Genomic DNA, 57,671 nt, shown 5'->3' on the forward strand with positions numbered 1-57,671 from the left:
CCTGGGACGCGGTCCTCACGACCGGATCCGTCCGCACCTTCAAGCCCGCGCCGGCCGCGTACCGGCACGCGATCGACGCGCTCGACCTGGATGCGGCGCGGACGCTCTTCGTCGCGGCGCACCCCTGGGACCTGCGCGCCGCCGCCGCGCACGGCTTCCGCACCGTCTACGTCGCCCGGCCAGGCGCCGACCGCCCCGACGCCGGCGACCCGGTCGACCTCGAGGTCGCCGACCTCGGCGAGCTGGTCCGGGCGCTCGCCTGAGCGCCCGGACCCGGCACCGGGCCCGCTAGCCGAGCACCTCGGGCCGCTTCCACTCCGCACCGTGCACGTGCTGGTCGAGGAAGGCGAGGACCGTGCGGTACCAGACCACCGACTGCTGGGGCTTCAGGACCCAGTGGTTCTCGTCCGGGAACACGAGGAACCGGTGCGGCGTCGTGCCGTCGTCGGCCGCGTGGTGCTCGGCGAGCTCCGACCAGAGGCGCAGGCTCTCGCCGATCGGCACGCGGTAGTCGCGGTCGCCGTGGATCACGAGCATGGGCGTCACGATGTCGCGCACCGAGTGGTGCGGCGAGTTCCGGTCGAGACCGCCGGGCGAGAAGATGCTCTGCCAGTACTGCGACGAGTCGGTGGTCGGCCCGAACTGGTCGAGCGCCCACAGGCTCGCGTGGCTCACGATCGCGCGGAAGCGGTCGGTGTGGCCCGCGACCCAGTTGGCCATGTAGCCGCCGAACGAGCCGCCCATCGCGGCCGTGCGCCTCTCGTCGATGTCGGCGCGCGCCTCCACGGCATCCGTGATCGACATGAGGTCGGTGTACGGCGCCTCGCCCCATGCGTCCCAGCCGCGCGCGATGAAGTCGAGGCCGTAGCCGGTGCTGAGCGCGGGATCCGGGAGCAGCACCGCGTAGCCGCGGGCCACCATCACCTGCGGGGTCCAGCGCCAGCTCCACGCGTTCCAGCTGTTGAGCGGGCCGCCGTGGATCCACAGCAGCAGAGGCGCGGGCGCCTCGGCCGACGCGCCCTCCGGCAGCATCAGCCAGCCGCGCACGCGGGCGCCGTCCGCGGCCGTCGTCTCGACCTCGGTCAGGCTGCCGGTGGTGGCGGGGATCGGCGCGGGCGTCGCGAGCCGGGTGACGGACCCGTCGGCGGCCGACACGCGCACGGGGTGCGCGGGCGCCATCCACGAGGAGCGGAGCGCGAGCACGTCGCCCGTCTCGCGGTCGAGGCGCACGTCCGTGTAGGTGTGGTCGTCCGTCGTGAGCTGCGTGACGGAGTCGTCGAGGCCGATGCGGAACACGGGTCCGCGGCCGTCCTGGTCGGCCGTGACGACGAGCGCCTCGGAGTCGACGTCGAACTGCAGCGAGGAGGGCCAGCGGTCCCAGTCGGCGGCGACGCGGCGGGCGTCGGATCCGTCGAGCGCCTGGACCCAGATCTCCTGCTGCGTGGGCGCGGCGGGCGTCGCGCGGTCGGTGCGGATGTAGGCGAGGAGCGCGCCGTCCGGGCTGATGGCGGGCATCTCGAGGTCGACGCCCGGCACGTCGAGGAGCGTGGTGCGCTCGCCGGTCGCGACGTCGATCGTCACGAGCGTCTGGCGGTGGCCACGGCGCTCCTTCACGCCGACCGCGGCGACGAGCGTGCGGCCGTCGGGGCTGAGCGCCGCGGCCGCGTGGTCGAGCGTGCGGCCGGGCCGCGGGGTGAGGTCGCGCGGGCGCGGCAGCGAGGTCGGGTACGGCAGCGCGGTCGCGGCGAGCGCCGACGCGGCGGAGCCGCCGTCCTCGGACTCCGCCTCGGCGGCGAGCGCGGCGGCCGCGTCCGCCGAGGTCGGCTGCGCGGGCTCCTCGACGAGGGCGTCCGCGAGGTCGATCGCGAGGAGGTGCGGCTCGTCCGGGCCGAGGTCGTGGTCCCAGTAGCGCACCGGGTAGCTCTCGTGCAGGACCGCGTTCACCTTGAGGTCGGCGCGCTTCCTCCGGGCCACCGCGTCGGCCTCGAGGGAGCCGGATCCGGGCAGCATCGGCGCCTGCACGACGACGGTGGCCGCGTCGCGCGCGACGGCCGCGATGCCGTCCACGCCGCCCGCGAGCCTCGTGATCGCGCGCGCCTCGCCGCCGGCCGCGGGCAGGATCCACAGCTGGGCGGCCTCTCCCCCGTCGGCGTCGTCGGCGTCGGGGCGGGAGGAGACGAAGAGGAGGTCGCCGTCGGCGGTGAAGGCCGCGCCGCCCTCGCTCTTCGCGGAGCGGGTGAGACGCTGCGGCGCGCCGCCGCCCGCCGCGGGGACGACCCAGAGCGCGTGGCGGTAGCCGGTGCGCGCCGGATCGAGGGTGGTGACGGTGAGCACCGCGCGGCGTCCGTCGGGCGAGAGCACGAGACCGCCGAGGCGCGGGATGGCGATGAGGTCGTCGAGCTCGGAGAAGGGGGTGGGGGTGTCGGGCATGCTCCCACGCTAGCCGGGCCCTCCGGCGCAGGGCTCCCGCGGGATCCTTAGTCCCCTAAGCAGTGTCGGCGCCACGGTAGGATCGACGCCATGGAACGGCGAGCCGGTCGGGTCGGGAGGCCCGCACGCGTGTCACGGCGGCTCATCGCGGAGGCCGCCCTCGACGTCGGCCTCAGCACCCTCACCCTCACCTCCCTGGCGCATCGCCTCGGCGTCGACCACTCGACGCTGTACCGGCACGTCGCGAGCCGGGACGACATCGTCCTCCTCGCCTGCGACACCGCCATCGCCGGCATGGACTGGCCGGTCGTGCCGGACCTCCCCGACGCCGTGCTCACCGCGCCCGACGACGCGTCGTGGCGGACGTACCTCGAGGAGGCCGTCGAGCGCGTGTGGGACATGTACGACCGCCACCCCGGCCTCGCCAGCGCCATCCACCACCTCGACACCGCGCCCGAGCAGGCCGTGCTCCGCTTCACGCGGTCGATCAGCGACCTGACCCGCATGGGCTTCACGGAGGCGGACGCCGTGCTGGTGCTCGACACCGTGCTCGACATCGGCGTCGAGTCCTACGTCGGCTGGGAGCGCGTGCTCGCCGCGGGCGGCCGGGCGGACCGGGTGCCCGTGTCGTCCGCGCCGATCGACGACGCCGAGGTGCCGGCCCCCATGGGACGCGGGCTGCTCGCGCTGGCCGCGGACGGCATCACCGCCGACCGGCCCGCGGACGTGGCCTCCCCGCATGCCTCGCGTCGAGGCGGGCCCGCCCACTCGGCGGGGGCGCCCGACGCGTTGCACGCGCGCGAGGAGGAGGCCCAGCGCGACGCGCTCGGGACCATGGACCGCGTCACCGCGCGCTTCGCCGGCGAGGTGTCGACGGGATCCGCCGCGACGCCCCGGGACTGGTGGCGGCGGAAGCTCGCCGTGATCCTCACGGGCGTGGCCGCCCTGCGCTCCGCCGACCCGAGCGCCCCCGAGGGCTAGCGGCCCGCGGTCTCGGCGGGCGGATCCGCGGAGCCGTCCGCCTCGTCCGCCCCGTCGGCCCGCTCGGCGAGCACGGGCGCGAGCACCGCGCGCACGGCCGCCTCGCCCTCGGCGCCGAGGTGCAGCCGGTCGTCGCTGAGGGTCGGGTCGAGCTCGCCGTCGCCGAACCCCAGGGCCGGCCACAGGTCCACGTAGCGGGCGCGGACGGCGGGCGCGTACTGGCGGATGTGCACGTTGACGACGCGGATCCGCTCGGCGTGCTCGCGCCCCCGCGGCGGCACCGAGAGCACGAGCAGCCGCGCCGCCGGCAGGTCGCGCCGGAGGTGGGCGAGGATCGTCTCGAGCGCGCGGACCGTCGCCTCGGGCCCGAGACGGAGCCGTCCGAGGTCGTGCGTGCCGCAGGAGACGACGACGGTCCCCGGGTCGGCGGCGACGACGTCGGGCAGGAGCGCCAGCACGTCGTCCGTCGTCTGGCCGGGGCGGCCGAGGTCGACGGTCGACGCGGCGTCGTCGCCGTCCGGGCCCGGGACGATGCCGCCCCATCCGCCGTCCTCCGCGAGGCTGTCGCCCAGGAGGACGGTCGTGCGCGTGCGGGGTGCCATGGATCCGCCTCTCGTCGTGCCCATCATGGTCCCCGCGTCCGGGGATGTCATCGGCCCGACCTGCGCGGTCAGGCGCGCGAGCGCCGCGTCAGGCGCCGCCACCAGCGGCGTGGGCGCGGGGCCGCGACGAGCACGGCGACCGCGACGAGCAGCGGCAGGGACAGGATCGTCGCGACGAGCGCGCCCGCCTGGCCGGGACTGAGGTCCATCCCGAGCACGTCGACCGTGACGCGGCTCACGGCGCCGTCCGTGAGGTCGGTGATGCTGCGGCTGCCGGCGGCGTCGACCGGGACGGGCTTCCACTCCTCGGAGGCCGCGGGATCCGGCGTGGCGGCTGCGGCCGGCGTCCGCGGGGTCGCCGGCTCGTCGCCCACGATGGACGCCAGGTCCGCCCGCGCCTCGACGGGCGCGGACACGCTCATCGTCACCGCGGTCGCGAGTCCGGCTGACGCGAGGGCGATGCCCACGAGCGTGAGGACGACGAGGCCGATCCGCGGAGCCCCCGTCCGCCGGCTCACCGTGCGGCCCCCTCGCGGGGACGCTCCGCCTCGCGGCGACGCGTGGCCGCGAGCGCCTTCGCCGTGATGCGGGTGGCCATCGACGTGAAGATCACGCCGTGGAAGGGCAGGATCGAGAACCAGTAGAGCCGGCCGGCGAGGCCGGACGGGAAGAAGATCGCGCGCTGGCGGTAGTCGCTGCCGCCGTCCTCGCGGGGCGTCGAGCTGAGCTCGAGCCAGGCCTCCCCCGGCAGCTTCATCTCGGCGCGCAGCCGCAGGCTGGATCCGCGCTCGATGTGCTCGACGCGCCAGAAGTCCAGCGCGTCCCCGGTCTGCAGGGTGGTGGCGCTGCGCCTCCCGCGACGCAGGCCCACGCCGCCGACGAGCTTGTCCATCCAGCCGCGGGCCGCCCAGGCGACGGGCAGCGAGTACCAGCCGTTGTCGCCGCCGATCGACTCGATCACGGCCCACAGGTCCTCGGGCGCGGCATCCGTGGAGCGCTCCTTGAGGTCGAGGTAGACGGTGTGGCCGGCCCAGTCGGGATCGCTCGGCAGCGGGTCGCTGGGCGCGCCGACCACGGCCGAGTCCTTCCAGCTGGTCTCGACGACGCCGTCGCGCATCTTGCCGAGCGCGAGGCGCACGGACCGGCGGTACCCGGTGAGCCCGCCCTCGGGGTCCGGGATGTACGAGGAGATGTCGTGCTCCCCCATCACGCAGTCGTACTGGAGCGACTCGATGATCGGCACGGCGAGCGTCCGCGGGATGGGCGTGACCACGTTGACCCAGTGGGCGGCGAGCCGGGGCGCGAAGATCGGGATGGAGGCGATGGGCCGCTGCGGGAGTCCCGCCTCGACCGCGTAGCCGTTCATCATCTGGCCGTAGCGGAGCACGTCGGGCCCGCCGATGTCGAAGGTGCGGTTGAGGTCGGCGGGCAGGTCCGCCGCGGCGACGAGGTAGTAGAGGACGTCGCGGATCGCGATGGGCTGGATGAAGTTGCGCACCCATCCGGGCGCGGGCATGAACGGGAGCACCTCGGTGAGGTGGCGGATCATCTCGAACGACGTGGACCCGGATCCGATGACGACGCCCGCCTGCAGCGCGATGGTGGGCACGCCGCTCGCGAGCAGCACGTCGCCCACGGCCTTGCGGCTGGCTAGGTGCTTCGAGAGCTCGTCGGTGTCGGGGTGCAGCCCGCCGAGGTAGACGATGCGGGCGACGCCGGCGGCCTGCGCGGCCTCGGCGACGTGCTCCGCGGAGGCGCGCTCGGAGGCGGCGAAGTCGCCCTTCGCGCCCATGCCGTGCACCAGGTAGTAGAGGACGTCGACGTCGGCGACCGCCGGGCCGAGCGTGGACGCGTCGGAGAGGTCGCCCTGGACGACCTCCACGTCCTCCCGCCACGGCACGTCGGTGAGGCGACGGGGATCCCGCACGAGGACGCGGACCCGCAGGCCGGCCGCGAGGAGGCGGGGCACGAGCCGACCGCCGATGTAGCCCGTCGCTCCGGTCACGAGGGCGAGACGGGAGGCGGGACTCGGCGATGTCATTCCCTCACGCTAGGCAATCAGCCTGGCAAGGGGCTCCCAGGAGCCGGGACGCGCGGTGGGCGACGCCTGCGGGATCAGCCCTCGGCGGACTCGAGCTCGGCGAGGTACCGGCGCCACGTGGCGCCGTGCTCGGCCTCGCACGTGGACCAGTCGACGGGCTGGCCGTGGACGAGGTCCGCCAGCAGGTCGAGGTGCATCCGCCAGCTGGCCTTGAGGACGTTCGCGATGCCCGCCGGGAGCACACCGGAGACCGTGACGACGAGCTCGGTCTGCCGGTCGCGGGGGCCGCCGGGCACCTCCTGGAGCCGGAGGCGGAAGCAGGCCGTGACCTCGCCCTCGTGGACGAACGTGTAGTCGACGGCGCTCCCCTCGTCGAATCGCGTGACGGTGCCGCCGGACGCGGAGGCGAGGCTGCGGTCCGGGACCGTCATCCACTCGAACCAGAAGTCCCCGCCCACCTCCTGCTCGATGGACGCCTCGGCCAGCCAGCCGGAGACCATGTCGGGGTCGGAGACCGCATCCCACACGATGAGGGCGGGCAGGTCGATGATGCGGCGGAACACGAACTGGTAGGGCAGGAGGACGGTGGACTCGCGGGCCTCGGAGAGGACGGCGCCGGGGAGCGAGGGGAAGCGGGCCCGGCTGATCCGCAGGTCGTCGAGGTCGTCGGACGCGGGCATCCCCTCGTCGAGCTCGCGGGAGGCGAGGCGCGCCTCCGCGGCGTCGGCGAAGTCGAGGGCGCCGCCGCGGCGGGCGGATGCGGCCCCCTCGGCGCGCGGGTCGGACCCCTCGCGGGGGGTCTGTCTGGGGGCGTGATCGGGATCCACGTGCCGAGCCTAGGCGCGGACCGCCCGTGCGGCCCGCGAATTCCTCACAGGTGTGAGGGCCCGGATGACGGGCCGCGCCTCGGCGGCGCGGCGCCCCGGCCGTATCCTGGACGCCGGCCCCCGGCGGATCCGGGGCCGGGACAGGACGAAGATGCCTCGCTCGCTCGCGCTCGCCGTCGACTTCGGAGGCACCAAGGTGGAGTCGGCGCTCGTGGACGACGCGGGCCGCGTGCTCGAGGGCAGCCGGTTCCGCGCGCCCACCGGGCCGGAGCGATCCGCCGACGAGCTGCTCGACGCCGTGCTCGGCGTCGCGCGCCGGGCCCTGGCCGCGCTCCCCGACGACGCCCTGCTCGTCGGCACCGGCCTCGCCGCCGCCGGCCCGGTCGACGTGCGGCGCGGCCTCGTGTCGCCCCTCAACGTCGCCGCCTGGCGCCACTACCCGCTCCGCGACCGCGTCGCCGAGCTCACGCCCGACGTGCCGACCACCCTGCAGATGGACGGCCTCGCGATCACCCTCGCCGAGCACTGGGTCGGCGCGGGACGCGGCCACGACCACGTGATGGGCATGATCGTCTCCACGGGGATCGGCGGCGGGCTCGTGCTCGGCGGCCGGACCGCCGCGGGATCCACGGGCAACGCCGGCCACATCGGCCACGTCGAGGTCGCCGGCTTCGACGACCCCTGCACGTGCGGCGGGCAGGGTTGCGTCGAGGCGATCGCGTCGGGGCCGAGGAGCGTCGCGTGGGCGCGCGCGCAGGGGTGGACGGGATCCACCGGCGAGGACCTCGCGGCGGGCTACCGCGCGGGCGACGAGCTCGCGGTGCGGGCGGTGCGGCGCGCGGGCCTCGCGATCGGCCGGGCCATCGCGTCCGCGAGCTCGCTCGTGGACCTCGACGTCGTCGCGATCGGCGGCGGGTTCAGCCGCGTCACGCCCGACCTCTTCGACATGATCCGCGAGCCCATCGCGCTCCGGGAGCAGTTCGGCTTCGTCACGAAGACGCGCGTGGTGCCGTCCGGCCTCTCGGAGGACGGCCCGATCATCGGCGCGGGCGCGCTCGTGCACCGCCGGGAGATGGTCCCCAGCTTCTGACGGCGGTCGCCGGGCGGGTCCCCCGGACCCTCCCGTCGACCGCCGTCGCGCTCCCCCGCTAGGAGAGCTCGGCGTAGAGCGGGCTCGTGTAGAACCAGAGGTCCTCCCACGGGTCCGCGTCGCCCAGCACGTCGATGGCGGGGCCCGCCGGATCGATCGCCGCGCCGAGGAAGCCGGGCTGCTGCCGCTTGCCGTCGGTGCCGCGCAGGCGCACGTAGAAGCGGTCGCCGGGCGGGGTGATCTCGAGCGACAGGCGGTAGCCGCCGGGGATCGCGGCGAGCTGCGCGACCGGGAGCTGCGCGACGACGCGGGTGGCGGGCGCGGTCATCGCGTCGCGGTCGGCCGCGGGGCCGTCGATCCGGCCGACGATCACGTCGACGCGCGCGAGCTCCGGCACGAAGCCCGCGCGGTTCGGGCGCGAGGCCGTCATGATGTCCGCCGTCACCGTCACCCTGCGGTCGCGCTTGCCGATGAGCGTGCCGCCCAGCGGGATCGTGCGGCCGCGCTCGAGGACCAGGCGCGCGTCGATGGAGTCGACGAGCCCGCCGTGGTCGACCCACACGCGGCCGGCGCGGATCGCGTCGAGCACCGAGGTGTGGTCCTGGCGGACCGCGCCCACGTGGGTGCGGCTGTAGTGGCCGGGCCAGAAGTCGTTCTCGTCGGTGTCGACGCCGCCGCGGTAGACGGGATCCACCATGCGGCCGTCGCGCTCGTAGTCGCTGCCCGGGCCGACCTCGGTGGTGTCGAGGTAGACGTTGTGGCTGTCGCTCGTGGCCGTGACGATGAAGTGGCGGCCCTCGGCGAGCATGGAGTCCCAGACGCCGCCGACGGTCGCGGTGACCCAGTCGAAGCCGCCCCAGGTGCGGTACGACTCGGCCGGGTAGCCGGGGAAGGAGTACTTGCCGGGGGTGTTTCCGTAGAGGCCGCGCCCGCCGGCCGTGCTGTGCGGGGACGGCAGGCCGCCCGCCTGGTGGCCGGGCGCGCCCTCCATGCCGAGGACCACGCGCGGGCCGGCGTCCTGCCACGCGCGCAGCTCGTGCGGCGAGTCGATGCCCTGGCGCGACGGGTGGTTGGGGAGCATCACGGCGTCCTTGACGCGGCGCGAGGCGACGGCCTGGTCGAGGAAGCGGATCCCCTCGATGGCGAGCGCCTCGTTGGCCGGGGTGCCGTCGCGCGTGCCCTTCACGCGCGCGTCCCAGCGCTCCTCGATCTCCGTGAGGACGCCGATCGCGTCGCCCTGCGGGTGCACGAACACGGTCGCGTGCTCGGCGCCGGGGATGTTCCACTCGAGGCCGTGGAAGATCACGATCTCGGAGCCGAACTCCTTCCGCGCCTCCTCGATGAACGGGACGATCTGGTCGACGCTGCCCTTGGTCGCGTGCGCCGTGTTGCCGTGGTCGGTGAGCACGATCCACTGCACGCCGTTCGCGACGGCCTGGCGGATGTGGTCGCGGACGCGGTACTTGCCGTCGTTGCTGAAGAGGGTGTGGACGTGGTGGTCGCCCTCGAGCCAGAGGTAGCCGCCGACCTTGGCGGGCGCGCCGGCCGCGCGGGCGGCGGGGGTGGATCCGAGCGCGGCGATGGCCGCGCCGGCGCCGACCGCCGCCCCTCCCTGGAGCAGGCCCCTGCGGCTCACCGTCGTGCGTGCGTCGTTCGTCATCCGTGTCCTCCGTGTCGCTGTGCGGGTGCATTTCGCAGCCTGCCGAATAGACACGACGGGAGGTGGACGCCCGATGGACGCGGGGCGGTCGCGCGATGAACGGGGCGGGTGCGCGCGGCCGTCCGCGGCCGTCCGCGCGAGCGACGGTCAGCGGTCGCGCGCGGCCTCGCGGGTCGTCCGGTCCCAGGTGTCCTCGAGCATGCGCGGCTTCGCGAGGTAGAAGCCCGACGCGGACGCGACGGCGACCATGGCGAACAGCATCAGCAAGGGCGCGGTCCAGCCGCCGGTGAGCTCGTGCAGGACGCCGAACAGCAGCGGCCCGATCGCGCCGATCGAGTAGCCGATGCCCTGCACGAAGCCGCTGAGCGCGACCACTCCCCCGTGCGTGCGGGTGCGCAGGTTGATGAGCACGAAGACGAGCGGGAACAGCAGCGGCCCGAGCCCGGCGGCGGCCACCCAGACGAGCGGCGCCGCGCCGGGCGCGACCAGCAGGCCGACGTAGCCGACGACGAAGAAGAGGACGCCGAGCTGGATCAGGATCCCGACGTTGCGCATGCGCGCGGCGAGGATCGGCATGACGATCGCCGTCGGCAGGCCCATGAACCCGAACACCGCGAGGAGCACGCCGGACTCCACGGCCGTCTGCCCGGCGGTGTCCTGGAGGAGGGCGGGCAGCCACGCGAACATCGCGTACGCGTTGAACGACGAGGCGGCCTGGATCCCGACGAGGGCCCACGCGACCGGGGACCGGAACACGCGCCCGGTGATCGCGGCGGGCGCCTCCTCCACCTGGTCGAGCGCCGCCGCGGCCGCGCGCTCGCGGCGGGTGTCGCGGCGGTGGTTCACGAGCAGCGCCACCCAGGGCACGAGCGCGACGACGGCGACCGCGGCCCACGCGCCGATCGCGACGCGCCAGCCCGCGCTGTCCGCGAGCGGCGCGGCGACGAGCGAGGGCACGCCCGTGCTGATCGACAGCATCACGGTGGTGAGCGAGGTGAGCGGCCCGATCCGGCCGGGGAAGTACTTCTTCACGAGCGGCGGCAGCAGCACGTTGCCGAGGCCCATGCCCGCGAGCGACAGGACCGTGCCCGCGCCGAAGACGACGACCGCGTCGGATCCGGCGCGCAGCAGGTGCCCGACGACCATGGCGACGAGGCCCACGACGACCGTGAGCTCGAGGCCGAGACGGCGGGAGATCGCGGGCGCGAGCAGGCCGAACAGCGCGAAGCAGACGGGCGGGAGGGCGCCGAGCACGCCGATCGAGACGCTGTCGAGCCACACGTCGCGGCCGATCTCGTCCACGATCGGCGAGAAGACGGCGACGGCGGTGCGGAGGTTCAGGGCCACCAGCACGATGCCGACCAGGGCGAGGAGCGCGCCCGCACGGGGAGCTGCGGGAGTCGTCGTCACCACCAGATTCTACGGCGGCCGGAATAGGCTCTCGGCCATGAGCGAGATCTCCCGGCACCTGCCCCTCAGCCAGCGCCCGTCCGAGCCCGAGGCCAAGGTCACCGGGGTCTGGAGCGCCGAGATCGCGGACGTGCTCGACCGCACCGCCGACCTCCTCGCGTCGCTCGACGCCGACGGCTGGCAGGCGGCCAGCATGTGCGACGGCTGGACCGTGCGCGACGTCGCCGGGCACATCGTGTGGCGGGTCGGCGCGAGCAACGCCGCCATGGTGCGCACGGCCGTGGGATCCCTGCGCCGCCGCCCCCACCTCAACCCGATGCACGCGATGGACGACCTCAGCGCCGACGAGGCCGCACGCTCCCCCGAGGAGCTCGTCGCCCGGATCCGCGCCATCGCCGCCGAGAAGCGCGCCGGGAAGGGCCGCAAGCGCCTGCCCGAGCTGCTCGAGGTGGTCGTGCACGCCTTCGACATCGCGCACGCGCTCAAGGTCGACCTGGAGCTCGACCACCGCTCCACCGGTGCCGTCGCCGTGGCGCGCGCCGCCATCGCGCCCGCGCAGGTCCGCGGCGTGCTCCGGGCCCGCACGCTGCGCGCGTCGGACGCCGGGTGGAGCGTCGGCCACGGCCCCGCGATCGACGCCACCGCCTCGACGCTGATCATGTACCTCTTCGGCCGCACGCCCCGCCCCGAGGGCGACCAGGCGCAGACCGAGGGCGACGCCTAGGTCCCGAGCACGGCCCGGGTGCGGATAACGTCGTCCGTCATCTGGGCGATGAGCGGGTCGCGGCCCTCGTAGGCGACCATGCCGCGGATCCGCGCGACGAACACGACCTCCACCTCGTGGTCGTAGAGGTCGAGCGTCTCGTCGAGCACGAAGGCCTCGACGACGCGCGGCCGGACGCCCGCGAACGTGGGGTTGGTGCCGACGGAGACGGCGGACGGGTAGGTGCGGTCGCCGTCGCGGAGCCAGCCCGCGTAGACGCCGTCGGCGGGGATGAGGCCCTCGGCCTCGGGCGACAGGTTCGCCGTGGGGAAGCCGAGCTCGCGACCGCGCTTCTCCCCGTGCACGACGAGGCCGCGGACGGCGGGCGCGCGGCCGAGGAGCTCCGCGGCCGCCTCGACGTCCCCGCGGTCCATGAGGTCGCGGATCCACGTGGACGAGACCTTGCGGCTGCCGTCGGGCATCACGTCGCCGACGACGACCGTGCGGAAGCCGTGGGCCTCGCCGAGGCGCGTGAGCGTGGCCGCGTCGCCCGCGCCCTGCGCGCCGAAGCGGAAGTCCTCGCCCACGAGCACGACGCGCGCGCGGAGGGCGTCGACGAGCACCGCGCGCACGAACTCCTCGGGGCTCAGCCGCTGGAGGCGCTCGTCGAACGGGAGCATGAGGGTCGCGTCGACGCCGAGCTCGGCGAGCAGCTCGATCTTCTGCCGGTTGCTCACGAGGCTCTGCGGCCGTGCGGCGGGCGCCAGGAGCGCGGCGGGGTGGCGGTCGAAGGTGACGACGGCGGAGGACAGCGACTCCTCCGCGGCGATGCCGAGGAGGCGCCGGATCACCGCGCGGTGCCCCGCGTGGACCCCGTCGAACTTGCCGATGGTGACGGCGCTCGGGCCGAAGCCCGCCGGCACCTCGGCCGGATCGTGGACGACGAGCACGGTCAGCGGGCCCCGCGCACGGGGCGCTCGTCGACGGCGCTCACGCGCGAGCGGCCGCCGCGGCGCAGCCACAGGAGGCCGAGCACCGGGAGCACCAGCGGGATGAACACGTAGCCGTAGCCGTAGACCGACCACACGCTGTCGTGCGGGAAGAGCTGGGAGTCGACGAGGCTCAGCGTGCCGACCACGAGCACGCCCACGAGCTCGAACGCGATGGTGGCGAACGCGATGCGGTACCAGCGGCGCGCGGCCTCGGGCGTGCGGGCGGGCGCCACGAGCGCGACCGTGGCGACGATGTAGACGACGGCGGCGAGCGCGGAGAGCGCGTACGCGACCGGCGCCTCGTCGAACTTGGTGAGGATCTGCGTGACCGAGCGGCCCGTCGCGGCGAGGGCCAGCAGCCCGTAGAAGAAGACCAGGACGCGTCCGAGACCGGTCATGCGCGAGGTGCGGGAGTCAGTCATGGCACCTGCGATTATCCCCTACCCGAGGGAGAGGCGGTCACGCGGACTGGACGTTCCAGATGACGTCCATCCGGTAGACCATGATCGCGATGGCCAGGCACGACGCGCCCAGGATGATCGTGCTCCAGCGGGTGCGCTCGACGAGGGCCCAGAAGACCGCGAGCGGCGGGATCACGAGCCCGCTCAGCAGGTACGCGTAGTACTCGACGAGGTTGCCGGACGGCGGGTTGCCGACCGCGGGCGCGACGATCGCGACCACGAGCTGGACCACGAGCAGCACCTCGACGAGCGCGGTCGGGAGCACCGTGAGGTCGCTCGGCTTCCGCCCGATCGCGCCGACGACGAGGCACAGCACGCCCGCGACCACGGCGACGGCGATCTGCGTGACCGTGAGCCAGCCGATCACGAGGCGCCCGCCTCGTCGGCCGGGAAGTTGACGAGGGAGGTGCCCGTGCGCCCGCGGAAGCCGACCAGGCCCACGAGCCGGCCGTCGGGTGCGACGGCGGCGAGCGGATCCTCGGTGGGCGCCTCGTCGGGCGTCGTCAGCCTCTTGCCGTGCCCGAGGTCGACGGCCTCCTGCTCGGTGAGGTGCAGCACCTCGAAGAGGCGGGCGGCGGCGTCGGCCGGCGGCACGAGCCGGTCGGCGACCACGAGGTCGTCGATCGCCACGGCGTCGTCGACGTGGAACGGGCCGACGCGCGTGCGGCGGAGCGCCGTGAGGTGGCCGCCGACGCCGAGCGCGCGGCCGAGGTCCCGCGCGAGGGCCCGCACGTAGGTGCCCGACGAGCACGTGATCCGCACGGAGAGGTCGAGCTGGGCGCCGTCCTCCTCGCCCTCCTCCGCCTCCACGGCGTCGAAGCGGAGCACGTCGAAGGCCGAGACGGTGACCTCGCGCGCGGCGAGCTCGACCTCCTCGCCGGCGCGGACGCGGGCGTACGCGCGCTTGCCGTCGACCTTGATGGCGCTGACGGCGCTCGGCACCTGCGAGATGGTGCCGCGGAGGTCCGCGATGGCGCGTTCCACGTCGGCGACGGCGAGGTCGCGGATCCGCCCGGGCTCGGCGCGCGAGACGACCTCGCCCTCTCGGTCGTCCGTGGTGGTGGCGCGGCCGAGGCGGATCGTCGCGAGGTACTCCTTGTCGAGGCCGACGAGGTAGGTGAGCAGGCGCGTCGAGCTGTTGACGCCGAGGATCATGAGGCCCGTCGCCATCGGGTCGAGCGTGCCCGCGTGCCCGACCTTGCGGGTGCCGGCGAGGCGGCGCGTGCGGGCGACGAGGTCGTGGCTGGTCCACTCCCCGCGCTTGTCGATGAGGAGCAGGCCGCTCGCGGTGGAGGGCGCGGCGCGGGGGGTCGGGGTATCCATGGCCCCACCATCATGCCGTGCCCCGGCCGCCGCCCGGCTCGCTCGGAGCCGCCCGGCCTAGGATCGGGAGCGTCGGAGGAGGACGCGTGCGGATCGGTGTCTTGGGGGCGGGCGCCGTCGGCGGCACCATCGCGGCGCTGCTCGATCGCAGCGGCCACCAGGTCGACGTCACCGCCCGCGGGCCGCACCTCCGCGCGATCCAGGACTCGGGCCTCCGCCTCGCCGGCGGCTGGGGCGACCACGTCGCGCGCGTCGCCGCGGCCGAGCGCCTGGGCCGCCCGCCCGAGGTCGCGATCGTCGCCACCAAGATCGCCGACGCCCGCGACGCCATGACGGAGAACGCCGGCTGGCTCCGCGGGATCCCCGTGCTCGTCGTGCAGAACGGGCTCTCCGCGCTCACGATGGGGGCCGAGTCCCTGCCGCGCTCCCAGGTCGTGGGCGGGCTGGCGCTCGCAGCCGTGTCGCTCACCGAGCCCGGGCTGGTCACCGTCACGGGGCCCGCCGGCGTGCACGTCGGCAGCGCGGACGGACCGGACGGGCCCGGGGTGGCGCTCGTGCGCGAGCTGCTGGATCCCGTCATGCCCGTCTCGGTCGCCGACGACTTCCGCGGGGCCCAGTGGACCAAGCTCGTCGTCAACGGCATCAACGCCGTGCCCGCCATCACCGGCCTCAGCGTGCAGGCGACCATCGCCGATCCCGCCATGCGGCGCATCGTCACGCGCGCCATGCAGGAGACCGTGCGCACGGGCCTCGCCCGCGGCATCGTCTTCGGCCGGCTCAGCGGGCTCACCCACCGCCGGCTGCGCGTGTTCGCGTCGCTGCCCCTCGGCCTCGCCGAGCGCATGCCCGTGTCGCTGGCCCGCGCCATGGGCCAGGTGCCGAACCCGGGCTCGACGCTGCAGAGCATCCGCCGCGACCGGCTCACCGAGGTCGACCACCTGAACGGGGCCGTCGCGGCCCTCGCGCCCGGCGCCGGTCAGGACGCGCGCGTCAACGCCGCGCTGGTGCAGCTCGTGCACGGGGTGGAGGCGAGCGGACGGCACCTGTCCCCCGCGGAGCTCGCGCGGCTGATCCCGCGCTGACGCGCGCGCCCTCGGCGTCTCGACGCGGCGGACCTCAGCAGCTGTCGGCGAAGACGCGGCGCGGGAGGTCCGGGTCGGTGACGTCGACGATCATGGTCGCCGCGCGTCGCGGGTTCACCTGGCGGATGTAGCGCGCGTGCGCCTCCTGCGCGGCCGAGCCGGCGTCGCCGCCGGAGGTCGCGAGCGGCTCGTCCGGCAGCAGCAGGTAGACGACCGCGTTCCAGAGCCCGCGCAGCTCGGGCGTCTGGAGGGCGTCCCCGGCGACGACCAGCACGGCGTCGCCCGGGGCGTCGACGACGGGATCCGCGTCCGGGCGCAGCGCGACGGGCGTGCCGGGCTTCCGGAAGGGGCGCACGAGCCGGTCGCGGAGCGCGTCCGCATCGACGGATCCCGCGTCCCCGTCGGTCGCGAAGTCGGCGGCCGCCGCGACGTAGGCGCCCCGGCCGCCCGCGCGCAGCACGTCGGCCAGGTCCCGGGCGAAGGCGACGGGATCGGCGAGCGGCCCGCCGTCGACCGCGAGGAAGGCGCGGCCTCGGCCGTAGTTGTGCAGGAACTCGTCGGCGAGCGAGGACAGGACCTCGGCGCGGGAGGCGCGGTACAGGGGCATGCGCCGAGCCTAGGCTCCTCGTCTCGTACGCTGGCCGGATGCCGGAGACCGCCCTCGCCCGAGACGTCAACGCGTGGTTCCGGGAGAACGCGCGCGACCTGCCGTGGCGCCGGGAGGGCTTCGGGTCCTGGGGCATCCTCGTCAGCGAGTTCATGCTGCAGCAGACGCCCGTGGTGCGGGTGATCCCGCGGCTCGAGGAGTGGCTCGCCCGGTGGCCCGTGCCCGCGGCGCTGGCGTCCACGCCCGCGAGCGAGGCCGTCCGCGCCTGGGGCCGGCTGGGCTACCCGCGGCGGGCGCTGAACCTGCACGCGTGCGCCGTCGCGATCGTCGAGCGGCACGGCGGCGAGGTGCCGGAGGACGTGGACGCCCTCCTCGACCTCCCCGGCATCGGCCCGTACACGGCGCGCGCGGTCGCGGCGTTCGCGTTCGGGCACCGGCACCCGGTCGTCGACGTCAACGTGCGCCGCGTGCTCGCGCGCGCGGTCGCGGGCCAGGGCGATCCCGGGCCCGCGCGCACCAAGGTCGACCTCGCCGCGATGGAGGCGCAGCTGCCCGCCGACGTCGCCGAGGCGCGCGTCTTCAACGCGGGGACGATGGAGCTGGGCGCCGTGATCTGCACGGCCCGCTCCCCGCGCTGCGACGACTGCCCGATCCGCGACCTGTGCGCGTGGCGCGCCGCCGGCTACCCGGCCTACGACGGGCCGGCGCGCGTGACGCAGAAGCGCTACGAGGGATCCGACCGGCAGGTGCGCGGCCTCCTGCTGGCCGAGCTGCGGTCGAGCCACTCCCCCGTGACCGCGGCCGACCTCGCGACCGCGTGGCCGGAGCCCGTGCAGCGCGAGCGCGCGCTCGGCGGGCTCATCGCCGACGGGCTCGCGGTGCGCCAGCCCGACGGGACCTACGCCCTGCCGAGCTGACGCGCGCCGGCCGGCACGCCGCAGCGCGCCGGCCGACCAGGTGGATCAGTGCGCGGGCTCGTACCCGGGCGCCGTGCGGTCGACGTCGTCGCCGTCCTCGTCCTCGTCCTCGTCCTCGTCGTCGTCGAGGTCCTCATCCTCGTCCTCGTCGTCCGCGATCACGCGCGGCTTGACGTACGGGTCCTCGTCGCCCGCGTACACGGCGGCCTGGGCCTGCGTGTGCACGTCGGCGTCGCGGCGGCGCGCCTCCTCGAGGAGGGCGTCGATGGCGGCCGCGTTCTCCGGCACGCCGTCGAGGATGAACTCGAGCGACGGCGTGAGGCGCGCGGTGATGTTCTTGCCGACCTCGCTGCGGAGCATGCCGGTGGCGGACTTGAGGGCGGCGGCCGTGTCGGCGCGCTCCTCGTCGGTGCCGTAGACCGTGTAGAAGATGCTGGCGTGCTGCAGGTCGCCCGTGACGCGCACGTCGGTGACGGTCACGAAGCCGAGGCGCGGGTCCTTGATCCCCCGGTCGAGCTTGCGCGCGACGATCTCCTTGATGCGGTCGGCCATCTTCCGGGCCCTCGCGTGATCGACCATGGTCGACGTCCTTCCGTGACGGATGCGGCCGGGCGGGACCCGGCGTCGTGCTGGCGCCCCGCGGGTGGCGGGACGGGGAGGGCCCCGCTCCCCGGGTGGGGAGCGGGGCCCGGATCGGCCGGGGTCAGCCCCGCGGCTTCTCCTTCATCTCGATCGTCTCGATCTCGTCGCCGATCTGGATGTCGTTGAACTTGCCGAGGCCGATGCCGGCCTCGTAGTCCGTGCGGACCTCGGACACGTCGTCCTTGAACCGGCGCAGCGACTCGATGGCCAGGTTGTCGCCCACCACCACGCCGTCGCGGATGACCCGCGCCTTGGCGTTCCTGGTGATGGTGCCCGAGCGGACGATGACACCCGCGATGTTGCCGAACTTGGAGGAGCGGAACACCTCGCGGATCTCGGCGACGCCGGACTGGACCTCCTCGTACTCGGGCTTGAGCATGCCCGTGAGGCTCGACTCGATCTCCTCGAGCGCCGAGTAGATGACGCTGTAGAAGCGGATGTCGACGCCCTCGCGCGCCGCGCGGGCGCGGGCCTTCGGGTCGGGGCGGACGTTGAACCCGATGATGATCGCGTTGTCGATCGTCGCCAGGTTGACGTCGCTCTCGGTGACCGCTCCGACGCCGCGGTGGATGATCCGCAGCTGCACGGAGTCGTCCACCTCGATCTTCATGAGCGACTCCTCCAGCGCCTCGACGGCACCGGACACGTCGCCCTTGATGATGAGGTTGAGCGACTCGACCTTGCCCTCCTCCAGCGCACGCGTGAAGTCCTCGAGGCTGATGCGCTTGCGGGCCTTGGCCAGCTGGGCGTTGCGCTCGACGGCCTCGCGCTTCTCGGCGATCTGACGGGCGGTGCGATCCTCCTCGGTGACGAGGAAGGTGTCGCCCGCGCCGGGGACCGACGAGAGGCCCTGGACCTGGACGGGACGCGAGGGGTAGGCCTCGGTGACGGCGTCGCCGTTCTCGTCCATCATCGCCCGGACGCGGCCGTAGGCCGTGCCCGCCACGATGGCGTCGCCCACGCGGAGCGTGCCCGACTGGATGAGCACGGTCGCGACCGCGCCGCGGCCCTTGTCGAGGCGGGCCTCGATGGCCACGCCGCGCGCGTCCTTGTTCGGGTTGCTGCGCAGGTCGAGCCCGGCGTCGGCCGTGAGCAGGACGGCCTCGAGGAGGGCGTCCACGCCCTTGCCGGTGAGCGCGGACACGTCGACGAACATGACGTCTCCGCCGTACTCCTCGGCGACCAGGCCGTACTCGGTGAGCTGCTGGCGCACCTTGGCGGGGTTGGCCCCCTCCTTGTCGACCTTGTTGACCGCGACCACGATCGGCACGTTCGCCGCCTGGGCGTGGTTCAGGGCCTCCACCGTCTGCGGCATGATGCCGTCGTCGGCCGCGACCACGAGGATCGCGATGTCGGTGACCTGCGCACCACGGGCGCGCATGGCGGTGAACGCCTCGTGACCCGGGGTGTCGATGAAGGTGATGGCGCGCTCGTAGCCCTCGTGCGGCGCCCAGACCTGGTACGCGCCGATGTGCTGCGTGATGCCGCCCGCTTCGCCCTCGATGACGTTGGCGTTGCGGATGGCGTCGAGCAGGCGCGTCTTGCCGTGGTCGACGTGGCCCATGACGGTGACGACGGGCGGCCGGATCTCCAGCACGTCGTCGTCCTCGTCCTCGAGCTCCTGGTCGAGGTCGATGTCGAAGCCCTCGAGCAGCTCGCGGTCCTCGTCCTCCGGGGAGACGACCTGGATCTTGTAGCCGAGCTCCGTGCCGAGCACCTCGAAGGTGGCCTCGTCGAGCGACTCGGTCGCCGTGGCCATCTCACCGAGGTGGAACAGCACGGTCACCAGGTTGCCGGGGCTCGCGTCGATCTTGTCGGCGAAGTCCGAGATGGACGCGCCGCGACGCAGGCGGACGACCGTGTTGCCGTCGCCGCGGGGGACGCTGACGCCACCCAGCGACGGGGCCTCGCGCAGCTCGAACTCGGCCCTCTTCGTCCGCTTCGACTTGCGCGACTTGCTCTTTCCGCCGCCGCGCCCGAAGGCACCCGCGGTGCCGCCGCCGGGGCCGCGACCACGGCCGCCGCCACCGGGACGACCGGCGAAGCCGCCGGCCGGACGCTGGAAGCCGCCGGCGGCGGGGGCGCCGGGGCGTCCCGCTCCGCCGGGTGCGCCGCCGGGACGACCCGCACCCGCGGGACGCTGGCCGAAGCCGCCGGGACGGGCGCCCTGGCCGGGGCCGCCGGGACGCGGGGCGCCGGGGCGGGGGATCCGGGACGGGGAGCGGCCGGACGGGGGCCTGCGGCTCCCGCGGCGGGGCGCTGGCCCATGCCCTGGTTGCTCGCGAACGGGTTGTTGCCCGGGCGGGGCTTGGTGCCCATGCCCTGGTTGCTCGCGAAGGGGTTGTTGCCGGGGCGCGGGGCCGCCGGACGCGGGATCCCGGGACGCGGGATGCCGTTGGAGGGCGCGGGCGCGCTGCCGGCGTCCGGGCGCGGGGCGCTCGGGGTCGCGGCGGCGGGAGCCTCGGGGGTCGCGGTCGTGGCCGACTTCTCGGCCTGGGCCTTCTCCTCCGCGGCGGCCTTGCGGCTCGCCTCGGCCTGGGCCTGGCGCTCCGCGACGGTCAGCGGCTTCGCCGGGACCGGCACCTCGGACGCCTCGGGCGCCGGGGCCTCGGGAGCGGCGGTCGGCTGCGGGCCGGGGGTGGGACGGCCGCCGGGCTTGGGGGCCGACGAGCGGCTCCCGGGGCGCGGGGCGGACGACGGCGTCGCGGCGGGCGCCGCGGCCTGGCCGGTGACGCCGGCTGCCTCGAGCGCCGCCTTGAGCTTGCGGGCCACGGGGGGCTCGATGCTCGACGACGGTCCCTTGACGAACTCGCCCATCTCCTTGAGCTTGGCGAGTGCGGTCTTGCTGTCGACGCCGATCTCGGCGGCGATCTCGTGTACGCGTGGTTTTGCCACTGTTCTCCTGTCTGGGGGTCCTCTCCCAGGCAGGAGGGGACCGCTAGTGCTGGACGGATCTCATTTCGAGCCGCTCATTAGTTGTCCATGTGCCGTTCAGCCTGTTCTCTCGGATGCTCGCGCGCTCGGCTGGGCCGCGAGCCGCTCTCGTAGTCCCCCAAGAGCTGCGGGGTCGAGCGCCGCGTCGCTCCGCAGGGCCCGCCCGAAGGCACGCCGCGCGATCGCTCTGTCGATGCACTCGATGGTCGGATGGATCCACGCGCCCCTGCCGGCCATCACCGCGCGCTCGTCGAGGACGAGGGAGCGGGTGGGGGGATCGGCGACGATCCGCTGGAGAGCGGACCTCGGGGCACGCCGACGACAGCCGACGCACGTTCTTACCGGATCCATACTACCCCCTCCCTCCGGCGGCGGCGAGGCTCGGGTCCCGTCGGACGGCGCTCAGTCGTCGCCCTCGAGGATCGAGTCGGGCTGGATGTCGATCTTCGCGCCCGTGAGCTTGGCGGCGAGCCGGGCGTTCTGGCCCTCCTTGCCGATCGCGAGCGACAGCTGGTAGTCGGGCACGAGCGCGCGCACGGCCTTGGTCGCCTGGTCGATGACGAACGAGCTCGTGACCCGGGCGGGCGAGAGCGCGTTGCCGACGAACACGGGCAGCGACTCGGAGTAGTCGACGATGTCGATCTTCTCCTCGTTGAGCTCGGCCGTGACCGCGCGGACGCGCTGCCCCAGCTCGCCGATGCAGGCGCCCTTGGCGTTGATGCCGGGCTCGGTCGCGCGCACCGCGATCTTGGTGCGGTGGCCGGCCTCGCGGGCCAGCGACACGATCTCCACCAGGCCCTGGGCGATCTCCGGCACCTCGAGCGCGAACAGCTTGCGGACGAGCGAGGGGTGCGTGCGCGAGACCGTGATCTGCGGGCCCTTCGCGCCGCGGGAGACGCTCGTGACGTAGACGCGCAGGCGCGAGCCGTGCACGTACCTCTCGCCGGGCACCTGCTCCTCGGGCGGCAGGATCGCCTCGATGGTGCCGAGGTCGACGTGGATCATGCGGGGGTTCGGGCCCTGCTGGATGACGCCCGCGACGATGTCGCCCTCGCGGCCCTTGAACTCGCCGAGGATGCGGTCGTCGCCGATGTCGCGCAGGCGCTGGTTGATGACCTGCTTGGCGGCGAAGGCGGCGATGCGGCCGAAGTCGCTCGGGCTGTCCTCGGCCTCGCCGATGACGAGGCCGTCCTCGTCGAGCTCGGGGACGTGGACGGAGACGTGCCCGGACTTGCGGTCCAGGTGCACGCGGGCGGGCGGCACGCCGTCGGCGACGGGCTTGGCGTCGGCCTGGTCGGTGTGCTTGAGGTAGGCGGTGAGGATGGCCTGCTCGATGATCGAGACGAGCTCCTCGAACGGGATCTCGCGCTCGCGCTCCATCATGCGCAGGACGCTGAGGTCGATGTCCATGGGCGACTCCTCTATTCGGTTGGAAACACTCGAGGCTACCCGACCGGGAGGGGTCGGGCAGCCTCGAGCGGGGGCGCGGTGCGGATCAGCGGTCGGCGGTGAGGGCGCCCACGACGTCGGCGAGCGCGACGGGCGTGCGCTCGTCCGTGCGACGGTCCCAGAGCTCGGCCATGCCGTCGGCGGCGCCACGGCCGACGATGACGATGGTCGGCACGCCGATCAGCTCGGCGTCGCCGAACTTCACGCCGGGCGACACCTTGGGGCGGTCGTCGAAGAGCACGTCGAGGCCGGCGGCGTCGAGCGCGTCGACGAGCTCCTCGCTCGCGGTGCGCACCCCCTCGTCCTTGCCGGTCATGACGACGTGCACGTCGAACGGGCTGATGGACGCGGGCCAGAGGAGGCCGCGGCCGTCCTGCGTGGCCTCGGCGACCAGCGCGAGGTTGCGCGTGATGCCGATGCCGTAGGAGCCCATGGTGACCGTGACGAGCTTGCCGTTCTCGTCGAGCACCTTGAGGCCGAGCGCCTCCGCGTACTTGCGGCCGAGCTCGAAGACGTGGCCGATCTCGGTGCCGCGCGCGGTGCTGATGGGGCCGGACCCGTCGGGGGCCGGGTCGCCGTCGCGCACGTCCGCCGCCTCGACCACGCCGTCGGGCGTGAAGTCGCGGCCGGCGACGAGCGAGAGCACGTGCTTCCCGGCGACGTTGGCGCCGGTGATCCACGAGGAGCCGTCGACGACGCGGGGGTCGACCACGTAGCGCACCTTCGTGCTGGACGTGGATCCGAGCACGGGGCCGTCGGCCGACCACGGGCCGATGTAGCCCGTGACGAGGCCCGGCTGCTTGGCGAGGTCGGCCGCCGTGGCGGGCTCGACCTCGGCGGGGAAGAAGGCCACCTCGGCGCGCTTGAGGTCGATGTCCCGGTCGCCGGGGATCCCGACGACGACGAGCTCGCGCGTGCCGTCGAGGTGCGTCAGCGCCAGCACGATGTTCTTCAGGGTGTCCGCGGCGGTCCAGGCGCGGCCGTCCTCGCGGGGCTCCCGCGCGTTGGCGAGGTCGACGAGGGTGGCGATGGTGGGGGTGTCGGGCGAGTCGAAGACGCGCGCGGCGGGCTGGCCCTCGATGGGGATCGCGTCCGGCACGAGCGTCGTGAACGCCTCGACGTTGGCCGCGTAGCCGCCGGGGCTCCGCACGAACGTGTCCTCGCCGATGGGCGTCGGGTGCAGGAACTCCTCGCTCTTGGATCCGCCCATGGCGCCCGCGTCGGCGGCGACGATGGCGTACTCGAGGCCGAGGCGCTGGAAGATCCGCTCGTACGCGTCGCGCTGGGCCTGGTAGCTGACGGACAGGGCCTCGTCGGTGACGTCGAACGAGTAGGCGTCCTTCATCGTGAACTCGCGGCCGCGGAGGATGCCGGCGCGGGGGCGGGCCTCGTCGCGGTACTTGTCCTGGATCTGGTAGATCGACAGGGGCAGGTCCTTGTACGACGAGTAGAGGTCCTTCACGAGCAGCGCGAAGAACTCCTCGTGCGTGGGCGCGAGCACCATGGGCGCGCGCTTGCGGTCCTCGAGGCGGAACATCCCGGGGCCGTACTCCTCGTAGCGGCCGGTGGCCTGGTACGGCTCGGCGGGCAGGAGCGCGGGGAAGTGCACCTCCTGGGCGCCGATGCGCTCCATCTCCTCGCGGACGATGGCCTCGACCTTGTTCTTGACCCGGAGGCCGAGCGGCAGCCAGGCGAAGATGCCGGGGGCCTGGCGGCGGATGTAGCCGGCGCGCACGAGGAGGCGGTGGCTGGCCACCTCGGCGTCGACGGGGTCTTCCCGGAGGGTGCGGACGAAGAGCTTCGAGAGGCGTGTGGACACCCGAGACAGCCTAGCGATCCGGGCGCCTCGGGCCGCGCCCGGTCAGCGTCCGGCGGATCCGCTCGCGTAGGAGAGGCGCAGGCGCTCGAAGCCCTCGTCGAGGGAGACGGCCGGCGTCCATCCGAGCGCCCGGCGGGTCTCGCGCTGGTCGAACCAGTGCGCCGTGGAGAGCTGCTCGGCGAGGAAGCGGGTCATGGGCGGCTCGTCGGATCCGGGGCGCACGGCCCAGACGCGCTCCACCGCTCCCCCGGCGGCGCGGGCGAGGGCGGCGGGCACGCGCAGGCGCGGCGCGGGGACGCCCGCGGCGCGGCACATGCCGGCGAGCAGCTCGGCGACGGGACGCGGCTCGCCGTTGGTGACGACGTAGGCGCGGCCGTGCGCGGTGTCGGCGGCGTCGAGGGCGGCGACGATCGCGTCCGCGGCGTTGTCGCGGTAGACGGTGTCGATGAGGGCGGCGCCGTGGCCGAGGAGCGGGAGGCGTCCGCGGGAGGCGCGGTCGACGATGCGGGCGACGAGCTGGGTGTCGCCCGGGCCCCAGACGAGGTGCGGGCGGACGGCGAGGACGCGCATCGCCGGGTCGTCCGCGGCCAGGGCGATGAGCTCGCCCTCGGCCTTGGTGCGCGCGTAGTCGCCGCGGGCGCGGACGGGATCCGCGGGGCCGGCGCCGTCGCCGGTGATCGAGAGGCCCGTGTGCGCGACGGACGGCGAGGACACGTGGACGAACCGCGTGACGCCGGCCGCACGGGCGGCGCCGAGGAGCGAGCGCGTGCCCGCGACGTTCACGGCGCGGAAGTCGGCCGGGTCGCCCGCGAGCGAGACCTTGGCGGCGAGGTGCACGACGGCGTCGACGCCCGCGACCGCGTGGGCGACGGCCACTGGATCCACGACGCTGCCGCGGAGGTCCACGACGGCGCCCGCCACGGGCTCCGTGCCGCTCGACGCGAGGCCGGACGGCTGGCGCTGGAAGGTGCGGACGGCGTGCCCCGCGGCGGCGAGGCGCTCGGCGACGGCGCGGCCGAGCATGCCGCTCGCGCCCGTGACGAGGACGATCACGGGGCGCTCACCCGGCCGCCCGCGAGGATCCCCGCGGCCCAGCGGCCGAGGCGCGCGCGGTCGACCTTGGAGTTGTGGCGGACGTCCGTGGGCAGCACGGGGACGACGATCACGGCGGCGACGGGGACGCCGACCGCGGCGCGCACGGCGGCGGCGAGGTCCGGGTCCGCCAGCCCGACGCGGCGCGCGGCCGGCACGGTCTCGACGACGAGGACCAGCTGCTGGACGCCGGCGGGCCCCACGCCCACGGCAGCCGCGCGTCCGACGCCCGGCGCCGACTCGGCGCGCTGCTCCGGGCCGACGGGCGTGAGCACGCCGTCGGCCGTGGTGATCACGTGCGGCATGCGACCCTCGACCCAGAGCGCGCCCGTGGCGTCGAGGTGGCCGACGTCGCCCGTGCGGTGGCGGCGGATCCCGTCGGCGGAGTCGCGGCGCGCGGCCCGGTCGGTGACGTGCAGGCGGTCGTAGCGGTCGTGCACGTGCGGCGCGGCCACGACGATCTCGCCCGTGACGCCCGGCTCGGAGGTGAGCGCGCCGGTCGCGGCGCCGTGGGCGTCGAGCGGGCTGATGCGGATGGCGACCGGGTCGACGGGCGCGCCGACGCAGACGCCGGCGTCGCCACGGAGGGCGGCGGCGCGGATCCCCTCGAGCGTCACGTCGGTGAGCAGCAGCCCCTCGGTCATCCCGTAGGGCGTGTGGACCTCGGCGGCGGGTACGAGGGCGGCGGCGCGCGTCAGCAGCGCCTCCGAGAGCGGCGCCCCGGCGGAGAGCAGCGAGCGCACGCGGCCGAGGGCGGCGCGGTCGTCGGGGGTGAGCGCGTCGGCGGTGGCGACGACGTTGGCGAGGGCCGCTGGCGACGCGAAGACGACCGTGGCGTCGGCGGCCCGGGCGGCGGCGGCCAGCGCCGACGCGGTGAGGTCGCGCGGGCGGGTCACGTCCATGTCGGGCGTGACGCTCGTGGCGCCGAGCGCCGGGCCGAGCAGCGCGAACGGCGCGAAGCCGGCGACGAGGCCCGTGCCGACGCCCACGTCGAAGCGGGAGCCGAGGGTGTCGCGGAGGGCGGCCAGCTGGCGGTGCGTGTAGACGACGCCCTTGGCGGGGCCGGTGGATCCGGAGGTGAAGAGGATCGCGGCGTCGTCGTCGGCCGCGGGCTCGGGCGGGAGGACCTGCGCGCGGCCGTCGCGGGCGATCTCCGGCAGGCTCGCGGCGACCCCGAGCGCGCGGGCGACGGGCGGCGCGAGCGTCGTGACGGAGATCCGCTCCCCCGGCCAGCCGAGGGCCCGCGCGAGGGCGAGGCCGGCGGGGATGCCGACGACCATGTCCGGGCGGGATCCGGCGACCGCGCGCCCGAGGCCCTTGACGCCGAGGCCCGCGTCGGCGACCACGACGATCGCGCCGATGCGCAGGCACGCGTAGAGGAGGGCCGTGAGGTCGGCGCCGGGCGGCACGAGGAGGGAGACGCGGTCGCCCGCGCGGAGGCCGCGGGCGTGCAGGCCCGCGGCGATCTCGCGGACGCGGCGGGAGAGCAGGCGCCAGGAGACGGTGCGCGGGGAGCCGCCGCCGCGCGGGGCCATCTCGACGAGGACGGGGGCGTCGCTGTCGCGGAGCTCCTCGAGGAGCGCACCGAGCGGGCGGACGGGCACGGCGTCGGCGGCCGGAGCCGGACGGGCGGCGGGCGCCGATCCGGGCGCGACCCGGTCCGCGAGCCAGTCGAGCGCGGCCGACGCGTAGTCGTGGTCCTCGGCGACGAGGTGCCCGGCGCCCTCGACCCGGTGCACGTCCGCGTGCGGCAGGCGCTCGAGGAGGTCGGAGAGGTAGACGTCGCTGAAGATCGGGTCGCGCGGGCCCCACACGAACAGGGCCGGCAGGTCGAGGTCGCGGAGGCCCTCGGCGATGGTGGTGAGGGTCGCGTGGCTGGGGTGCGCGGGGCCGACGGGGATGTCGGCGACGAAGCCGCGGATCCCCGCGCGGCGGTCGGCGCCCCGGTACGGCGCGGCGAACGCGCGGCGCACGGCCGGGTCGAGCGGCGGGTGCGCGAGCGCGAGGGTGGTGGCGAGGAAGCCGGGCGTGCCGCGGGTGGCGGCGTCGTGGATCCCCGTGGCGAGCGCCAGCCGCAGCGGCCACGGGATGGGCACGCCGTCCTCCTGGTGCACGGCCGTGTTGAGCGCCATGACCCCGGCGAGCACGTCGCGGTTGCGGAGCGCCCAGCCGAGGCTGATGACGCCGCCCCAGTCGTGGCCGAGCGTGACCACGGGCCCCGAGGCGTCGGATCCGGAGAGCCCCAGCTCGTCGGTGAGCGCCTGCAGGTCGTCGAGGCGCATGGGCAGCGTGCGCGCGACGCCCGTGCGCTCGGAGAAGCCCATGTCGAGCTGGTCGACGGCGACGACGCGCCAGGCCGGCGCCGACGGATCCCGCTCGGCGCGCGCCAGCGACTCCGCCGCGATGCGCCGCCACAGGTACGACCACGTCGGGTTGCCGTGCACGCAGAGGATGGTGCCGGCGACGGGCGCGCCCGTGGCCGCCAGCCGCTCCCCCGTGTCGAGCAGGTGCCAGCCGTGGCCGCCGGCGCGCACGACGCGCGACCAGGCGGGGTCGAGGCCGGGCAGCGGCTGCCCGTCGGGGCCCGCCACGGGGACGGTCGCCGGTCGGACCGCGGCCGATGCGCTCACGGCGACTACCAGAGGATCTCGGTCATGGCCGTGTTGAGGCCGGAACCCACGCCCATGCAGAGCACGCGGTCGCCGCGGCTGAGGCTGTCGGCCTGGTCGGCGAGCGTGATGGGGATGCTCGCGGGCCCGACGTTGCCGTACCGCGGGTAGGTCAGCGGCACGCGCGACTTGTCGAGCTTCGCGGCCTTGACGATGGCGTTCGTGTGCACGTCGGAGACCTGGTGGAGGATGTAGCGGTCCATGTCGGACCACTGCCAGTCGTCCTGCGCCGCCTCCTTCCACGCGTCCACGACGAGCTCCATGCCGCCGCGGAGGAGCTCCTTCGTGTCGGTGAACATGCCGTCCACGTCGCCGATGCAGAGCTCGTGGTGCTGGGTGGCCGCGCGGGTGACGCCGCCGAGGATCCGGTGCCCCTCAGGGTGGTCGCTCGTGCGCCCGATGACGGCCGCCGCGGCCCCCGCCCCGAGCGTGAGGCTGGGGAACTCGCTGAGGAAGTCGGCGCGCGTGGTCTCCGGGCGGAGCAGGCGGGCGACCGTGTTGTGGCGGATCTCGCCGGCGTCCTCGCCGTCGACGATCATCGCGTAGTCGATCTGGCCCGAGTCGATGAGGTGGCCCGCGAGGGTCATGGCGTTGACGAAGCCGAGGCAGGCGTTGGCGATGTCGAAGTTGAGCGCGGACGACGGCAGGCCGAGCCCGTGGTGGATGCTGACCGCGACGCTCGGCTCCAGGTGCGCGCGCGTCACGGACGTGTTGATGAGGAGGCCGATCTGCGACGGCTGGATCCCCGCCTGCGCGAGCGCCTTGCGCCCCGCCTCGGTCGCGGCCGCGTCGAACGACATGGACGCGTCCCAGTTGCGCCGCTCGAGCACGCCCGCGACCCGCTGCAGCAGACCCGTGGGGAGGCGGAGGCGCGCGAGCACCGGCTTCAACCGGTCGTCGATCTCGACCGAGGTCACGGTGTGCGGGGCGAGGACGCTGGCGAGCCCCAGCAGGGAGGTGTTCCGATGCCGGAAAGTGGCGTTACCGTTCAACAGCATCCTCAGTTCGTGGGGCGATCCGCCGGGCGGACGACTAGCAGAGCCTACGCGCGGACGGCGCGCGCGGACGCACGCCGCCTGCGCGGGCGGGTGGGAAGAGGTGGGCTAGACCAGGATCTCGGGGCTGCCGATGGATCCGGCGGGCATCTCCGCGGCGAGGCGGTTCGCCTCCTCGATGAGGGTCTGGACGATCTCGGCCTCGGGCACGGTCTTGATGACCTCGCCCTTGACGAAGATCTGCCCGCGGCCGTTGCCGGACGCGACGCCGAGCTCGGCCTCGCGGGCCTCGCCGGGTCCGTTGACGACGCAGCCCATGACCGCGACGCGCAGCGGCACGTTGACGTGCTTGAGGCCCTCGGTGACCTGCTCGGCGAGCGAGTAGACGTCGACCTGGGCACGGCCGCAGCTCGGGCAGGAGACGATCTCGAGCTTGCGCTCGCGGAGGTTGAGCGACTGCAGGATCTGCAGGCCCACCTTCACCTCCTCGGCCGGCGGCGCGGAGAGGGACACGCGGATGGTGTCGCCGATGCCCTCGGAGAGCAGGATCCCGAACGCGGTCGCGCTCTTGATGGTGCCCTGGAAGGCGGGGCCGGCCTCGGTGACGCCGAGGTGGAGGGGCCAGTCGCCGCGCTCGGCGAGGAGGCGGTAGGCCTTCACCATGATGACGGGGTCGTTGTGCTTGACCGAGATCTTGAAGTCGTGGAAGTCGTGCTCCTCGAAGAGGCTGGCCTCCCACACGGCGGACTCGACGAGCGCCTCGGGGGTGGCCTTGCCGTACTTCTGCAGGAGGCTCGGGTGCAGGGATCCGGCGTTGACGCCGATGCGGATGGAGGTGCCCGCGGCCTTGGCGGCCTTCGCGATGGCGCCGACCTGGTCGTCGAACTTGCGGATGTTGCCGGGGTTGACGCGCACCGCGCCGACGCCCGCGTCGATGGCCGTGAAGACGTAGCGCGGCTGGAAGTGGATGTCCGCGATGATCGGGATCTGGCTCTTCTTCGCCAGGATGTGCAGCACGTCCGCGTCGTCCTGGTGCGGCACGGCCACGCGCACGATGTCGCAGCCGGTGGCCGTGAGCTCGGCGATCTGCTGGAGCGTGGCGTTGATGTTGGTCGTCTGCGTGGTCGTCATCGACTGGACGCTGACCTGGGCGTCGCCGCCCACCTTCACCTTGCCGACGCTGATCTGACGGGTCTTCCGACGGGGCGCGAGGACCTCAGGGACCTTCGGCATTCCGAGATTGACTGCTGGCACGGTGAAGAGCCTACGTCCGATTCCTGCGCGCCCGGTGCGTCGGGGGCGCGGGCGGCGCGACGGCGGTCAGGTCAGGCGGACGGGGTTCACCAGGTCGGCGAAGATCAGCAGCGCGCTCATGGCGCCGAAGAGGATCACGACGACGAACGTCACGGGCATGAGCTTCGCCACGTCGACCGGCCCGGGATCGCGGCGACCGAACGCCTTCGCGAGGAAGCGGCGGACGCCCTCGACGATCGCGCCGAGCACGTGGCCGCCGTCGAGCGGCAGGAGCGGCAGCAGGTTGATCATGCCGAGCGCCACGTTGAGCGACGCGACGAGCCCGATCATGGCGGAGGCGCGCGACGCGACCGGCGTCTCGTCGAGGCTCGCGATCTCGCCCGCGACGCGGCCGACGCCGACCACGCTCATGGGGCCGTTGGGGTCGCGCTCCCCTCCGCCGAAGGCCGCGCGGCCGACGTCCACCAGCCGCTGCGGGAGGTTCAGGATGAGGTTGCCGACCGCGGCCATGTTCTCGCCCGTGGTCGTGAAGGCGGCCGACAGGGGCTGCTGCTGCACGGCCTGCGTGGGGCTGAAGCCGATGAGGCCGACCTCGCGGGTGACGGGGTTCCCCTGCTCGTCGACCTCGGGGGCGCCGCGCTGGCCGATGACGGCCTGCTGCGTCAGCACGGGTGTGATCGCGAGCGTCTCACGGGCGCCGTCGCGGTCCACGACGACGTCGAGCTCCTTCCCCGCGGACACCTGCACGATGCCGGTGACCTGGTCCCACGCGGTGATGGGCGTGCCGTCGATGCTGACGACGGTGTCGCCCGGCTGGAGGCCGGCCGCGGCGCCCGGGGCCGCGGGGGCGCCGGCGGGGCAGGTGGCGGGATCCGCCGACGCGGTGGATCCGGCGGGCACGATGCACGCGTTCACCTGGCCGACCGTGGTGGTGGGGGTCGTGACGCCGAAGCCGCAGAGCACGATCGCGAACAGCACGATCGCGAGCAGGAAGTTCATGGCCGGACCGCCGAGCATGATCACCATGCGCTTGAGGACGGGCAGCCTGTAGAAGGCGCGGTCCTCCTCGTCGCCGACGCTCTCCGCGCTCGCCTGGCGGGCGTCCTGCACGAGGAGGTCGAAGAAGCCGCGGCCGGCGCGGTCGTCGGCGTCGGGGGCGGCCGGGGATCCGGCGTCGGGCGCGGCGTCGCGGCGGGAGTCGGGCCCGACGAGCTGCGCGATGCCGGTGCTGCTCGTGCCGGCGCGGGAGCTCTGCGGCGGGAACATCCCGATCATGGAGATGTAGCCGCCGAGCGGGATGGCCTTCACGCCGTACTCGGTCTCGCCCTTGCGGCGGCTGAAGATCGTGGGGCCGAAGCCGATCATGTACTGCGTGACGCGCACGCCGAAGGCCTTCGCGGGCACCAGGTGACCGACCTCGTGGAGGCCGATGGAGACGGCGACGCCGACCACGATGATGAGCACCCCGAGGATGTAGAGGAAGACGCCGTCCATGGTGGGAGAGGCTACCTCCCGCACCCTGGGCGGACGCCGCCGTGGCGCGGATCGGCCGGGCACGCGCGGCGGTGCCGCCGGGTCCCGCGCAGGAGCCCCGCACTACGCTGGGACCCTGACGAGAGGTGCCCCCATGCCCGGAGAACGGACCGACGGCCTCGCCGGCACGCTGCTGGCCGGCCGGTACCGCATCAGCGGCCTGCTCGGACGCGGCGGCATGGCCACCGTGTACCGCGCCTCCGACGAGACGCTGGGCCGCGAGGTCGCCGTCAAGGTCTTCGCCACCGACTCCGCCGACCCCGGCGAGGTCGAGCGCCAGGAGGGCGAGGTGCGCATGCTCGCGGGCCTCAGCCACCCCGGCCTCGTCACGCTGTTCGACGTGGGCGACGACGTGGTCGCCGACCGCGTGCTCGCCTTCATCGTCATGGAGATCGTCGACGGCACCACGCTCGCCGACCGCATGAAGGAGGGCCCGCTGCCCGGGCCCGAGGTGGCGCGCATCGGCGGGATCCTCGCCGACGCGCTCGGCTACGTCCACCGCCGCGGCGTCGTGCACCGGGACGTCAAGCCGGCGAACGTGCTCCTCGCCCGACCCGAGGCGCCCGACGAGCCGTCCGTCGCGAAGCTGACCGACTTCGGCATCGCCCGCCTCGTCGACGGCACGCGCCTCACCTCCACCGGATCCATCGTCGGCACCGTCAGCTACCTGAGCCCCGAGCAGGCGCTCGGCGAGGCGGTGGGCGCGCCGACAGACGTCTACGCGCTCGGCCTGGTGCTCCTCGAGTGCCTCACCGGACGCCGCACCTTCCCGGGCACGGCCGCCGAGTCGACCATGGCGCGCGTGGTGCGCGACCCGGAGATCCCCGCCCGGCTCGGCACGGCGTGGGTGGACCTCCTCTCCCGCATGACCCGGCGCGATCCGGCCGCCCGGCCGACCGCACGCGAGGTCGCCGCGGAGCTGCGGACCGGGCGCGCTCCCGCGTCCGCGGTGGACGAGCCGACCGCCGCCTCGACGCGCGTGCTGCCCGCGGCGGACGCCGCCGCGTTCGGCGCTGCCGGCGCCGCGGGTGCTGCCGCCGGCGCCGGTCCATTCGCGGACCGGGATGCGCGCACGGAGCGGTTCGGCGCCGCGCCGGCGACGGCCGTCGGCCTAGGCGCCCCGACCGCCCGCACCGCGCCCGCGGAGCCCGCCCGTCCCGCCGCGTCGGACCGCGACGGCACCACGCGCCGGGGCACCCGCGCCCTCAGCATCGCGGTGGTCTCGGTCCTGGTCGCCGCGGCCGCCGTGGTCGGCGTCGTGACCGTCACGTCGATGCAGACCCACGACCCCGCGTACCCGTCCGTCCCCGGACCCTTGGGCGCCAGCCTCGAGGAGCTGCAGAAGAGCGTGGAGGACGCCCCGTGATCCGCACATCGACCCGCCGCACGCTCCGCTCGCGCGCCTCCGTCGGCCTCGCGGCCGCCACCACGACGGTCCTGCTCCTCGCCGGCTGCGCGGGATCCTCCACCCCGGAGGACCGCGCGCTCGACGACCTCCAGCAGCGCACGCTCTCGGTGACGCGGTCGTCCGCCGACGGCGACTACGCCAAGGCGCTCGCGCAGCTCGAGGAGCTCCGCGCGGCCGTCGAGGCCGACCTCGCGGACGGGTCCATCGACCAGGCCCGGCACGACGAGGTCATCGCCCGCATCGACGCCGTGCGCGCGCAGCTGGAGGCCGCGCGCGATGCCGCGCCGTCCACGCCGACGCCGACCCCCTCGCGCACGCCGGCCCCGTCACCCACGCCCGCTCGCTCGGACGCGCCGACCCCGTCGCCCACCCCGACGCCGACCCGGACGGCCAGCCCGTCCCCCTCGCCGTCCCCGAGCCCGAGCCCGGCCGGCGGCGGCGGTCCCGGGAACGGGAACGGCAACGGCAACGGGAACGGGAACGGGAACGGCGGAGCCGGGAACCCGGGGAACGGCGGCTCCGGGAACGGCAACGGCGGGAACGGGAACGGCTGATCCGCGTGCCGAGGGGCCGCGGCCCGGTCCCTCCGCCGCCCCGCCTCGTGCGGCTGCGGGATCCGCAGGCGTCCGACCTGCCGGTCAGCCGCCCAGCACGCGGTCGGCCTCGGCGCGCGCCCAGCGCTCCGCTTCCGCCAGCGACTCGCGCGTGAGCGGACCGGACGCCGGCGCGTGGGTGTCGACGACGCGGCGGATCGTGTCGACGATGTCGAGGAAGCCGGCGCGTCCCGCGTGGAACGCCTGGACCGCCTGCTCGTTCGCGGCGTTGTAGACGGCCGGGTACGTCGAGCCGGCCGCGCCGACCTGCTTGGCCAGGAGGACGGCGGGGAACGCCTCGTCGTCGAGCGGCTCGAAGGTCCAGGTGGCGGCGCGGGTCCAGTCGATGGGGACGCCCACGTCGTGCATGCGGTGCGGCCAGTCCAGGCCGAGCGCGATGGGGAGGCGCATGTCCGGAGGCGACGCCTGCGCGAGCGTGGACCCGTCGATGAACTCGACCATGGAGTGCACCAGCGACTGCGGGTGGACGACGACGTCGATCCGCTCGTAGGGCACGTCGAAGAGCAGGTGCGCCTCGATGACCTCGAGGCCCTTGTTCACGAGGGTGGACGAGTTCGTCGTGATGACGAGGCCCATGTCCCACGTGGGGTGCGCCAGCGCCTCGCGCGGCGTGACGTGCTCGAGCTCGGATCGGGTGCGTCCCCGGAAGGGTCCGCCGGACGCCGTGACGACGAGGCGCCGGACCTCCTCGGCCGTGCCGCCGCGCAGCGCCTGCGCGATGGCGGAGTGCTCCGAGTCGACGGGGACGAGCTGGCCCGGCTTCGCGAGGGAGCGCACCAGCTCGCCGCCGACGATGAGCGACTCCTTGTTGGCGAGGGCGAGGGTGCGGCCCTCCTCCAGCGCGGCGAGCGTGGGACCGAGCCCGACGGATCCGGTGATGCCGTTGAGCACCACGTCGGCGTCCACCGAGCGGATCAGCTGCTCCGCCTCGTCGGCGCCGAGGGCCGTGTGCTCGACGCCCGCGACGCGCGCCTGCTCGGCGAGGGCCTCGCGCTTGCTTCCGGCGCCGAGCCCGACCACCTCGAACCGCTCGGGGTGGCGTGCGATGACCTCGAGGGCCTGAACGCCGATCGAGCCCGTGGACCCGAGGACGATGACGCGGCGCACGGCTGCTCCTACTGGGCCGGGGCGGACTGGGTGCCGAGGATGTCGACGACGAACACGATGGTGTCGGTGCCGCCGATGTCGTCGCCCTGGCCCTTGTCGCCGTAGCCGTCGGCGGGCGGGATGATCGCGATGACCTGCGAGCCCACCTTCTGGCCCACGAGCGCCTTCGTGAAGCCGGGGATGACGCCGCTCGTCTGGAACGAGACGGGCTTGCCGCCCTTGTCCCAGCTCGAGTCGAAGACCTTCTTGGTGTTCCAGTTGATGCCCGTGTACTGGACGGTGACGTTGGCGCCGTCGGTGACCTCGGGGCCGTCGCCGACCTTGAGGTTCGCGATCTTCGTCTCGGCGGGCGGGGCCGCGTCCGGGATGGTGATGGTGGGCGCGCCGTCGTCGGCGAGCGTGACCGTCGGGAAGCCCTCGGGCGCCGGCTGGTCGACGCCGTCGGCGCGCGTGGGGACCTGGCTCAGCACGTCGACCACGATGACGATGGGGTCGTCGGCGCCGAGGCCGAGCTGCGAGGCCTGGTCGGCCGCGAAGCCGTCCGCCGCGGGGACGACCGCGACGACGCGGGAGCCGACCGTGGTGCACTCCACCGCGCGGACGACGCCGGGGACGAGCGCGCTGTCGTCGAGCGTGGCGGGGAGCGGGGCGTCGGCGTTGTAGGCGAGCTGCGAGATGGCCTCGCCGGTCTTCCCGTTGTAGGCCGCGAGCGCGATGTTCGCGGTGGCGCCCGCGGCGACCTCGGCGCCGTCGCCCTCGGTGACGACGGTGCGCTCGGTCGTGTCGACCGTGAGGGGACCGTCGACCGTGACCTGGGGCGCCGAGCCGAAGTCGCCGGAGACCTTGACCGACTTCGACGCGTCGCCCGACGGGGTGTCGATGCAGGAGGCCCCCGCGGTGCGTGCGCCGGCCGTGGGGCTCGCGGACGGATCCGCGTCCGGCGTGCCGCTGCCGGAGCAGGCGGACAGCGCCAGGACGGCGGCCGCGGCCAGGGTGAGGGGGATGCGTCGCTTCACGGGAGTCGCTTTCATCGGCGCGCCGGACGCACCAGGTATGTGGGAGGGACCCGCACAGTCTGCCCGACGCGGCCGGGGGCCGCCTGACAGGGGTGGAACGGGAGCTGCCGTCAGCCGGCCGGGCGCTGGGGAGGACCCGGCGTCCCGGCCGTCGGGGCGCCCTCGACCACCGTGCGCGGCTCGTGGTGCACGGGGAAGGCGACGCTCGCCGCGATGAAGCACCGCTCGGAGGCGCCCTGGTGCAGCGAGGTGGCGAGCTCGACCTGGGCGGGATCCCGCACGGTGACGACGGGGCGCAGGGTGACCTCGACGAAGTGCCCGCCCCCGCCGTCCGTCTGGCGCATGGTGCCGGTGGGCTCGTCGCGGTAGCCGACGACGACGACGCCCGCGGCCGCGGCCGCGTGCAGGTAGCTGAGCAGGTGGCACTGCGCGAGCGCGGAGATGAGGGTCTCCTCGGGGTTCCAGCGGTCGACGTCGCCGCGGAACGGGCGGTCGGCGGATCCCAGGAGGTCGTGCTTCCCGGCGGCGCGCACGACGTGGTCGCGGCCGTAGGAGCGGTGGTCGGACGTGCCGGATCCGCGGTCGCCCGTCCACTCGAGGGACAGGGCGTAGCGGTGCTCGATCTGCATGGGATCACGCTAGCGGCCGGGCCCGCGGCCCTCCTGGATCCGGCGGCGCCCGCCGGTAGGATCGCCGGATCATGACAGACACCCTGGACTCCGCCCGCGTCGGCACCCCTGCCGGCTCCGCCACCGACTCCCCCGCCGCGTCCGCCCGGGACGCGCGCCCCGAGGTGCCGCAGGAGCGACGCATCGTGACGGAGATCCCCGGCCCGCTCTCCCGCGAGCTGCACGAGCGCCGGAAGCGCGTCGTGCCGCCCGGCGTCTCGTCGCTGCTGCCCGTCTACATCGCTCGCGCCCACGGCGCGGTCGTCGAGGACGTGGACGGCAACCGCTTCATCGACCTGGGCGCCGGCATCGGCGTGACCACCGTCGGCCACACGCGCCGGGAGGTCGTGGACGCCGCGACCGAGCAGCTCGGCGACGTGATCCACACGCTCTTCACCGTGACGCCGTACGAGGAGTACGTGCGCGTGGCGGAGCTGCTCGCGGAGCACACGCCCGGCACGCACGAGAAGCGCACCGTGCTCGTGAACTCGGGCGCGGAGGCCGTGGAGAACGGCGTGAAGATCGCGCGCAAGCACACGGGCCGTCGCGCGGTGGCGGTGCTCGACCACGGGTACCACGGCCGCACCAACCTGACGATGGCGATGAACTACAAGGCGTCGCCCTACGGCACCGGATTCGGGCCCTTCGCCGGCGACGTCTACCACGCGCCGAGCTCGTACCCCTATCACGACGGCCTCTCCGGGGCCGAGGCCGCGGCGCGCACCATCGCGTACCTCGAGAAGCGCATCGGCGCGAGCGACCTCGCGTGCGTGGTCGCCGAGCCCATCCAGGGCGAGGGCGGCTTCATGGTGCCCGCGGACGGCTTCCTCCCGGCGCTCCAGGAGTGGTGCACGGCGAACGGCGTGGTCTTCATCGCCGACGAGATCCAGTCGGGGCTCGCGCGCACCGGGCGCTTCTTCGCGAGCGAGCACCTCGGCCTCGTGCCGGACCTCGTGCTCACCGCCAAGGGCATCGCGGGCGGCCTGCCGCTCGCGGGCGTGACCGGCCGCGCCGAGATCATGGACTCGGCGCTCCCCGGCGGGCTCGGCGGCACGTTCGGCGGCAACCCCGTCGCGGCGGCGGCCGCCGTCGCCGTCTTCGAGGCGATCGAGGCGCACGGCCTGCTCGCCGAGGCGACGCGCATCGGCGACCACCTGCACCGTGCGCTCACGGCGCTGCAGCAGGAGCACGACATCATCGGCGACGTGCGCGGCATCGGCGCGATGACGGCGATCGAGCTCGTGCAGCAGGGCACCGGATCCACCACGAAGGAGCCGAACGCGGACGCCGTGGCGGCCATCGCCGCGTACTGCCACGCGCACGGCGTGATCATCCTCACGGCCGGGACGTACGGCAACGTCCTCCGCTTCCTGCCCAGCCTCGCGATCTCCGAGGAGCTGCTCGACGACGCCCTCGGCGTGATCGCCGACGCGTTCCGGGCGCTCTGATGGCGGCGACCGTCGAGACGATCCCCGTCCAGGGCGCCGTGGAGCTCGCGGTGCTCGACCGCAGCGGGTTCGTGGAGTCGCGCCACATCGGCGCGGCCGTCGTGCTCTCCGGCGAGGGCGAGGTGCTGCGCGAGGTCGGCGACGCCACCACGCCCGTCTTCCCGCGATCGAGCATGAAGCCGTTCCAGGCGCTCGCGGTGCTGGCGAGCGGCGCGGAGCTCACCGAGGAGGAGCACGTGCTCGCCACGGCCAGCCACGCGGCGACCGCGCGGCACGTGGAGGTGGTGCGCGGGATCCTCGCGAAGGCCGGGCTCGACGAGTCTGCCCTTCGCTGCCCCGCCGACTGGCCGCTCGACCGGGCCGCGCGCGACGAGCTCGTGCGCGCCGGGATCCCCGCCTCCCCCGTCTACATGAACTGCTCCGGCAAGCACGCCGCGATGCTGCTCGCGTGCACCACCAACGGGTGGTCGACCGAGGACTACCTGCACCCGGACCACCCCCTGCAGGTGCGGATCCGCGACGTGGTCGAGCGCTTCACGGGCGAGCGCATCGCGACGACCGGCGTGGACGGCTGCGGCGCGCCCGTGCACGCGATGTCGCTCACGGCGCTGGCGCGCGGGATCCACCGCATCGCCTCCTCCGCTCCCGGCTCGCCGTTCGCGCTGTACCGACACGCGGCCGCGCTCACGGCCGCCGTGCGCGCGCACGGCTGGGCCATCGACGGACCCGGCCGCGCGAACACCGTGGTGATCGAGCAGCTCGGGCTCTTCGCCAAGGGCGGGGCCGAGGGGATCATGATCATGACCGCTCCCGACGGGACCACCGTGGCGTCCAAGACGCTCGACGGGAGCCTCCGCGCATCCACCATCGTGGCGCTCGAGCTGCTCGCCGCGGCGGGTGCGATCACGCGCGACGACGTGGAGCGCGTGCGCCCCGACCTCGACCTCGTGGTGCTCGGCGGCGGCGTGCCCGTCGGCGAGATCCGGGTGTCGCCGACGCTCATCGGCTGACTCCTGCGGGCGACGCCGTCCCGGGCGGCGTCGCTCCGGCCGCCGTGCGCGGCGGCCACGTGGCGCGCCGCACGTCGCCGGCCGGGGTGACGAGCCACGCGCGTCCGGGGACGGGCGCGAGCGGTGGCGGCACCTGGCGGACGCGCAGAAGCGTGCGCACGTCCCGCGGCGCGCAGCCCTCGAGCACGACGCTGCCGGTGCGGCGGATGGCCGACAGGAGCGGGCCGCGCGGCAGCCAGCCGTCCGGATCCGCGACCACGACCGTGGGAGGCCTCGCGGGGCCCGGCTGCCAGCCCGGCGGCAGGTCGGCGGCCTCGACGGCGTCGACGCCGAGGGCGCGGAGGCGCGCGACGGCCGCGACGGGGGACGCCGTCACGAGGGCGTGAGCAGCGTCGGGGTCGAGGACCACGGGCGGCGCGGGATCCGACGCTCGGGCGGCGGACCCGTCCGTCGCGGGCGCGTCCGCGGGCGGCTGCGCCACCTGGATCCGCTCGCCGCGCCACTCCCCCGCGCCGGGGGTGGCCCGGGCGTCGTGGAGGCGCGCGTCCCCGCCCGCGAGGACGTGCTCCTGCCGGGTCGGCAACGGGAGGATCACGGGCGGGCCCGCGGCCGCGGACACGACCTGCAGCGGCCCGGCCGGGCGACGGCCGGCCACCGCGAGCGCCACCCCGCGGGCGGGCCCTCCCGGGCGATGACGCCGACGAGCTCGAGGAGCGCCGCCTGGTGCTCGGCCTCCAGGCGCGAGACGGCGACGTCGAGGTCGTCGACCAGGACGAGGAGCGGGTCCCTCCCGGCCCCGGGGTCGCGGATGCGGGCCACCACGGCGGTCAGCGCGTCCCAGCAGCCCTCCGGATCGGCGGGGACCGTCCGCGCCTCGACGCCGGTCGCGGTCGCGGATGCCGCGAGGGTGCGCAGGCAGGTGCTCCGGCCGGATCCCGGACCGCCGACCACGACCAGGTGCCCGTCCGTCGGGGGTCGCCAGACGGCCGTGGTGCGCCGCTGCTCCGCGGGCAGGTCGACGAGGGCGAAGGGCACCGCAGGGGGCCCGCCCGGGGATGCCCCGGGCGCGGACGCCGCCAGGTCGGCGAGCGGGACGACCGCGGGGAGCGGATCCAGCCACGGGCGCCGGACGGGCACCGAGGTGCACCGCGCGGCGGCGATGCGCGCGAGGTCGTCCGGGGTCGTGACCGCGACCTGGATGGGCCGGGCGGGAGCGCCGTGCGCGCCCACGAGGCACCGCCCGACCGGCGCGTCGGCGAGGCGCGCGGCCTCGACCGTGCCGAGGAGCGCTCGGCTGTCGGCCTCGTTGTTGACGCGGAGCGACAGCCGCAGGTCGCAGTTGGCGAGCACCGCGTCGCGCACGACGCCCGCCGGGCGCTGCGTGCAGAGGACCAGGTGCATGCCGAGCGAGCGGCCGCGGGCGGCGATGTCGGCGACGACCTCGTGCAGCCCGTCCTGGTCGGCGAGGAGGGCGGCGAGCTCGTCGACGACGATGACGAGGCGCGGCAGGATCCCGGTGGCGGCCGGATCGTCCACGTCGCGGGCGCCGGCCTCGCGCAGGGTCCGCTCCCGATGGCGGATCTCGGCGCGCAGGCTCTCGAGGGCCCGCCTGGCTCCCTGCCCGTCGAGGTCGGTGACCAGGCCGACCGCGTGCGGCAGGACGAGGAGCGGGTCGAACGCCGCTCCTCCCTTGAAGTCGACGAGGAGCACGGTGACCTCCTCGGGCGGGTGGGCCGCGGCGAGGGCCGCCATCCAGGTGACCAGCAGCTCGCTCTTGCCGCTGCCCGTCGTGCCCGCGACGACGGCGTGCGGGCCGTCGGCGACGAGGTCGACCGTGACGGGACCCGCGTGCCCGACGCCCACGACGGCCGCCAGGGTGCCCGGGCGGTCCGCCGCATCGACGGCGACGGGGAGGTCGGCGAACGGCACCCGCGCCGGGAGGGGCGGCCGGGCCGCCGCGAGCCCGCGGTGGCGGGCCAGCGCGGCCAGCTCGTCGGCGAGGCGCTCCACCTCCGTGAGGGACACGAGCTCGGGCCGCACCAGCCCGGTGCGGGTGAGCCGGGCGGACGCGTCGCCCGCGGGGACGGACGGCGCGTGCGGCGCGTCCCCCGCCGGGTCGGGCGGGAGCGGAGCGTCCGGCCCGGGGGCGCGGCCGGGGCGTGGGGCGCGGCGTCGGCCGCGAGGATCCGCGCGACGCCCGGACCGCGGACGTCGAGCACCGTGCGGCACGCGGCCGGGAGCGACTCGACCCGCGGCGCCGCGGCGAGCACCACCTCGCGCGCGCCGAGCCGGAGCCGCACGGCGGAGGCGCCCGGCTCCCCGGCGCGCCGGCGTCCGTGCGGAGGCCCTCCGCGGCGTGCGGAAGGCGCTCCAGCCAGTCCCACTCGGGGCCGGGCGGGCGGGACACGATGCGGAGGTCGTCCGGCGGGAGGGCGTGGACGAGCTGGACCACGGCGCCCCGCAGCACGGGCGCGACCAGGGCGGCGCCGCCGCGGAGCCCGAGCCCGCCCGTGGAGGCGACGAGGACGGGCGCGTCGGGGACCCAGCGGACGAGGTCCGTCCAGAGCGCGGGCTCGCCCGCCGTCGGCCCGGCACCGGAGGGCGACCGCCGCGCCCGCCACGCGCGCGGGCGGACGCGGCGACGGCCGGGCGCTGCCGCGACGGGCACGCGCGCCCGCGGATCCCCCCGCCAGACCAGCCCGCTCGGCACCTCGCCGATGCCGAGCGCGAGGACGGGCGCCGCCCCGCCACCGGCATCCGCCCGCCAGAGGAGCGCCGGGTTGGCGTGCCCGTCGAGGATCTCGCGGGCGGACGGCGCGCGGGACCGGAGCGCCGCGCCCGCGGCGGCGACGCGCGCCCGCACCTCGTCGTGCAGGCGCTCGGCCGCGGCCCGCGCCTCCCGCGCGGCGCGGCGGGCGGACCGGCGGCCGGAGATGCGCTGGTCGGCGACGCCCGCGACGGCGACCACGGGCCCCAGGGCCGCGAACAGCAGCGCGTACGGCGACCGCGTGACCGCCCAGACGGCGACGCTCACCACCAGCGGCGCCGCGACGCCGAGCACGGGGAACGGCGGCGGCGGGGCGGGCAGGGGCGACGGGGGCGGGCGATGTCCACGGGGCGACGACACCACGTCGCGCGCGCGGGACCGCGCGGGCGGACCGGATCCGGGGACGGCGGGCGGACGCGCCTCCTGGGGAGGGGACGTCAGCGACGCCGTCGGCGTCGAGCGGCGCGGGCGCCCGGGATGCCCCGACCGCCCCGCAGCGACGCGAGCGACACGAGCGCGCGCAGCCGCTGCCGCCGCGTCCGCCCGGCGTCCATGCGCGCGGCGAGCTCGTCGACGCGGCGCCAGGCCGCGTCGGCGAGCGGATCCGGCACGTCGCCCGGCGCGAACGCCGACTCGTCCGCCACGTCCGCGAGCCCGCGCGCGCCGCCGACGCCCGCGAGCCGCGCGACCTCGCGGCGGGTGGCGGCGACGGGCGGCACGAGGCCGCGGTCCGTCGCGCCGTCGCGGAACTCGTCCCACGCCCCGCCGACGCGGGCGCGCGCGTCCGGGGCACGGCGCCGGCGGCGTCGCCGACGGACCTTCGCGCCCACCACCGCGAGGAACGGCGAGGCCGCGAGTCCGAGCGCGAGGAGCGACCACCCCGCCACGCGCACGGCGGCGAGCACGGCCTGGAGCGCGGGATCCGCCTCCGGCCGGTCGTCCCGGCTCGCGTCGGGCGGCGTGCGGTCCTCGGGCTCGGCCTGCTCCTCGACGGGCGGCGGCAGCACGGTCTGCGGGCGGGCGACCTCGGTGGGCTCGTCGGGCAGGGCGTCGGGGACGTCGCGGACGGGCGGGTTCGGATCCACCGCGACCCAGCCGGAGGATGCCGTGTCCACCTCGATCCACGCGGTGACGTCGGATCCGCGGACCGCGACGGGCGCGCCGGCGGCCTCGCGCACGGCCGCCTCGCCGGGCGCGAAGCCCATGACGACGCGCACCGGGAAGCCGATGTCGTCGGCCAGGAGGGCGGCCGCGACCGCGTACTGCTCGGCGTCGCCCAGCATCGGCCGGGTGGTGAGGAGGTCGGCGATGCGCTCGGCGGAGTGCCCGGAGCGGCTGAACGGCGCGTCGCCCACGCCGTGGCTGACGTAGCCGTCGGCGCGGAGGGCGGAGATCGCGGCGACGAGCCGGGCCCCGGGCGCGGCGGACGTGCCGACGCCGGCGTCCGTGCCGCCCGCGGTCGCGCCGTCCGGGGCGGCGGTGGACGCCTCGACGCGGGCCTCGACCGCGTCCGGCACGCCGGTGGGCCGCGGGGCGACCGCGTCGCCCGGGCGCTCGTCCGCCAGGGACTCCAGCGGCGGCGTCGAGGCGACGACGGCCTCGAGCTCGTAGGCGTCGCCCGCGGCCAGGCCGCCGATCACGGCGCCCGTGGCCGTGGCGTCGTCGTAGTAGAAGGAGTCGGCGAGGCGCCCGTCGTCGCCCGCGAAGCCGATGCGCTCGAGGCGGCCCGCGCCCGGCAGCCACACGCCGCGGTACGCGTCGATGACGACGTCGAGGGTGACGCGGTCGCCCGGGACGCCCGTCTGGTCGAGGCGGTAGGGCACGCGCGCGAACGTCCCCGACGCCTGGCCGGTGCGCGACGCGGCGACGCTGCCGCGCGCGCCGCCCGTGCCGTAGACGACGCCGTCGTAGGTGTCGAGCGCGGCGAGCCGCACGCGGCCGCCCGCGGGGAGGCCGGCGACGGTGAGCAGCGTCTCGTCCGCGGTCGGCGCCTTCCAGTAGGTGCGGAAGGACGACAGCGGGCTGACCTGCTCGCGCGGGTCGAACGGCTGCTCGACCGCGGAGCGGAGGCCCGTGCGCGACGCCTCGGGCGGGGCCGCGGCCGTCGCGGCGACGCCGGCCACCAGGGCGACGGCGAGGACGACGACCGCGGAGATCCCCGCGCGCGTGCCCGAGCGGCGCCGGTCGGCGGCGGACTCCACGGGGATCCCGGACTGCCGGCCGAGGCGGCGGACGGCGCGGTGCCGGCGGCGCCAGCGGCAGCGGGCGATCCAGAGGAGGGCCGTCGCGAGCCACGCGAGCGCGAGCGGCAGGAGGAGGCCCGAGGCGTCGGGCGCGTCGGGGCCCTGGCTGCGGTCGGGGCCGAGGGCGGCGCCGAGGACGAGGATCACGAGGGACGGGATCACCGCGAGCTCGGGCCGCCGGCTGCGGAGCGCCACGGTGACGCCGATCGTGGACCCCAGCAGCACGAGCACGAACGCGGGCACGAGCAGCGCCTGGTAGTCGCCGACCGGGAGCGCGATGGTCAGCAGCCGCACGATGCCGAGGGACGCGCCCTCGACGAGCTCGCCGAGGCCGTCGAGCGTGGGCCGCCAGCCGTCCACCGCCCGCGACGGCACCGCGAGCGGCACGCCGAGCGCGAGGAACGCGACGACCACGGCGCCCGCGACGACGGCGCTCCCCCACCGCAGGCGCGCGCCCGCGACGGCCACGAGCGTGCCGACCGCGAGGGTGGCCCCCGCCATCCGGAGGAAGGACGCGTCGCGGTGCACGGGCCAGAAGGCGGCGGCGGCGAGGGCCGTGAGGAGGGCGATCGCGAGGACCGGGACGAGGGTGCGGCCGGGGTCGCGGGCCCCGGCGGGCACGCGGGGACGGCCGCGCGCCGCGCTCACGAGGCGCTCCGACGGAGCGCCTGGCGCAGGTCGTCGAGGTAGCCGATCCGGAGGACGCTGAGGTCGCCGAGGCGGCGGAGGCCGGGCTCCGCCTCGGGGTCGCAGACGACCGCGACCACCTGCACGCCGGGCGGGAAGCCGACCGCGGCCGAGCGGATCGCGGCGGGCGCGGCACCCGTGCCGCAGACGAGGAAGACGACGGAGACGCCCGCGACCTCGTCGGCCGCGGCGCGCGCGAGCTCCCCGAGCGGGGCCGCGCGGTCGTCCGCGCCGATCTCGGCGAGGTCGTCGAGGAGGCGGTCGCGCGACACGGTCGCGAGGCGGCGCAGGCGCGCGGAGCGGGAGGCGGCGGGGCCGGGCCGCCGGGCGGTGCGCGCGAGGCCGGGGAGCGTGGGGACGGTGGGCAGGCGACGGGGGCGCGCGCGGCCCCCGCGGTCGGCGCTCGCGACGACCGCGACGGTGCGCGCGTCGACGATGGCGCGCGCCCCCAGGGATCCGACGACGCTCACGGCGAGCTCGAACTCGGCGTCGGCGGTGGATCCGGGGAGCGCGCCCGCCGCGCGCCCGGCCGCGACCGTGGTGCCGCCCGCGGGGATCCCCGGCTCGCCGCCCGCCTGCGGCCCGCCGCCGGCGTCCTCCGCGTCCGCCGCCCCGTAGTCCGCCGCGTGCAGCGACAGCGCGACCATGATGTGGCTCCGCCGGGTCTCCTCGAACCGGCGCACCATGTGCACGCCGGTCTTCGCGGTGGACCGCCAGTGGATGTGCCGCACGGCGTCGCCCGGCACGTACTCGCGGAGCGACTGGAACGACACGTCGCTGTCGGTCAGGTCGCGCGTGGCCCGGCCCTCGAGGTCGCGGACGAAGCCCGTGCTGGTGCTCGGCATCGCGAGCGTGCGCGGGTGCACGAGCAGCCGGGTCGCGGCGGCCTCGGCGGACTCGCGGCGCACCAGCCCGATCGGGTCGCCGCGCACGATGCGGGCCGGCCCCAGGGCGATCACGCCGCGGCGCGAGGTGGGCACGACGAACACGTCCTCGTGGGTGTGGCCGTGCGCGAGCGAGGGCACGTGGATCTCGGCGAGCCCGGATCCCACGGGCACCTCGACCGTGAGGCCCACGGCCCGGCGCCGCAGCGGGTTCCGCACGGCGACCGTCGCGGGCGCGCGCTCCCCCGCCACGACGCGGTCGCGCGGGAGGCGGAGCGACACCTCGACGCCCGAGGACCCGACGAGGTGCAGGAGCGCGACGACCCACAGCGCCGCGGAGGTCCAGGCGACGGCGACGAGCTCTCGCCAGCCGAGCGCGTACCCGGCCGCGCCCGCGACGACCGCCGCGATGGCGACCACCCGGCCGAGGGGCGTGACCACCCCGAGGAGGCGGACGAGCGCGTTCCGGGGCGGGTCGGTCGCCGGCGGGGCGGCGACGCCCTCGGCGGCGGGCGATGCGGCGACGACGGGATCCGCGCCGGGACCGGGCCGGGCGCCCGTCCCGACCGCGCTCATCCGGCCGCGCCGTCGCCCGGGAACGGCGCCCCGGCGTGCCGGTCGCGAGGCGGCGCGGTCTCGATGAGGATCTGCGACAGCACGCTCGTGGGGGTCACGCCGTCGAACTCGGCCTCGGGATCCAGCAGCAGGCGGTGCGCGAGCACGGGCTCGGCGAGCGCCTTCACGTCGTCGGGCACCACGTAGTGCCGGCCGTCGGCGGCGGCCCAGGTGCGGGCGGCGCGCACGAGCGCGAGGGCGCCGCGCACGCTCGCGCCCAGCCGCACCTCGGGCGCGACGCGCGTCGCGTCGACGAGGCGCACCACGTAGTCGGCGATCGCGGGATCCACGTGCACCGTGCCCGCGCGCTCCTGCAGCGCCCGCACGGACGCGGCCGACGCGACGGGCGCGAGCGTCACGTCGTGCGCGCTCACGGACGCGCCCTGCAGGATCCGCAGCATCGACTCGTGGTCGGGGTACCCGATGGAGGTGCGCAGCAGGAACCGGTCGAGCTGCGCCTCGGGCAGCGCGTAGGTGCCCGCCTGCTCGATCGGGTTCTGGGTCGCGATGACCATGAACGGGTCGCCCACGTCGTGGGGCTCGCCGTCGACCGTGACGCGGCCCTCCTCCATCACCTCGAGGAGGGCCGACTGGGTCTTCGGGCTCGCGCGGTTGATCTCGTCGGCCAGCACGATGCTCGCGAACACCGGCCCGCGGTGGAACTCGAACTCGCCCGTCCGCTGGTCGTAGACGCTGACGCCCGTGATGTCGCCGGGCAGCACGTCGGGCGTGAACTGCACGCGGCTGTGCGTGCCGTCGACGGTCTGCGCCATGGCGCGCGCGAGCGAGGTCTTGCCGGTGCCGGGCACGTCCTCGAGCAGCAGGTGCCCGCCCGTGACCATGGCCGCGAACGCGAGGCGCACCACGTGGGACTTGCCGAGCAGCACCTGCTCCACGTTGCGCACGAGCCGGGCGAACTCGTCCTGGAAGGCGCGGGCCTCGTCGGCGGTCATCGTCATGGGGGCGTGCCTCTCGGGTGCGGCCGCATCCTCCGGCGGGAGGGCCGCGGGGTCGGCCGTCATCCGCGGTGGGCGTACGTGTACAGGGTGCCCGAGTTCGCGGTGACGCGCACCTCGAGGATCCGCTCGACGCCCGCCGGGATCGCGCAGGATCCGGCGGCGCCCGAGGACGCGTCGGTCCACGCGCCCTGGCCGCCGCAGCGCCGCTCGGTGCGGGCGTAGCCGCTGCCGGCGGGCGGCGTGGAGGTCCAGGAGACGGTCGCGCCGCCCGACGCGTCGGTCGCGAACCGCACGTCGCCGGCGCGCGCGTCCACGGCGGTGCCGGCGGTCACGGGATCCGACCAGCCGCTCGAGCGCGGGCGCCCGTCGCCCGAGTCCTCGACGACGCGCACCTGGATCGACGCCGCGGCGCCCGGGCGCGGCAGCGTGAGCGCCTGGCCGACGCCGACCGGCACGCCGTCGCCCTGGCCGTCGACGCGGTACAGCAGCGTCGCCGACGCGGAGGCGCTGCCCGGCCGGTAGCGCGCGTCGGCGAGCCGCGCCCGGAAGACGCCGTCGTCGGACGGGCGGTCGCCGCGCGGCGGGTCGACCGTGACGACGGGCGTGGAGGGCGCGGTGCGCGGCGTGAGCTCACCCGCGCCGACGACCGTGCACCCCTGGCTGTTGGCGGCGAGCACGGTGAACGCGACGGGCTGGTCGCTCGCGAGGCCCGTGAACACGTGGCTGGTCGCACCGCCCACGTCGACCGCGGGCCCGTGGTCGGCCGACCACGGCGTCACGCCCTCGGTGGCGACCGAGCAGCCGGGCGCGGACCCGGGGGCGTGCGCGGCGACGAGGTAGCGGATCCCGTCGACGCCCGGGCCGGAGAACGCCGGCCACGACACGGTGACGCGCGTCTCGTCCGCCGGGTCGGCGACCGCGGAGGGCGCGCCGGTCGCGGTCGGGGCGCCGCGGGGCGTGCCGACGACGGACGCCGCGAGCCACGCGGTCGCGTCCTGCACCTGGGCGCCGTTGCGCGCGGCCACGCTCACGGCGACGGGCACCTCGGCGACGAGCGACGGATCCCGCACCTCGACGCTCGTGGCGTCGGCGGCGACCTGCCGGGTGATGCCGCCGACCGTCACGACGTACTGGGTGACGGGACTCGACGACGACGGCACGGCGGACGGCTGCCACGAGACGCGGAGGCCGTCCGCGAGCGGCTGGGTGGCGAGGCCGGCGGGCGCCGCGGGGAGCACGTCGGACCAGAGGCCGGAGATCGCGACGGGGTCCGACTCCCCCACGCCGTTGACGGCCCGCACCTCCACCTGCACGGCGTCCGTCGGCCCGTTGCCCGGGGTGGGCACGGTGCAGGTCGTCGACGGGCAGGTCACGGTGGCGGTCGCCGTGCCGCCGCGGAGCACGCGCACCCGATAGCCGGTGACCGCGGACCCGTTGGCGACGCCCGGCTCGAACGCGACCGTCAGCGAGCGGTCGGCGAAGCCGGTGGCGCGCAGGGCCGTGACGGGCCCCGGGCGGTCCTGCACGTGGATCACGACGGTGCCGAACGCGGCCCGGCCCGCGTCGCCCGTGGCGTCGCGCACCTCGTACTGCACGCGCACGTCGCCGGGCTCCGCGTCGGCGGACGCGCTGACCGCGAGCGTGGCGCGGTCGGCGGACGGGGTCACGGTCACGCCCGCGGGGAGGCTCGCGCCGTCCGCGCCGCGGATGGAGGCGACCGTGAGCGGCGTGCCCGGGAACGGGTTGCCGGCCTGGTCGTTCGCGAGCACGTCGATGCTCGTGGTGGATCCGCGGGTGACGCTGCCCTCGTCCGTCGCGGGCTGCGCGAGCGGGCGGGTCGACGGCACGACCCGGAGGTCCACTCGGCCCGCGCGGCCCGTCTGCGTCGCGTCGCGGACGCGGACGGGGAACGAGGCCGCGGTGCCCGTCGGCACGCCCTCGTCCGCGGAGATCCGCAGCGTGCCGCCGTCGACCGTCGCGCGGAACCCGGCGGCGACGGCCCCGTCCACCGCGAACGCGAGCTGGCCGCGGTCGTCGGCGTACGGGTAGGTGGTGAGGCGGCCGAGGTCGATGTCCTTGGACTGCCCGGGCTCGAGGTCGATGACGGCGCCCGTGAACACGGGCGGCTGGTTCTCGGTGGGCGTGACGGTGACGGGCAGCACGAGCGCGGCCGTGCGCCCGCCGTCGCCGTCCGCGTCCGTCACCGTGAAGGAGATCGCCGCGGGCCCGAAGTACCCGGGCTCGCTGCGGTACGCGATGGCGTCCTCGTCCACGAGCTCGACCGGGCCGTCGGCGTGCGTCGCGGAGAGCGCGTTGGGGTCGGCGATCCGCACCGAGCGCCCGCCGGCCGCGACCACGTGGTCGTCGAGGTCGAGCACGAGCCGCTCCCCGCTCGCGACGGTGGGCCGCGGCTGGCCGACGCGCAGCTGCGGCAGCGTGTCCTCGAAGCCGGGCACCCAGATGAACGCGGTCGCGGAGATGGCGGGATCGTCGGGCTGCGCCACGGTGAAGGGGACGATGCGGCGCGCGTCGCCGACCTCCACGCGGATCCGCCCGTCGGGGGTCACGCGCGCCACGTCCTCGTAGCCCGCGCCCACGCTCACCACGAGCGCGGAGACGTCGCCCTCCGCGGAGAAGACGTTGCGCATCACGTCGACGTCGACGCTCGTGCGGTCGAGCACGTCCGAGAGCTGGAGCACGGTGTCGCGCGCGACGGGCCGGGTGGGCGGCGCGGCCGGATCCACGATGACCGTGAGGAACGCCTCGTCGGTGCCGCCGCGCTGGTTCCGCACGCCGTAGACGAAGCCGTAGCGGCCGGCCTGGTCGGGCGCGACGACGCGCACGGTGTCGCCGTCGAGCCCCGCGACGACGCCGGCGGCCTGCGGCTGCACGGAGACGAGCTCGAGGGCGCCGCCGTCCGGGTCCGTGTCGTTGGCGAGCACCTGCACGCGCAGCACCCGGCCGGGCCGCACGGTCACGGTGTCCGCGGTGGCGACGGGGTTGCGCGCGCCCTCGACGCGCGGGCTGATCCCCACGCGCACCGTGCCGTTCGCCCGCGCGCCCAGCCCGTCGACGACCGCGTAGCCGAACGCGTCGGTGCCGGTGGAGTAGTCGCCCGCCTGGTAGTCGATCCAGTCCGGCCCGACCTCGGTGACCTGGCCCTTCTCGGGCCCGGTGTCCTGCCCGAGGAGGCGCACGGAGTCGCCGTCGGGGTCGATGCCGGTGAGCGGCACGGGGATCCGCACGGTCTCGCCCGCGAGCACCCGCGCGGTGAGCGGGCGCGGCACGGGCGCCGCGTTGGTCGCGACGTCGGCCTCGCGCACCGAGATGGTGAGGGTCGCGGTCGCCCACTGGCCGTCGGGCGCGACGGCGCGGTAGACGGCCGTGTAGTCGCCCGTGCGGTCGGGCGCGAGGTAGCGCAGGCGGTCGTCGCTCGCGAAGAGGAGGCCGGCGCCCTCGGGCAGCGGGTCCACCAGCACGGGGTCGAGGCGCAGCGCGTCGCCGTCGGGCTGCTCGTCGTTGGCGAGCACGGGGACGTCGACCGCGTCGCCCACGCGCACCGCCACCCGGTCGTCGGTCGCGACGGGCGGTTGGCGCACGGCGGGCTCGGGCACCTCGATCACGGTGATGACGCCCTCGGCCTCGGCCACGCCGTTGCTCACCCGGTAGCCCACGTCCACCGGCCCGTCGAGCGGCCGGGTCAGGCTGATCCGCACCAGCCGCTGCTGCACGACCTCCGCCCGCACGCCCACGGCGTCGCCCGGGGAGGCCGCGTCGGTGATCACGAGCACGCCGCCCGCGGGGTCGAAGTCGGTGGCGAGCACGTCCACGTCGGTCGCCTGGAGCTCGCGCACGAACACGGTGTGCGGCACGGTCACGGGCCGGCCGTCGGACTCGGGCGCGCCGCGCACCTCGACCCGAACGACGCCCGTCGCGGTCGCGCGCCCGTCGGTCACCGTGTACTCGAGGAGGTGCGTGCCCACCTGGCCGCCCTGGAGGCGGAAGGTGCCGGCCTCGAGGTCGGGCGTGATCTGCACTCCGGCCCGCGCGGGCACGGCCGCCAGCCGGATCGCGCCGCTCCCGCCGCGCGCGTGCGCGAGCGGCTCCACCGTCACCTCGCGCCCGACCGCAGCCTGCACGACGAAGCCCTCGGCCACGAGCGGCACGTCGCCGGCCCGGCGCACGGTGACGACCAGCTCGCCGGATCCCTCCTCGCGCCCGTCGGACACATGGAGCGCGACCGTGCGCGTGTCGCCGCCGGCCCCCGCGTCCGCGTAGACCACGCGGCCCTCGGGCTTCCAGCTGACGACGTCCGGCAGGGCGACGCTCGCGCGCGTGAGGTACATCGGATCCCCGTCGGGGTCGTACCAGCCGCCCAGCACGTCGGCCTGGAGCCGGTCGCCCTCGGCCACCGTGCCCGTTGCGGGCCGCGCCTGGACGGGCGGCGCGTTCTCGTCGGCGGTGCGCACGGCCACGCGCACGTCGGCCGTCGCCGTGCCGCCGCGGCCGTCGCTCACGACGTAGGAGAGGCGCACCGTCCCGGACGCCTGCGGCCGGAGCGCGAGCTGGAGGCCCTGGCCCTCGTCCACGATGTCGACCGCGCCGACCTCCGCGTCGACGGGCGTGACGGAGTCGATGACGAGCACGTCGCCGTTCGGGTCGTGGTCGTTGAGGAGCACGGGCAGCGCGGTGGTGCGGCCGGGGCGCGCGCCGAGGTCGTCGTCCACCGCGACGGGCGGCTGCTGCACGCGATCGGCCTCGGGCGGGGTGTCGGCCGTGTTCTGCTCGACGACGGTGTCGGAGCGGTCGCGGTCGATGAGGTCCGACCAGTTGTCGATGCGGCCGTCGCCGCGCTGCACGGCCCACGCCGCCCCGCCGCGCACGTCGTTCAGCACCACGCGCGCGCCGTCGACCAGGAAGCGGAGGGCCGCCTGCGCCGGCATCGCGCCGAGGCCGCTCACGGCCCCGCGGTCGGTGCGCCGCGCGTCGCCCGCGACCTCGTCGGGGAGCGTCGCGGGGGCGAGGCAGCGCTGCCAGCCGGATCCGTCCGCCCAGCCCGCGTGCTCGCAGCCGGCGACGCGGACCGGACGCGCGGGGTCGCCCCGGACGTCCGCGGTGACGACCACGGGATCCCCGCCCGCGACCGGCACCTCCAGGAGCCCGCCCGTGTGCGCGACGAGCACGCCGCGGCCGTCCGCCGACGCGCGCTGCAGGGCGACGCGCGCGTCGGCGGCGACGGATCCGGCGAGGTCGACCGCGCGCCCGTCGACGAGGAGGGCGCGCGCGTCGGCGTCGTACAGCGCCCAGTGCCCGTCGACGCCCGTGAGCGCGAGGCGCTGCCCGGCCGGCCGGCCGGGATCCCCCGCCGCGACGGTCTCGCCCGCGACGGCCGCCGCCGGGTCGGCCGCGGCCTCCGCCTGCTCCTCCGTGGGCGCGCCCACCGGCCCGACGTCCACGGTCTCCTCGACCGTGTCGTCGGTCGCGGCGCGGATGCGCGAGAGCGTGCCCGCGTCGGCGGAGTACACGAGGAGCGTGCCGTCGTCGTCCATCGACGCGACCGCGTCCGCGCCGAGCGCGAGGGTCGGTGCGCTCGCGGCGTCGAACGCGGCGAGCCCGGCCACCGGCACGAGCCAGAGCTGGCCGGTGGCGGGCACGAGGATCGCGGCGCGCGACCCGGCGAGCATGACCTCGGCGCCCGCGGGCAGCGGCGCCGTGTCGACCACCTCGCTCGTCGCGTCGTCCACCACGTCGAGGCGGGAGGCGCCGCGGTCGGCGAGCAGCACGGTGGATCCCCCCTGCAGCACGTCGATGTCCTCGCTGCGGGAGTCGACGACGCTGTCGAGCTCGAGCACGGACGTGTTGGCGCGGCCGATCGCCTGCTGCGCGGAGTTGACGACCCACACCGAGCCGTCGTCGAGGTCGACGCGCTGCGCGTCGTAGCCGTCGGAGACGAGGGCGAAGCCCGTGAGGAGGGCGAGCACGACGGCCCCGCCCGTGACGGTCGTCGCGGCCTGGCGGTGGCGGCGGATCCAGTCGCGGATCATCGCGGCAGCTCCGCGCACTTCTCGGTCGACGCCGCCCCGGCGATGCCGTCGCGCGTGACGGTGACCCGGATGCAGGCGCGGTCGCCCGTGCCCGTCGCGCCGGCCGCGCCGCTCGTCACGCGGAACGAGGTGTCGCGCTGCGTGCTCGGCAGGCCGCCGTCGCGCACCACCTGGTACGCGTCGTCGGCGTCGAGGCCCGGGTCGCTCCAGGAGAACAGCACCCCGTCGGCGACGGCGGATGCGCGGATCTCGCCGACCACGGGGATGTCGCGCGCGGCGGTGCCGCCGCCGGAGCCGCCGAGCAGCACGCCGACGAGCACGCTCGCGACGACCGCGCCGGACGCCGCCGCGACGAGCGCGATGCGGTGCCGGGCGATGTAGGACCGGGGGCGGGACGCCGCGGATCGGCCGGGGACGGACGCGCCGACGGGCCCGGATCCGGAGCGGCCGACCGACGCGGACGCCGCGCGCACCGGATCCGACGCCGACGCCGTCGACGGACCGCCCGAGCGCACGCCGACGCCGCCGATGACCGCACGCGCGGCGGGCGCGCCGCCGCGACCCGGGGTCGCGCGTCCCGCGGTGGCGGTGGCCTTCCGCCGCGCACGGCGCACGCCGCCCGCGCCCGCGGCCCCCGGATCCACCTGCACGATGCCGCGCACGCGCGTGGGGTCGTCGTCCTCGTCGTCGCCCGCCCGCACCGCGGACGCCCAGTCCTCGCTCGCGACCTCGAGGGGCGTCTGCGCGAGCCGCAGCTCCGCCTCCACCGCCTGCAGCTCGCGCACGAACGCCAGCGCCGACTCCGCACGTGCCGACGGGTCGCGCGACATGGAGCGGCGCAGCACCAGCTCGAGCCGCTCGGGCACGTCGGCGCGCCCGGTCGGCAGCGGCCGGGCCCGCTGGATCCGGGCCACGAGGTCGGCGGGCGCGTTCTGCCCGCCGGGCACCTCGAAGGGGCTGCGGCCGGCGAGCAGCGAGTAGACGGTGGCCGCGAGCGACCACACCTCGCTCCGCACGGTGCCCGGGCTCTCCTCGGCGAGCACCTCGGGCGCCGACCACGGGATCGACAGGCCCACCGCGTCGGTCGCCGCCGCGTCCTCGAGCGTGGACGCGATGCCGAAGTCGCTGAGCACGGGGTGCCCGAACGCGGTCGTGAGGATGTTCGCGGGCTTGATGTCGCGGTGCAGCACGCCGGCGCGGTGGGCGGTCTCCACGGCGCTCGCGATGCGGATCCCGATGCGCAGCGCCTCGGCGACGCCCAGCGGCTCGCGCCGGTACCGGTCGCTGAGGCTCGACGAGCACAGCTCCATCACGAGATACGGGCGCCCGTCGGCGGCGACGGACGCCTGGTGCACGGTGAGCACCGACGGGTGCGCGCTCAGCTGCGCCATGAGGTCGGCCTCGGCGCGGAACATGGCGCGCAGCCGGTCGGTCACGATCTCGGCGAGCATGACCTTCACGGCGACCTGGCGCCGCGGCATGTCCTGCTCGTAGAGGAACACGTCGGCGAAGCCGCCGGATCCGAGGACCGTCACGTACGCGAACCCCGGCAGCACCGGCGGGGACGACGGCAGGCGTCTGGCCATGGCCCCCTCTTCGGGTCGGGACCGACGGCAGGGGCTGTTGCGGGCGGCGGGTGGATCGTGCGCTCTTCGATCGAGTCTAGGTCGCCGATCCGCGCGGGTACACGGGTCGGCGGCCTCCTGGCGCCCCCTCTTCGGGAGCGTCCGTGACGCCGGCGGGACCGCTGCGTGACGCACCCTGGAGGGTCGTCGCGCCGCGGCGGGACCGGCGCCGCGTCAGTCGCGCTGCGGCAGGTCGCGCGCGCCCTGGCCGATGTAGAGCTGCTGCGGGCGGCCGATCTTCGTCGACCGGTCCTCGTTCATCTCGCGCCAGTGCGCGATCCAGCCGGGCAGGCGCCCGATGGTGAACAGCGCCGTGAACATGCGCGTGGGGAAGCCCATCGCCTTGTAGATGACGCCCGTGTAGAAGTCCACGTTCGGGTAGAGCTTCCGCTCGATGAAGTAGTCGTCCGCGAGCGCGACGGCCTCGAGCTCCTTGGCGATGTCGAGCAGCGGGTCCTGGATCCCGAGGGCCTCCAGCACCTCGTCGGCGCTCTCCTTCACGAGGCGGGCGCGCGGGTCGAAGTTCTTGTAGACGCGGTGCCCGAAGCCCATGAGGCGGACGCCGTCCTCCTTGTTCTTCACGCGCTCCACGTAGCGGTCGACGCCCTCGCCGGAGTCGCGGATGCGGCCGAGCATCGAGAGCACCGCCTCGTTCGCGCCGCCGTGCAGCGGGCCGAAGAGCGCGCCGATGCCGGCGGAGACGGAGGAGAACATGTTCGCCTCGGTGGATCCGACGAGCCGCACGGTCGACGTCGACGCGTTCTGCTCGTGGTCCTCGTGCAGGATCAGCAGGCGCTCGAGCGCGCGGCTGACCACGGGGTCCACCTGGTACGGCTCGGCGTTGTTGCCGAAGTTCAGGCGGAGGAAGTTGTCGACGAACGACAGCGAGTTGTCCGGGTAGAGGAAGGCCTGGCCGAGGCTCTTCTTGTGCGCGTACGCCGCGATGACCGGCAGCTTCGCCAGCAGGCGGAGCGTCGAGATCTCGACCTGCTCGGGGTCGTGGACGCTCAGCGAGTCCTCGTAGTAGGTGGAGAGCGCGGACACGGCGCTCGAGAGCACCGACATGGGGTGCGCGTTGGTGGGCAGGGCGCGGAACAGGCCCTTGAAGTCCTCGTGCAGGAGCGTGTGGCGGCGGATGTCGTCCTCGAACCCGCCCAGCTCGTCGCTCGTGGGCAGCTCGCCGTGGATGAGGAGCCAGGCCACCTCGAGGTAGCTGGAGTTCCGCGCGAGCTGCTCGATCGGGTAGCCGCGGTAGCGGAGGATGCCCTGCTCGCCGTCGATGTAGGTGATGGCCGATCGGGTCGACGCGGTGTTGACGAAGCCGTTGTCGAGGGTGGTGAGGCCGGTGCTCTTCGTGAGCCCCGAGATGTCGATGCTCGACGCGCCGTCGACCGCGGGGAGGATGGGGAACTCCACCCGGCCGCCCGGGTACGTCAGGGTCGCGGTCGGCTTCTCCTCCGCCGTCGGCTTCTGGTCCGCCTGCTGCCCGCCATCGGTCACGGCGCCTCCTCGAGTCTGGTGTGGAAGGCCCGGGGGGATGCGCGCCGCCGGGCGCTCGTGGCGCCGTCGCGGCGTCGGGATCCGAGCCGACTACAGCCTAAAGGGCCGACAGGGACACTGTCGCCTCCGCCAGCATCCGGCCGGATCCGTTGGAGGTCGTGCTACGCGGCGGCGACGGCGCCCGCGCGGAGGCGCTCGGCGGCGGCCCGGACGCGCTCGTCCGTCGCGGTGAGCGACAGGCGCACGTGCTCGGGCGACGCGTCGCCGTAGAACGGGCCGGGGCCCGCGAGGATCCCGAGGTCGGCGAGCTGGGCGATGCCCTCCCAGGCGTCACGGCCGCGCGTCGCCCAGAGGTAGAGGCCGGCCTCGCTGCGATCGATGCGCCAGCCGGCGTCCTCGAGCGCGGGCCGGAGCACGGCGCGGCGGGCGCGGTAGAGCTCGCGCTGGGCGCGCACGTGGGCGTCGTCGCCGAGCGCCACCGTCATGGCGTGCTGGAGGGGCGCGGGCGGCAGGAGCCCGGCGTGCTTGCGGACGCGGATCAGCCGGGCGATGAGCTCCCGGTCGCCCGCGACGAGCGCGGCCCGGTAGCCCGCGAGGTTCGACTGCTTGCTCAGCGAGTAGAGCGCGAGGACGCCGGAGTGGTCGTCGCCGACCACGCGCGCGTCGAGGATCGAGGGCGTCGGCCCGTCGGACCACTCCCCCTCCCAGCCGAGCTCGGCGTAGCACTCGTCGCTCGCGATCACGGCGCCGAGCTCGCGGGCGCGGGCCACGGCGGCGCGCAGCTCGTCGACGCCGAGCACGCGGCCGTCGGGGTTGCCGGGCGAGTTGAGCCACACGAGGCGCGTGCGCGCGGGCCACTCCGCGGGGTCGTCCGCGGGCACGCTCTCGGCGCCCGCGAGCGCCGCGCCCACCGCGTAGGTGGGGTACGCGACCCGCGGGTGGACGACCGCGTCGCCCTCGCCGAGGCCGAGCATGAACGGCAGCCAGGCCACCATCTCCTTCGACCCGATGGTCGGCAGCACCTGGTCGGCGCCGACGGTCGCGTTCCGGCGCCGGGCGTGCCAGTCGACCATCGCCTGCCGGAGCTCCGGCGTGCCGACCGTGGTCGGGTACGCGTGCGCGTCGGTGGCCCAGGCGAGCGCGTCGCGGATGAGCGTCGGCGTCGGGTCCACGGGCGACCCGATGCTGAGGTCGACCAGGCCGTCGGGGTGCCGGGCGGCCCGCTCGGCGTACGGGGCCATGAGGTCCCAGGGGTAGTCGGGGAGCTCGCCGAGGGCCACGCGCGTCAGCCGTTCTGGGGCGGGAGCGCGGCGATGACGGGGTGGTCGGAGTGCGTGACGCCGACCTTGGTGGCGCCGCCGGGCGAGCCCATCTCCGCGAAGAACTCGACGTTCGCGGTGTAGTAGTCGCTCCAGCGCTCGGGCAGGTCGTCCTCGTAGTAGATCGCCTCGACGGGGCACACGGGCTCGCAGGCACCGCAGTCCACGCACTCGTCCGGGTGGATGTAGAGCGACCGCTCGCCCTCGTAGATGCAGTCCACCGGGCACTCGTCGATGCAGGCGC

At 75.6% G+C, this 57,671-nt stretch carries 44 protein-coding genes and 1 pseudogene (2 of these 45 cut by a window edge); 10 read left to right on the top strand and 35 right to left on the bottom strand.

The window, feature by feature from the left end; genetic code table 11:
• A protein-coding gene (locus AES38_RS10390) for a haloacid dehalogenase type II (protein WP_053774909.1) crosses the window boundary here: on the top strand, positions 1 to 263 show its end. The gene continues 439 nt to the left of window position 1, outside the view; only the last 263 of its 702 coding nucleotides appear in the window; its start codon lies beyond the left edge, outside the window; the stop codon is at positions 261 to 263.
• Between the two features lie 25 nt (positions 264 to 288).
• Here AES38_RS10390 and AES38_RS10395 read toward each other — a convergent pair whose 3' ends face one another.
• Positions 289 to 2,430, bottom strand: a complete 2,142-nt coding sequence (locus tag AES38_RS10395) for a S9 family peptidase (protein ID WP_053774910.1) — start codon at positions 2,428 to 2,430, stop codon at positions 289 to 291.
• A gap of 129 nt (positions 2,431 to 2,559) precedes the next feature.
• On the opposite strand from AES38_RS10395, the gene AES38_RS10400 reads away from it, so the two are divergent.
• Positions 2,560 to 3,411 carry a TetR/AcrR family transcriptional regulator gene (locus AES38_RS10400; RefSeq protein WP_244629156.1) on the top strand — a complete coding sequence of 284 codons (852 nt, stop codon included), beginning with the start codon at positions 2,560 to 2,562 and terminating at the stop codon, positions 3,409 to 3,411.
• Here the strand turns inward: AES38_RS10400 and AES38_RS10405 are convergent.
• The 4 genes from AES38_RS10405 to AES38_RS10420 form a co-directional block, all read right to left on the bottom strand.
• Positions 3,408 to 4,013 carry a GDSL-type esterase/lipase family protein gene (locus tag AES38_RS10405; protein ID WP_244629157.1) on the bottom strand — a complete coding sequence of 202 codons (606 nt, stop codon included), beginning with the start codon at positions 4,011 to 4,013 and terminating at the stop codon, positions 3,408 to 3,410. The genes AES38_RS10400 and AES38_RS10405 overlap by 4 nt on opposite strands.
• Positions 4,014 to 4,081: 68 nt before the next feature.
• A complete protein-coding gene (locus AES38_RS10410; RefSeq protein ID WP_053774912.1) occupies positions 4,082 to 4,531 on the bottom strand; it encodes a hypothetical protein in 450 nt (149 codons plus the stop codon).
• Complete coding sequence (locus tag AES38_RS10415; protein WP_053774913.1) at positions 4,528 to 6,054, bottom strand: SDR family oxidoreductase; 1,527 nt, start codon at positions 6,052 to 6,054, stop codon at positions 4,528 to 4,530. Before AES38_RS10415 ends, AES38_RS10410 begins: the two co-directional genes overlap by 4 nt.
• Positions 6,055 to 6,128: 74 nt before the next feature.
• Positions 6,129 to 6,881: an SRPBCC family protein gene (locus AES38_RS10420; RefSeq protein WP_053774914.1), complete on the bottom strand. Its 753-nt coding sequence runs from the start codon at positions 6,879 to 6,881 to the stop codon at positions 6,129 to 6,131.
• Between the two features lie 151 nt (positions 6,882 to 7,032).
• On the opposite strand from AES38_RS10420, the gene AES38_RS10425 reads away from it, so the two are divergent.
• Entirely contained in the window at positions 7,033 to 7,971 is a 939-nt protein-coding gene (locus AES38_RS10425) for an ROK family protein (RefSeq protein ID WP_053774915.1), read from the top strand.
• A 58-nt stretch (positions 7,972 to 8,029) separates the two neighbouring features.
• On the opposite strand, the gene AES38_RS10430 is transcribed toward AES38_RS10425, so the two are convergent.
• Both AES38_RS10430 and AES38_RS10435 read right to left on the bottom strand, forming a co-directional pair.
• Positions 8,030 to 9,631 (bottom strand): PHP domain-containing protein, encoded by a 1,602-nt coding sequence (locus AES38_RS10430; protein WP_053774916.1) that lies wholly within the window; start codon positions 9,629 to 9,631, stop codon positions 8,030 to 8,032.
• Between the two features lie 147 nt (positions 9,632 to 9,778).
• The gene (locus tag AES38_RS10435) at positions 9,779 to 11,041 is read right to left on the bottom strand and encodes an MFS transporter (protein WP_244629158.1); all 1,263 of its coding nucleotides are present in this window, start codon (positions 11,039 to 11,041) and stop codon (positions 9,779 to 9,781) included.
• 37 nt (positions 11,042 to 11,078) lie between these two features.
• Here AES38_RS10435 and AES38_RS10440 point away from each other — a divergent pair, with 37 nt between their 5' ends.
• Positions 11,079 to 11,765, top strand: a complete 687-nt coding sequence (locus AES38_RS10440; RefSeq protein ID WP_053774918.1) for a maleylpyruvate isomerase family mycothiol-dependent enzyme — start codon at positions 11,079 to 11,081, stop codon at positions 11,763 to 11,765.
• Here the strand turns inward: AES38_RS10440 and AES38_RS10445 are convergent.
• The 4 genes from AES38_RS10445 to truB are packed head-to-tail and all read right to left on the bottom strand — an operon-like array spanning position 11,762 to position 14,520.
• The gene (locus AES38_RS10445) at positions 11,762 to 12,694 is read right to left on the bottom strand and encodes a bifunctional riboflavin kinase/FAD synthetase (protein WP_053774919.1); all 933 of its coding nucleotides are present in this window, start codon (positions 12,692 to 12,694) and stop codon (positions 11,762 to 11,764) included. The genes AES38_RS10440 and AES38_RS10445 overlap by 4 nt on opposite strands.
• Positions 12,695 to 12,696: 2 nt before the next feature.
• The gene (locus tag AES38_RS10450; protein WP_053774920.1) at positions 12,697 to 13,158 is read right to left on the bottom strand and encodes a hypothetical protein; all 462 of its coding nucleotides are present in this window, start codon (positions 13,156 to 13,158) and stop codon (positions 12,697 to 12,699) included.
• Between the two features lie 37 nt (positions 13,159 to 13,195).
• Complete coding sequence (locus AES38_RS10455) at positions 13,196 to 13,564, bottom strand: hypothetical protein (protein ID WP_053774921.1); 369 nt, start codon at positions 13,562 to 13,564, stop codon at positions 13,196 to 13,198.
• On the bottom strand, positions 13,561 to 14,520 hold the full coding sequence (gene truB / locus AES38_RS10460) for a tRNA pseudouridine(55) synthase TruB (RefSeq protein WP_053774922.1): 960 nt from the start codon (positions 14,518 to 14,520) through the stop codon (positions 13,561 to 13,563). Before truB ends, AES38_RS10455 begins: the two co-directional genes overlap by 4 nt.
• Before the next feature lie 86 nt (positions 14,521 to 14,606).
• Here truB and AES38_RS10465 point away from each other — a divergent pair, with 86 nt between their 5' ends.
• Entirely contained in the window at positions 14,607 to 15,602 is a 996-nt protein-coding gene (locus AES38_RS10465; RefSeq protein ID WP_053774923.1) for a ketopantoate reductase family protein, read from the top strand.
• A 34-nt stretch (positions 15,603 to 15,636) separates the two neighbouring features.
• Here AES38_RS10465 and AES38_RS10470 read toward each other — a convergent pair whose 3' ends face one another.
• The gene (locus tag AES38_RS10470) at positions 15,637 to 16,209 is read right to left on the bottom strand and encodes a nucleoside/nucleotide kinase family protein (protein ID WP_053774924.1); all 573 of its coding nucleotides are present in this window, start codon (positions 16,207 to 16,209) and stop codon (positions 15,637 to 15,639) included.
• A 38-nt stretch (positions 16,210 to 16,247) separates the two neighbouring features.
• On the opposite strand from AES38_RS10470, the gene AES38_RS10475 reads away from it, so the two are divergent.
• Positions 16,248 to 17,126, top strand: coding sequence for an iron-sulfur binding domain-containing protein (locus tag AES38_RS10475; protein ID WP_053774925.1), 879 nt, complete (start codon positions 16,248 to 16,250; stop codon positions 17,124 to 17,126).
• A gap of 45 nt (positions 17,127 to 17,171) precedes the next feature.
• On the opposite strand, the gene rbfA is transcribed toward AES38_RS10475, so the two are convergent.
• The 10 genes and pseudogenes from rbfA to AES38_RS10520 form a co-directional block, all read right to left on the bottom strand.
• Positions 17,172 to 17,705: a 30S ribosome-binding factor RbfA gene (gene rbfA, locus AES38_RS10480; RefSeq protein ID WP_053774926.1), complete on the bottom strand. Its 534-nt coding sequence runs from the start codon at positions 17,703 to 17,705 to the stop codon at positions 17,172 to 17,174.
• Positions 17,706 to 17,829: 124 nt separating this feature from the next.
• Positions 17,830 to 20,663 (bottom strand): annotated as a pseudogene (infB, locus tag AES38_RS10485) (translation initiation factor IF-2).
• Positions 20,664 to 20,759: 96 nt separating this feature from the next.
• Positions 20,760 to 21,053, bottom strand: coding sequence for a YlxR family protein (locus AES38_RS15465; RefSeq protein ID WP_072174635.1), 294 nt, complete (start codon positions 21,051 to 21,053; stop codon positions 20,760 to 20,762).
• A 51-nt stretch (positions 21,054 to 21,104) separates the two neighbouring features.
• On the bottom strand, positions 21,105 to 22,112 hold the full coding sequence (gene nusA / locus AES38_RS10490; RefSeq protein ID WP_053774927.1) for a transcription termination factor NusA: 1,008 nt from the start codon (positions 22,110 to 22,112) through the stop codon (positions 21,105 to 21,107).
• 85 nt (positions 22,113 to 22,197) lie between these two features.
• Positions 22,198 to 23,970 (bottom strand): proline--tRNA ligase, encoded by a 1,773-nt coding sequence (locus tag AES38_RS10495; protein WP_053774928.1) that lies wholly within the window; start codon positions 23,968 to 23,970, stop codon positions 22,198 to 22,200.
• A gap of 42 nt (positions 23,971 to 24,012) precedes the next feature.
• A complete protein-coding gene (locus tag AES38_RS10500; protein ID WP_053774929.1) occupies positions 24,013 to 25,023 on the bottom strand; it encodes an NAD-dependent epimerase/dehydratase family protein in 1,011 nt (336 codons plus the stop codon).
• Positions 25,020 to 27,692, bottom strand: coding sequence for an alpha/beta fold hydrolase (locus AES38_RS10505; protein WP_053774930.1), 2,673 nt, complete (start codon positions 27,690 to 27,692; stop codon positions 25,020 to 25,022). Before AES38_RS10505 ends, AES38_RS10500 begins: the two co-directional genes overlap by 4 nt.
• Before the next feature lie 5 nt (positions 27,693 to 27,697).
• Complete coding sequence (locus tag AES38_RS10510) at positions 27,698 to 28,729, bottom strand: 3-oxoacyl-ACP synthase III (RefSeq protein WP_053774931.1); 1,032 nt, start codon at positions 28,727 to 28,729, stop codon at positions 27,698 to 27,700.
• Between the two features lie 105 nt (positions 28,730 to 28,834).
• Positions 28,835 to 29,980, bottom strand: coding sequence for a flavodoxin-dependent (E)-4-hydroxy-3-methylbut-2-enyl-diphosphate synthase (gene ispG, locus AES38_RS10515; protein ID WP_172403766.1), 1,146 nt, complete (start codon positions 29,978 to 29,980; stop codon positions 28,835 to 28,837).
• 66 nt (positions 29,981 to 30,046) lie between these two features.
• Positions 30,047 to 31,474, bottom strand: a complete 1,428-nt coding sequence (locus AES38_RS10520) for a M50 family metallopeptidase (RefSeq protein WP_172404153.1) — start codon at positions 31,472 to 31,474, stop codon at positions 30,047 to 30,049.
• Between the two features lie 133 nt (positions 31,475 to 31,607).
• On the opposite strand from AES38_RS10520, the gene AES38_RS10525 reads away from it, so the two are divergent.
• Complete coding sequence (locus AES38_RS10525) at positions 31,608 to 32,879, top strand: serine/threonine-protein kinase (RefSeq protein ID WP_053774933.1); 1,272 nt, start codon at positions 31,608 to 31,610, stop codon at positions 32,877 to 32,879.
• On the top strand, positions 32,876 to 33,475 hold the full coding sequence (locus tag AES38_RS10530) for a hypothetical protein (protein ID WP_053774934.1): 600 nt from the start codon (positions 32,876 to 32,878) through the stop codon (positions 33,473 to 33,475). The genes AES38_RS10525 and AES38_RS10530 overlap by 4 nt, the downstream gene beginning before the upstream one ends.
• An 84-nt stretch (positions 33,476 to 33,559) precedes the next feature.
• Here AES38_RS10530 and AES38_RS10535 read toward each other — a convergent pair whose 3' ends face one another.
• The 3 genes from AES38_RS10535 to AES38_RS10545 form a co-directional block, all read right to left on the bottom strand.
• Positions 33,560 to 34,642, bottom strand: coding sequence for a 1-deoxy-D-xylulose-5-phosphate reductoisomerase (locus AES38_RS10535; RefSeq protein ID WP_053774935.1), 1,083 nt, complete (start codon positions 34,640 to 34,642; stop codon positions 33,560 to 33,562).
• 8 nt (positions 34,643 to 34,650) lie between these two features.
• A complete protein-coding gene (locus tag AES38_RS10540) occupies positions 34,651 to 35,658 on the bottom strand; it encodes an FKBP-type peptidyl-prolyl cis-trans isomerase (RefSeq protein ID WP_244629159.1) in 1,008 nt (335 codons plus the stop codon).
• Between the two features lie 110 nt (positions 35,659 to 35,768).
• Positions 35,769 to 36,287, bottom strand: coding sequence for an OsmC family protein (locus tag AES38_RS10545; protein ID WP_053774937.1), 519 nt, complete (start codon positions 36,285 to 36,287; stop codon positions 35,769 to 35,771).
• Positions 36,288 to 36,358: 71 nt separating this feature from the next.
• On the opposite strand from AES38_RS10545, the gene gabT reads away from it, so the two are divergent.
• The gene (gene gabT, locus AES38_RS10550; RefSeq protein WP_053774938.1) at positions 36,359 to 37,774 is read left to right on the top strand and encodes a 4-aminobutyrate--2-oxoglutarate transaminase; all 1,416 of its coding nucleotides are present in this window, start codon (positions 36,359 to 36,361) and stop codon (positions 37,772 to 37,774) included.
• Positions 37,774 to 38,784 (top strand): asparaginase, encoded by a 1,011-nt coding sequence (locus AES38_RS10555; RefSeq protein ID WP_053774939.1) that lies wholly within the window; start codon positions 37,774 to 37,776, stop codon positions 38,782 to 38,784. The genes gabT and AES38_RS10555 overlap by 1 nt, the downstream gene beginning before the upstream one ends.
• On the opposite strand, the gene AES38_RS16335 is transcribed toward AES38_RS10555, so the two are convergent.
• The 10 genes from AES38_RS16335 to fdxA all read right to left on the bottom strand — a co-directional run.
• A complete protein-coding gene (locus AES38_RS16335; protein ID WP_256998806.1) occupies positions 38,774 to 39,379 on the bottom strand; it encodes a hypothetical protein in 606 nt (201 codons plus the stop codon). The two genes, AES38_RS10555 and AES38_RS16335, sit on opposite strands and share 11 nt — an antisense overlap.
• Positions 39,376 to 40,809, bottom strand: coding sequence for an FtsK/SpoIIIE domain-containing protein (locus AES38_RS16340; RefSeq protein ID WP_256998807.1), 1,434 nt, complete (start codon positions 40,807 to 40,809; stop codon positions 39,376 to 39,378). The genes AES38_RS16335 and AES38_RS16340 overlap by 4 nt, the downstream gene beginning before the upstream one ends.
• Positions 40,810 to 41,988: 1,179 nt before the next feature.
• Positions 41,989 to 44,442, bottom strand: coding sequence for a transglutaminaseTgpA domain-containing protein (locus tag AES38_RS10565; protein ID WP_053774940.1), 2,454 nt, complete (start codon positions 44,440 to 44,442; stop codon positions 41,989 to 41,991).
• Positions 44,439 to 45,941 carry a DUF58 domain-containing protein gene (locus AES38_RS10570; RefSeq protein ID WP_053774941.1) on the bottom strand — a complete coding sequence of 501 codons (1,503 nt, stop codon included), beginning with the start codon at positions 45,939 to 45,941 and terminating at the stop codon, positions 44,439 to 44,441. Before AES38_RS10570 ends, AES38_RS10565 begins: the two co-directional genes overlap by 4 nt.
• Positions 45,938 to 46,939 carry an AAA family ATPase gene (locus tag AES38_RS10575; RefSeq protein ID WP_053774942.1) on the bottom strand — a complete coding sequence of 334 codons (1,002 nt, stop codon included), beginning with the start codon at positions 46,937 to 46,939 and terminating at the stop codon, positions 45,938 to 45,940. The genes AES38_RS10570 and AES38_RS10575 overlap by 4 nt, the downstream gene beginning before the upstream one ends.
• Positions 46,940 to 46,998: 59 nt before the next feature.
• Positions 46,999 to 52,983 carry an Ig-like domain-containing protein gene (locus AES38_RS10580; RefSeq protein ID WP_053774943.1) on the bottom strand — a complete coding sequence of 1,995 codons (5,985 nt, stop codon included), beginning with the start codon at positions 52,981 to 52,983 and terminating at the stop codon, positions 46,999 to 47,001.
• Positions 52,980 to 54,569, bottom strand: a complete 1,590-nt coding sequence (locus tag AES38_RS10585; RefSeq protein WP_053774944.1) for a serine/threonine-protein kinase — start codon at positions 54,567 to 54,569, stop codon at positions 52,980 to 52,982. Before AES38_RS10585 ends, AES38_RS10580 begins: the two co-directional genes overlap by 4 nt.
• Before the next feature lie 213 nt (positions 54,570 to 54,782).
• The gene (locus AES38_RS10590; protein ID WP_072174636.1) at positions 54,783 to 56,108 is read right to left on the bottom strand and encodes a citrate synthase; all 1,326 of its coding nucleotides are present in this window, start codon (positions 56,106 to 56,108) and stop codon (positions 54,783 to 54,785) included.
• Positions 56,109 to 56,269: 161 nt separating this feature from the next.
• On the bottom strand, positions 56,270 to 57,388 hold the full coding sequence (gene dapC / locus AES38_RS10595; protein WP_053774945.1) for a succinyldiaminopimelate transaminase: 1,119 nt from the start codon (positions 57,386 to 57,388) through the stop codon (positions 56,270 to 56,272).
• Positions 57,389 to 57,393: 5 nt separating this feature from the next.
• Positions 57,394 to 57,671 carry the 3' portion of a ferredoxin gene (fdxA, locus tag AES38_RS10600; RefSeq protein WP_043674720.1) on the bottom strand. The gene runs 43 nt beyond the window's last position, so only the last 278 of its 321 coding nucleotides appear in the window; its start codon lies off the right edge, out of view; the stop codon is at positions 57,394 to 57,396.

This window comes from Clavibacter capsici (assembly GCF_001280205.1).
Classification (GTDB): Bacteria; Actinomycetota; Actinomycetes; order Actinomycetales; family Microbacteriaceae; genus Clavibacter; species Clavibacter capsici.

Excerpts from the sequence above, each read along its gene's own strand:
- AES38_RS10470 (WP_053774924.1), bottom strand. The coding sequence starts at position 16,209 with ATGCCCCTGTACCGCGCCTCCCGCGCCGAGGTCCTGTCCTCGCTCGCC.
- rbfA (WP_053774926.1), bottom strand. The coding sequence starts at position 17,705 with ATGGTCGATCACGCGAGGGCCCGGAAGATGGCCGACCGCATCAAGGAG.
- AES38_RS10525 (WP_053774933.1), top strand. The coding sequence starts at position 31,608 with ATGCCCGGAGAACGGACCGACGGCCTCGCCGGCACGCTGCTGGCCGGC.
- AES38_RS10395 (WP_053774910.1), bottom strand. The coding sequence starts at position 2,430 with ATGCCCGACACCCCCACCCCCTTCTCCGAGCTCGACGACCTCATCGCC.
- AES38_RS10570 (WP_053774941.1), bottom strand. The coding sequence starts at position 45,941 with ATGAGCGCGGTCGGGACGGGCGCCCGGCCCGGTCCCGGCGCGGATCCC.
- AES38_RS10510 (WP_053774931.1), bottom strand. The coding sequence starts at position 28,729 with ATGCTGTTGAACGGTAACGCCACTTTCCGGCATCGGAACACCTCCCTG.
- AES38_RS10575 (WP_053774942.1), bottom strand. The coding sequence starts at position 46,939 with ATGACGATGACCGCCGACGAGGCCCGCGCCTTCCAGGACGAGTTCGCC.
- AES38_RS10450 (WP_053774920.1), bottom strand. The coding sequence starts at position 13,158 with ATGACTGACTCCCGCACCTCGCGCATGACCGGTCTCGGACGCGTCCTG.
- AES38_RS10580 (WP_053774943.1), bottom strand. The coding sequence starts at position 52,983 with ATGATCCGCGACTGGATCCGCCGCCACCGCCAGGCCGCGACGACCGTC.
- AES38_RS10405 (WP_244629157.1), bottom strand. The coding sequence starts at position 4,013 with ATGGCACCCCGCACGCGCACGACCGTCCTCCTGGGCGACAGCCTCGCG.
- AES38_RS15465 (WP_072174635.1), bottom strand. The coding sequence starts at position 21,053 with ATGGATCCGGTAAGAACGTGCGTCGGCTGTCGTCGGCGTGCCCCGAGG.
- AES38_RS10430 (WP_053774916.1), bottom strand. The coding sequence starts at position 9,631 with ATGACGAACGACGCACGCACGACGGTGAGCCGCAGGGGCCTGCTCCAG.
- nusA (WP_053774927.1), bottom strand. The coding sequence starts at position 22,112 with ATGGACATCGACCTCAGCGTCCTGCGCATGATGGAGCGCGAGCGCGAG.
- AES38_RS10520 (WP_172404153.1), bottom strand. The coding sequence starts at position 31,474 with ATGGACGGCGTCTTCCTCTACATCCTCGGGGTGCTCATCATCGTGGTC.
- AES38_RS10425 (WP_053774915.1), top strand. The coding sequence starts at position 7,033 with ATGCCTCGCTCGCTCGCGCTCGCCGTCGACTTCGGAGGCACCAAGGTG.
- AES38_RS10545 (WP_053774937.1), bottom strand. The coding sequence starts at position 36,287 with ATGCAGATCGAGCACCGCTACGCCCTGTCCCTCGAGTGGACGGGCGAC.
- AES38_RS10440 (WP_053774918.1), top strand. The coding sequence starts at position 11,079 with ATGAGCGAGATCTCCCGGCACCTGCCCCTCAGCCAGCGCCCGTCCGAG.
- truB (WP_053774922.1), bottom strand. The coding sequence starts at position 14,520 with ATGGATACCCCGACCCCCCGCGCCGCGCCCTCCACCGCGAGCGGCCTG.
- AES38_RS10585 (WP_053774944.1), bottom strand. The coding sequence starts at position 54,569 with ATGGCCAGACGCCTGCCGTCGTCCCCGCCGGTGCTGCCGGGGTTCGCG.
- AES38_RS10475 (WP_053774925.1), top strand. The coding sequence starts at position 16,248 with ATGCCGGAGACCGCCCTCGCCCGAGACGTCAACGCGTGGTTCCGGGAG.
- AES38_RS10415 (WP_053774913.1), bottom strand. The coding sequence starts at position 6,054 with ATGACATCGCCGAGTCCCGCCTCCCGTCTCGCCCTCGTGACCGGAGCG.
- gabT (WP_053774938.1), top strand. The coding sequence starts at position 36,359 with ATGACAGACACCCTGGACTCCGCCCGCGTCGGCACCCCTGCCGGCTCC.
- AES38_RS10555 (WP_053774939.1), top strand. The coding sequence starts at position 37,774 with ATGGCGGCGACCGTCGAGACGATCCCCGTCCAGGGCGCCGTGGAGCTC.